The sequence below is a fragment of the uncultured Dysgonomonas sp. genome, assembly GCF_900079725.1.
In the GTDB taxonomy this organism is placed as follows: Bacteria; Bacteroidota; Bacteroidia; order Bacteroidales; family Dysgonomonadaceae; genus Dysgonomonas.
The window spans coordinates 4,004,371-4,062,041 of the sequence record NZ_LT599032.1; the positions used below are offsets into that span (position 1 = coordinate 4,004,371).

Genomic DNA, 57,671 nt, shown 5'->3' on the forward strand with positions numbered 1-57,671 from the left:
GAATATGGTATTGAAACCATTGCCTGCGACCTGAATGACAGGGAACAGGTGAAATCGTTGCCCAAAACGGAAAATGTAATATTTATGGCCGGACGGAAGTTCGGAACACAGGGTTCTGAACCATACACATGGGCCATGAATGTATTAATGCCCGCCGTTTGTGCCGAACATTACAAAGATTCGAAGATAGTCGCCTTCTCCACAGGTTGTGTCTATTCATTAGTATCTAAAGATACAGGCGGGTCTGTAGAGGCTGACCGCCCCGCCCCGGTAGGAGAATATGCCCAGTCCTGTCTGGGACGCGAACGCATATTCGAATATTATTCCCTTACAGAAAAAACGCCGGTATTGCTTTTGCGCCTCAATTATTCTACTGACCTGCGGTATGGCGTCTTATGTGATATTGCAAAGAAGATATGGAATGATGAGCCGGTAGTGACAGATTGTGCTTATTTCAATATCTCGTGGCAAGGGGATGTAAATAACTATACATTGCTTGCATTGAGTGAATGTTCGTCCCCTGCAAATTATTTAAATATAACAGGCCCTGAAATACTTTCTGTGGTAGAAGTTGCGAAGGAGATGGCAAGTATAATGGGCAAGAAGGCCATAATCAAATGTACCGAAAATGACAGGTCGTATCTGAATGATGCCGCAAAATCGTTCAGGCTCTTTGGCAAACCTTCTGTAACAGCAAAAGAACTTATCCGCATGCAAGCAGAATGGATTATGCAGGGTGGTAAAGATATAGATATACCTACTCACTTTGAAGTAGGTGACGGTAAATTTTAATTAAGTAACTAATGGTATGTTTTATGTTCTATTATTTTATACATAGCTACTATCTTAATTTAAACTTGGATGCTTTAGTTTATTGCTGCCGCGTCCTCCCGGGCTTGTCCTTCCTTTTGGCATTGCCCAAAAGGAAGCAAAAAGCTAGCGCTTCGTTCCTCGGCGACCCACAATCGGTTTGCCGGCTGAAAGTGACAAACGGGCTATCGCCCCGTCCCTTTCCACGCCGTCTGTGCCGTGTGGGTGCCCCGCCTGCGGAACTAATGCGCGTCCGCTGACGCACGAGTAAGCGAAGCCCTTCGATGATCAAATACGCGTCAGCCTCCCGTGCCTTCGTTCTTAAGGCGGGGTACCCAATCCGAAAGCGGAGGCGAAGAGCAAAATGGGGTAGCTGCTATACAAATCTGATAATCGAGCACTAGATGAGTCAGTATTATTTTGCTCCGCCGTAGCTTCGGTTTTGGGTCGCCGGGGAACGAGCACTAGCCTTTTGGTTCGTTTTGGGCAATGCCAAAATGAACAATTAAGCCAAACACAGTGGCGACTAAAATAATAAAACTTTAAAAATAACAAACATAACTAAAACACTTATCTATGAAAATCACAGATATCGATATAGACTTACTAAATACATTCCGAAAAGGAACCGTTATTCCCGCCACTCCTTTGGCCTTGACCAAAGGCCGTAAATTGGATGAACGGTATCAGAAGGCGCTTGTCCGTTATTATATCGATTGCGGGGTGGGTGGAATAGCTATAGGTGTTCATTCCACTCAATTCGAGATTCGAGAACACGGAATGTATGAAAGCCTGCTGACTCTTGTATCCAAAGAGATAGACTCTTGGTCTGACTTACAGAATAAAAAAATACTGAAAATAGCAGGCGTCTGCGGAAAAACCGAACAGGCCGTCGGTGAAGCATCCTTCGCTGTGTCGGCAGGTTATCATGCGGCACTGGTAAGCCTTTCCGCACTGAAAAATAATTGCCTTGATGATCTTATTAAACATTGTCGAAGAATTGCCCAAATAATGCCCATTATAGGTTTCTATATGCAACCTTCGGTGGGCGGAATCGTGTTACCTTTTGAGTTTTGGAAGGAGTTTGCTTCTATTCCGAATGTACTTGGGATAAAAGCAGCTCCTTTTGATAGATACAAAACTTTCGATGTAGTCAGGGCGATTTGCGAATCCGGAAAAGAGGATGACATAACTCTATACACAGGCAATGACGATAATATCATTATAGATTTGCTTACCGAATATAAAGTTGAGACTACAAAAGGGACTAAAAGTCTGAGAATAAAAGGCGGATTACTCGGGCATTGGTGCGTATGGACTCAAAAAGCTGTTGAGCTTCTGGATGAAGTCCATACTATCATTGCTTCCGGAAAAGATATTCCTGCTGAATTATTGACACGTGCCGTACAGATTACGGATTCGAACGCGGCATTTTTCGATTCCAGGAATAATTTTTCCGGCTGTATTCCCGGCTTACACGAAGTCTTGTTCAGGCAGGGGCTTATGACCAATGTATTATGCCTGAATACCGAAGAGGTATTGTCGGATGGGCAAAAAGATGAAATATCCAGAGTGTACAGGTCTTATCCGCATCTGAATGACGATGAATTTATCCGGATGAATCTTAATAAGTGGTTAATGTAAACGACGATAATGATATGAAGATAAAAAATCCTTTCTTTCAGCAACTGTTTTCATCGTTCGGTCCCGGACTAATAACGGCAGCACTCGTTTTAGGTCCGGGTACTATTACTGTTTGCAGTAATGCGGGGGCACTTACAGGTTATTCTATGCTGTGGGTAATTGTTGTTTCCAGCTTGTTTATGATCTGTATGACACGGGTTGCAGCCAAGATGGGGTGTGTATCTCCCGTATCATTATTGACTAATATCGAAAATAATTACGGCCGCATAGTGGCTATACTTGTCGGGTTCAGCGTTTGTTTCAGTTGCTCGGGATTCCAGACAGGCAATACAATCGGATTAGGCATATCATTGAATGAACTTTTTGGCGGAAGCCTTGCTTTGTGGACAGTTATATTCCTGATCGTCACCCTTATTTTTATCTGGACATCCAGCAACTTTTATTCATTACTGGAAAAGACAATGATATTTCTGGTAATGATAATGATAGTCGCTTTCGTAGGAAACCTTTTCTTCATAGATATTGACGGGGGAAGTCTTTTTAAAGGACTTATCCCGTCTATTCCGTCACCTTCGAATAAAGCCCTGTGGATAGCGGTTGCCTCTACCTCATTTAGTGTTGCCGGAGCTGCCGGGCAGGCATATATGGTACAAGGGAAAAAATGGAAAGCCGAAGATCTTAAGAAAGGACTGAGAGATGCTACTTTCGGCATTCTTATTTTGAGCGCTTTAGGAGCTATTATAATTATTACATCAGCAGCTATTATGCACCCTAAGGGCTTAACTATAAAAAATGCCGTTGATATGGCACTGCAATTGGAGCCTTTTCTTGGCTCTTTCGGTAAGTGGCTTTTCCTTATAGGCTTGTTTGCCACATCTTTTTCGTCATACGTTTCCAATGCGGCATTGGGCGGAATGTTTCTGTGTGAAGCATTACATCTGGGTAAATCTATAAATGACCGCTGGGTAAAAGTATTTGCTTCCGGCATATTAGTTCTGGGTACAATTATCGCGATCATATTTGGTTCCAACCCTATTCAGCTGATTGTTTTTGCGCAATCTATGACCATATTCGGGGCGCCGATTGTTGCTGTAGCGATTCTGTTTCTATCTAATAACAAGAAAGTGGTAGGAGACTACCGGAATTCCCATATTCTGAATATCGTTCTGACCATTGCTACGGCGTGGGCAATATTTATTTCTGTAAATCAACTTATTGCTTTAATTCAAAACTAAGTAATTATGGAAAAGATGAAGGAAGCCGTTGAAAAGGCAATAGACCGGAATGCAGCAGAGATTATCGGGCTGGTAAAAGATATAGAACAGCATCCCGAACTGGGCTTTCAGGAACATCGCACTTCTAAGCTTGTAGCCGATTTCCTTCGCGGATGCTCTTATCAAGTAGAAGATGGATTGGCTTTAACGGGATTGAAAACTTCATTAAAATCCGGAAAAAACAAATATACTGTTGCATTTATCGGAGAACTGGATGGCATCATATGTAAAGACAGTCCTAAAGCATCGCCTGCCGACGGGGCAACCCACACCTGCGGGCATAATTTGCAATTGGGTATTCTGATGCTTATAGCCAAAGCGATGAAGGAAGCCGGTATAGCAGGACAGTTGGATGGAAATGTTGCATTTATGGCTATCCCTGCCGAGGAGTATATTCAGTTGGAATACAGGCGGCAACTCAGGAAAGAGAATAAAATAAAATACCTGAGCGGAAAACAGGAGTTTATCCGTCTCGGACTATTCGATGATATAGATGCCGCTATAATGCTTCATGCCGAACCAAACAGTGAAGAAGCATCGATACATATATACGGGACAGGCAACGGATTCGAACTGAAAGATGTTCATTGCAAAGGAAAAACAGCCCATGCCGCTGCCGCCCCCCATGAAGGAATAAATGCCTTGCATGCGCTTATTCAGGGGATAAACAATATTAATGCTTTACGCGATACTTTCCGTGACGAAGATCATAGCCGCATACATTATATTATCACCAAAGGCGGGGACAATGTGAACAGTGTTCCTTCCGATACAGCCCTTCAGGGATATGTACGTTCGGCTTCCATCCGGTCGATAAAGGAACTTTCCTCAAAATTCGATAAGGCGTTCCTTTCCGCAGGGGAAAACTTCAACGCCAAAATGTCGGTCTCCACATCCGCCGGATATATGCCTCTTATCTGTAACCATTCATTGAATGAAATTTTTGTAAGCAATGCTGGAAACTTTCTGCCTGAGGATAAGATTTACAATAAAGGACATTTTATGGCTTCGACCGATCTGGGTGATTTATCCCATCTTATGCCCGTTATTCAGCCAATGATGGGAGGTATAAAGGGTGGCTTGCATTCTCCCGATTTTGAAGTGGTCGATTATAACGCTGCTATAACACTTCCGGCAAAGATAGCTGCTAATACAATTATTGATTTGCTGAGTAATAATACATTGTCTGCCATACTGCAAGATTATAAGCCGGAACTGAGTAAAAAAGAATATCTCCATCTGATGGATAAAAAATGAATAATGTGAATCAAGGGTTGAATTTAAATGTTGAATTTTTTTATGTATTTTTTTCTACGCGCAATTAAAATTGCTTGTGTTCCTTTTGGCCAAATCCCCAAAAGGAACCAAAAACGCTTTAGCGCCCTGCTTCAAAGGCCGACCCGTAACGGACTAAAAGACGAAACGGAAAAACTCGCTCCGAAGATTGCAAAATTCGAATTAGCAACTAAGCTCAAACACGTTTCCGTTTTTTCGTCTTTTCATCCTACGGGTACCCCGTCCGTGAAGCTAACGGCGCAGGCTGACGCATATCTATTCACCAAATGGCTTTGCTTACGAAGGCGTCAGCGGACGCGCATTAGTGACGCAGGCGGGGCACCCAATTCGTTGCGGACGGCGTAGAATCAAACGGGGCGATAGCCCGTTTGTTTGATTCAGCCGGCAAAACGATTTTGGGTCGCCGAGGAACTTAGCGCTAGCCTTTTGCTTCCTTTTGGGCAATGCCAAAAGGAAGGTCAAGCCCGGGAGGGCGCGGCAGGATTGAGCCGAAACTCCCAATTATATGACAAAAGATAGTAATACATAAAACCAACATTTAATTTCAACTCATAATTCATATAAATATTAAACGATGAATAGTTATAAGAAATACATATTACATTTTATTGTCTTCCTGATATTATCGATATCAGGCATAGGCGTATCTGCACAGAATTATAATATTACCTTGCTTATAGATAAAGCAAAGGTTAATAATAAGACTACAAAAATAAGTTACAAGCCAACTTCTCCGAAAACGAAATGCGTGGCATTGAAAGCCGGAGTAGGCGAGAAGGTCAGTAATGACACCGAATCGGAACCAGATATTACATATACTATAAATGTTCCCGAAACAGGGAAGTACAGAATCTTTGCAGATGTGGTCAGAGATGAAGAAATTAAGCCGGGGATGACAGTTGAAACACGACTGGTTAAACTTAAAATAGACGATCAGCGCATAACGAGAAGAATTGCATCTAATCTTCATCAATATTCAGGCCATGATCTGGGGACATTCAATCTCAAACCAGGGCAGGAATTGAAAATATGGCTTCCGGAAAAAATCTTTTTCGAAGCGGTCAGAATAGAATCTTATATTCCGGAAGAGGTTCCTGTCGAGGCTGCAACTTACACGCCAACTATCACACCTCCTGCGAACCATCCAAGACTATGGGTTAACAAAGATAATTTGCCCGAAGTCAAAGAACGATTGACCAAAGGAGAGAACCTTGCTATATGGCAGGACGTGGAGAAAATGGCTAAAAAACCATTCCCTTTTGAGTTTGATATACGGAAAGAAATATTTCATAATAATGAACTGGAAGACGTAGCAATTATCAAAGCATTTTATTATCTCATGACGGGTGACCGCACTGTTGGCTATGAAGTGGTTCGCCTGATGACCGATTACTTATCAGTCCTTGAGTACGGCAATGTCAGGCATGGTGATATCACCAGGGAGATAGGTAAATCTATCTATACGGCAGCGCTTACGTATGATTGGTGTTACGACTTGCTGAACGAGAAAGATAAGCAAGCCCTCTATGAGAATATGATGCGGCTTGCCCCCGAAATGGAAATCGGATGGCCTCCCTTCAAAGAAAATATTGTAAACGGACATGCCAGCGAAGCACAGGTTAACAGGGATTTACTGGCAATGAGCATAGCTATATATGAAAAGAATCCGGAACCCTATAAATATACATCTTACCTGATGCTTGAAAAGGTTATTCCGATGCGGGCATTCGAATATCAGTCGCCCCGCCACAATCAAGGATTCGACTATGGTGCATACAGGCATGGATGGGAAATGCATGCGGCGTGGATGTTTTACCGGATGACGGGAATCCGTATATTCAATGATAACATTTCCGATCTTAGAAAATACTGGGTGTATATGCAGTTACCAAACGGAAACAGGCTTTCGGACGGAGATAAATTCTCAAAGACTCATGTATCTTATCCCGAGACATTATTACTGGATTACGCTTATGCAAACGATCCTGTAACCAAAGGAGAATTTGAACGCCGTGGCGGACTATCCAGAGCTAAAGATAACCCGGTTCTTTTTCTTTTGGTAAACAATCCGGATCTAAAAGCGAATCCAAGTCTGGAGTCACTCCCTCTGACGATAGACTTTGGACCTGTTTTGGGTAGTATGATTACCCGTACAGGATGGGATATGAGTAAAGAAAGCAATGATGTAGTTGCCGAAATAAGGGGTGGTGGCTACCACTTCGGGAATCATCAGCATGCCAATGCCGGATCTTTTCAGATATATTATCGCGGACATCAGGTGTCAGACCTCGGTATTTACAGGGCTTATGGCACACCCTATGACTTTAATTTCTATAAAAGGTCGGTGGCTCACAGTATGATGTTGGTTAAAGACCCGGATGAAAAACTGGAACACAGGACAACCATTAATGACGGAGGCAGCCGATTCAATCAAAGGACACCAAGAACTCCCCTTGAAACGAAAACAGACCCGTGGTTCGATTATGGAACTGTGCTTTCTACAGACTTTGAAGCCAATACTCAAAAACCGTCATACAGTTATTTCAAAGCAGACCTTACTGCTGCCTATTATAGCAAAGTGAGTAATTATACCCGTAGTTTCTGCTTTCTAAACCTGAATAGGGCTGATATCCCGGCTGTTATAATAGTTGCAGATGATCTGACAACATCGAAGGATAGTTTCGAAAAATATTGGAAAATTAATACACTCAATAAGCCTGATCATTCGGAAAACGGCGCCATATTACACAATAGTGTAAACGGTCTTGTAGGCAAAACTCATATGAATATGTTACTTCCCTTACCGGAAGAACGGAAAATAGAAATATCGAGCCTGAAAGATTCTTCAAGCGTATTAGGCCCGCAGTATCAGATAAAGTCGGCTTTGCCCGAAACGAATGGATATCAGGTTGTTGTGTATCCCAAAGAGAATGGACGGAATAATCGTTTTCTTACAGTTCTTCAAATGGCGGCAGATAATACCGAACCATTACCTGTAGGCTTCAGGGAAGAAGACAATAGATATATTATCTCCCTGCAAGATCGGATAGTATGTATGAGCGCAGATTACAAGCAGATACAAAAACCATTTACTTTGATCGTAAATCAGGACGCGGAGTTTCAGATTCTGATTGCTGATCTAAAGCCCGGTTTCTGGCATGTTTGTGACAAAGCAAAAAATACAGAACTCAATTTTAAGGTTCAACCGGGGAAAAATACAATTTTCTTCAAAGGAAGAAAAGGTGAATACTATATTGCTCCGGGACGAAAGTATAAGTTTACGAAATAGAATCATAATTTCTTTATTATACAAAAAAGCAATCTCAGTAAATATTCCTTTAATGCATTGTATGTCAGGCGTGACATGAACTCAGTGTTCTTATATTCCTATACAGTTTTGCGATCATTGAATAGCTTGTCCTGATATCCCTAATGCAGATTCAAGCATAAATTCAGAATGACGTAATATGAGGATTCTTTAACTCGAATGTGACATTATGAAAATGAAAGAATAGATATTTTTGTTTATAGTGCAAAGGGATATGTAGGTCTAGCTGTAGTTCTTGAAGAAATCGTGATTTTCATGAATTAAACTCGTCAAAATATGAATATCAATATTGAAAGATAGATGATAATATACTGCTTTTTCATCCATCATTAAATTGACATTCGTATTTAATAGTAAATAAAATGTTACTATAAACTCTGATAATTATGAAATAAGAAAGATGTTTGAGAATGATGGCATCATTAGATAATACAGAATTATTGACTGTAAAAGATGTCATTCTAGTTTGAAAAACCAACGTATAATTGAAAAACCTTATAAAATGAAAAACCGAAAGAAACTTATTTTATGGGCATTTATTTGCTCTGTGATGTTGGGATTGTCCAATATTACTGCATATGCATATACTCATGATGGAGTGGAAAATGGTAGTAATACACAAGAGTTACCACCCGCTTCGGCACAACAGAAAAAAATACAAGGTATTGTTAAGGATGGGCAGGGAGAGCCGCTTATAGGAGCGAGTGTCACCGTAAAAGGTACAACGAATGCCACGATGACCGACACTGACGGTAAATTCTCGTTAACGGTAAATTCCGGCTCAGTAATAGTGGTTACATATCTTGGTTACCATTCGAAGGAAATTACTGTGGGATCAAGTAATGACTATGATATTGAACTGATAGAAAACTCACATGTGATTGATGACGTGATCGTTGTCGGCTATGGTACAATGAAAAAACAAAATCTTACCGGCGCTGTATCGGCAGTTAAGTTTGACGAAGCCTTGTCGAGCCGCCCGTCATTGAGTCTTTCTTCTGCACTGACAGGCCTTAGTGCCGGTCTTAATATCTCTCAGTTATCGGGAACGCCCGGTGCAGAGGATGTCAATATATTGGTGAGAGGTAGAGGTACTATGAACGATGCTTCGCCATTGGTTATTATTGATGGAGTTCCGGGAGCATTGAACGATATTAATCCGAACGATGTAGAGAGTGTATCGGTACTGAAAGATGCTGCATCTTCGGCTATCTATGGTTCCAGGGCAGCTAATGGTGTGATATTAGTAACCACAAAGAGAGGAAGTGAGGGTAAGGTTAATGTTACTTACAGTGGTTATGTAGGGTGGCAAAAAGCCGCAAAAACAGTTGATTTTATTAATGATATGGCCACTCATATGGAGTTGGTCAATGAATCGGAGGGCCGTGAAAAATATCCGGTTAGCCTGATCAATGACTGGAGAACAAAATCTGCAGCAGGCGACCCTCTTTATCCGAATACCGACTGGTATGACGAGATGCTGAACACATCCGTATTAACAGAACATAACCTGACAGTAAGAGGTGGAGGTAAAAATACGAACTTCTCCCTGTCTCTCGGTTATCTTGATAATAAAGGTATTATTGATAACTCAGGCTACAAGAAGTACTCTTTCCGTATCAATGTTGATTCGAAAGTTACAAAATGGCTCGATATGGGTGCAAATGTTTATGGTTCCTGGTCAGACAGGGATCCTATCAATGTGACCAGCTTTTATGATAATATCAGAAATACTACACCCGGCGTTATTCCTCAGTATGAAGATGGACGTTACGGTGGAACAATGTTTGAGAACTTCCCGCGTGTAGGGAATCCCAGAGCATATATTGATAATGTAAGAGGTAATTATGAAAGACAAAAGTTAGGATTAAAAGCTTATGCAAAAATAAAGTTCCTGAAATATCTTGAGTGGGAAAATAGCTTTGGCTTTAATTACGATAACAGAAATAATTGGGAATATACAAGGCCATATTCGTTATGGAATTTTCAGACAGGTTATGAATATCAGGCAAGTTCCAATATAGATAAGCTTTTTAATGGTACACGCAGAGATTATACAACTGTACTGAATTCACTCTTACGCTTCAATTATTCTTTGAATAAAGAGCACAACTTTGCAGTAATGCTTGGTTTCGACCAGCAGTACAACCGCATGGATAAATTCGACGCAAGAAAGGGTGATATACTGGGTGATGATGCTATTTATATCATGGACGCAGGTGTTGAGAACGAGTCGATCACGGGTTCCGGAACAGATGATGCACTCCGTTCGTATTTCGGACGTATCAACTACGATTACAAAGGTAAATATCTGTTCGAAGCAAATGCGCGATACGATGGTTCTTCACGGTTTCACAAAGATAACAGATGGGGATTCTTCCCTTCTTTCTCCGGAGGCTGGAGAGTAACCGAGGAATCGTTCGCCCAACCGTTAAAGAATATTTTCGATGATGTGAAGATAAGAGGTTCATGGGGGAAACTCGGAAACAACAGGATTGGCGATTATGGTTACCAAGTGGTATATGGTTCTCTTCTTTATCCGTTTGGTGGGACTTTACAGCAAGGTGTAGCTCCTAAAGATTTGGCAAATAGTAAGATCAAATGGGAAACCACCACTATGACTAATATCGGTCTGGATCTGGTTCTGTTGAAGAACAGATTGTCTCTGAGCGCTGAGTATTATAATAAAAAGACAACCGACTTATTGACTACAATTCCAATACCTCTCGTATTTGGTAATTTCACCCCGCCTTGGCAAAATATAGCAGAGATGTCGAATAAAGGTATGGAATTTCAGGCGACTTATCATGGAAATGTAGGTAAAGACTTTACTTATAGTGTCAGTGGAAATTTATCGACAATCAGTAATGAAGTGACAAAATATAACGGGGATAAGTCAATCAGCGGAGCGACTATAACACAGGAAGGCAGCCCATATCAAAGTTTTTATGTACTCGAGTTTGACAGGATTCTACAGAGTCAGGAAGAGATAGACCAGCTAATAGCCGATGGATATACATTCGCTACTTATGTGGGTGGAAAACCCAGTCCCGGAGATATGCTATATAAAGATACGAACGGAGATAAAATATTTGATGATAAAGACCGCGTAGTTAAGGATTATTCCTCACTACCTAAAATAACCTACGGAATTAATATCAGTGCGGCTTATAAAGGTATTGATGTCAATATAGTAGGGCAAGGAGTAGGTGGAGTTAAAGGCTACTGGGGAAATGACGGATTTAACACGTTCAATATAAATGAAGGATTCCTGCAAAGGGCCGAAATCCTGAACCGTTGGACAGAAGATAATCCTTCGACTAAATATCCGCGTATACGTACATCAGGGTCTGCGCTGAATACAGTGAATAGTGATTACTGGCTATATAATACATCCTATTTCAGAATAAAATCGATACAGCTGGGATACACTTTGCCTAAAAATTTAACCTCTAAGTTTATGGTTGAAAGATTGAGAGTATATACAAACCTCGAAAATTACTTCACATTTACGAGTTTTGATGGCTACAATCCGGAAAATCCAAGTATGGCATACCCTCTGATGAAGCAATGGGTTATTGGTTTAAATGTAACATTTTAAATAAAAGAGACATGAAAAACAAAATAATATTAATCTTACTATCTGTTTGTCTTTTATCTTCTTGCAGCGATAGTTTCCTCGATCGTAACTCACTTGTCGGATTGTCGGAAGGAGATTACTGGAAATCGCAGGAAGATGCGATACAGGGCGTAAATCCGTTATATCATGCTAACCGTGAGTTTGTCAATAGCATAGTTATATATGGCATGATGGATGACTTTACCGATATTTCTTATCAGTCATGGGCTACAGGTCTGACTACCGGTGTGAATCCTACGAATGCAGGTATCTATTCTACTTCATGGGGTATATTCTATAAGGGTATTTACAGGGCAAATACAGCCTTGAAATATATTCCCGATATTCCCGGGATGGATACAAAGATAAAAAACCGTTGTCTGGGCGAAGCTAAGTTTTTCAGGGGATACTTCTATTTCAAGTTATGGGATTATTTCGGAGGCGTTCCTATCTATGATTATCCGATGAATATCGATGAAGGATATAAAGCCCGTGATACAGAAGATGATGTATATAAATTTATTGTACAGGATATGACGGATGCTATTTCATTATTGCCGGAGAGTTATGAACTGGCAGATAAAGGACGAGCGACTAAATGGGCGGCTTTAGCAATGCGAGGAAAAGCTCACCTGTGGGCCAAACAATATGACAAAGCCGCTGCGGACTTTAAGGAGGTAATGGAAAAAAGCGACAGGAAACTTCTTGGCGACTACCATACCTTGTTCAGGGTAGCAGGTAATAATAATAGCGAAGTTATTTTTGATGTTCAGTATGTAGCCGAATCAGGGCATGGGTTAGCTACAGATCTTAATTATGGTAATCAGTCGGGGATAACAAAGGGTTCGCAGCGTACCCGTCCGACACCTAAATTAGTAAATGAATATGAAATGATAGATGGTACTCCGTTCGATTTTAATAATTACAAAAATGCTAATGGAGAAACATTTAACCCAAATCGTGTAACTGATTGGCATGATGAGGCTTCTGTCAGGAAATTGTTTGAAAACAGAGATCCACGTCTACATGCGGGAATTATAGTGCCTTGGTCCGAATTCGTTGGAAAGGCTGGTGCCCCGTTACTTTACCGATTTCCTGTAGATAAGGTGACCCCGAATACGTATGTACCGGTATGGGAAAATGGTAGTTATTCGTGGCGTAAATTTGTAGAAACAGGATCAACATACACATTAGCTTCTAATATGCCTCAGAATTTTCCTCTTATTCGTTTAGCCGATGTGATGCTGATGTATGCAGAAGCTCAGAATGAGACTCTTGCCGCTCCAGACCAGTCTGTTTACGATGCTGTCAATGACGTGAGGGATAGGGTTGGTATGCCGGATCTCCCTTCAGGCTTAAGTAAAGAACAGATGCGTGAAAAAATACGGCATGAAAGAATGGTCGAACTCTGTGGAGAAGGACAAAGATATTCCGATATTCGCAGGTGGAGAATAGGCAAAGATGTGGTGGACGGAGTGTGGATGACAGAATTTACAGGCGTAAACATTCGCCAGAGAGGATTTCCTGACCATTACTATCTGTGGCCGATACCACAAGCAGAGATGGATTTGAATCCAAATCTCGTACAAAATCCGGGATGGAATTGATATAAGTATATAAGTGAAGCGTTCAATTACATTAGTCGTTTTTCGTGACTTGGCATAATCAAAATAAATTTTGCTTCTGCTCTCGCTACTTAAAACGTTCAATTATCATGATTGATGAAGCCTGAATAAGGCTCTGGAGAAGTGGTGAAAGGGGAATGAATGATTAAAAATTCATATCCTCTTTCATTGTTCAGATAGTTTAAGCAATTGTGTACAGTAAAAGCTAAAAGTTATCTGTATTTTTGTTTTATAAGCTAAACCTGTAATATTAATAAATATGTCCGATTCTTATTCAAATTTTTATGAATCCTCCAATCTGTTTCATGGGGCTATGATGCATGTGATGGGTACCCGGCTGGATGCTCTGATTCTGCATCCGGACAAAAATGTATCGATGCAATGCTGGATAGAAATTGAGAATGAGATTGCCCGGTTGAGCAAGTTATTCAATAAATTTGATAAAGAAAGCGAATTGTATGCGGTTAACCGTCAGGCAGCTCATTCGCAGGTTTCGGTAAAAGATGAATTATGGTCGGTACTTGTAGATTGCAGGCAATATCATGCAATGACTCTGGGTTATTTCGACATCAGCCTGAAAGACTTCAATCAGGTTCTTTTGGATAGCAAAAAGCGTACTGTCTTTTTTCAGGATCAAGATATTCAATTGGATCTGGGCGCTTATGCCAAAGGATACGCATTAGAGAAGATCAGAGATATTTTACAGCCCAAAGGTATCAGTTGTGCATTGATAAATTTCGGTAATAGCTCCGTACTGGCACTGGGCTCACATCCCTTTGGGGATAATTGGTCTATTGGAATAGAAGATCCCTATAATTCTCAGAATACGCTGGGAATAGTCGAATTGAAAGATAATACATTATCCACTTCAGGGAACATGCCTAGCCATACGAAGCATATTTTAGATCCTCATACAGGAACTTATAGCGAGGTGCGGAAGATTGTATCCGTTAAGGCGATAAATGCGATTGATGCAGAAGTTCTTTCCACTTCCCTGATGATAGCGCCGGACGAAGCAGCTAAGGAGATAACCTCTAATTTTGTGATAGACGAATATTTATCATTTAGTCTTTGATATCTGTATCTGTTAATGTCTTACTTCTACCATACATTGACGGATACCACACCTACAACAATAGCCCAGTCTGAGATTTCGGAAAGGGATAAGTCGTATGCTGTATATCCTTTCTCTTCGTTAAAAGATATGCAGGTTATTTTTCCTTTCGTATCAGATGGCACTACTTTCTTTATGATATATCCTTGCTTCGTAGCCAGAGCATACACTTCTCCCCAACGTATATGTGAGCCATTTTCCCAAAATCTACAGGCCACGATATCCTGATCATGTATACTTTTCTTTAAATCAGATCTATTAACCATACTGTCGCCATGGTTTCGTAATGAAAAGTCGTAATCATCTATAAATGGGATTATTATAGCCTTGCAGTTTCCGGTACTGATAGCTTGGCTAAAACTCTCTTTGATAAGAGAGGCCGATTCGATAAAAGGTTTTTCTGTATGATTTGATTTCAGTCCATAATAAGGTTTATCCTCCGAAACTGTAGCTGTAATATCATTTACTTGTGATGTCCCTGTTTTAAGCATAGAACCTTTTCCGGTCAGCAACCATTCAGTATTGATATTCTCAATTGCGGATGCGATTTTACTGGTCACTTCAAACGAAGGATTAGTACCTCTTGTTCCTACAATATTCTCTGTGACAGTTGCCGCAATTCCGACAGCAATAGAGAAGGCTCTTTTGTTGCCTGAAAACAGTTTATCTATTATTTCCTGAATTCTTTGATTGATAGACATGGAATAATTATATTCTCATGTGAGAATTTTTAGTTAAATTTTATTTGCATTTATATACTCAAATGAGTATATTTGCATTTGTGAATATTCACAAAGCCATAAAGATATGAATTTTTTAAAATAAAACGTATGGCAAAAACGACTATAATACATAAAGCAGAATTGCCGGATTTTTTACCTCATGGATGGAAAAAGGAAGTCTCTGTTGCCTTAGGTATCCATGTAAATACAGTGACAAATGCACTAAAGACCAGAAAAGGAGATACATATGAGCGGATTAAACAGGTCGCTATTGTAAAATGGGGCGAAGAGAAATAAAAAATATGAAAGTAATATTTTATATAATATTGTTTCCGTTGTTTCTCTGGGGTGTGTATTCTTGTTCAACTGACAAGAAAACAAGAATTTCAGTTAAATACAAGGTGTTTATCGATTCTAAACAGCCATGCTGTGTTTTTGTCTCTTATAAAGATTCTACAGGTTATGTTACATTGTATGTAGATGATAACTGGTCGAAAGAAGTCTTTTTGCCACAGGGTGAGGTCGCTTCATTATTGATGATATGCCAGTATGATATTGAGGATGGTCTGCAAACAGGCGTATTCTTTCATTCATTAACCGGACAGATAGATAACGGGAAAGAAGTGGTTACTGATTCCGGCGAAAATATTGTGTCCATTTCTACTATAACCAGAGATACCTGAAACACTATTAATTTATTTGAGTGAAAGCCGCAAACGGAATTTCTGTTGCGGCTTTTTTATTAGTAATACGGCTCTGTGTTTGGATTGGTAATCGTAAGTAGGGATATCTGTGTGAAATAGTTCTATTGTTTTAATCGCCACTGCGTTCGGCTTAATTATTCCTTTTGGCATTGCCCCAAACGAACCAAAAGGCACGGGAGGCTGACACATATTTAATCATCGAAGGGCTTCGCTTACTCGTGCGCCAGCAGATGCGCATTAGTTCCGCAGGCGGGCACCTGTCCGGAGCAGCCGGCGTGGAAAGGAACTGGGCGATAGCCCGTTTGTCACTTTCAGCCGGCAAACCGTTGACAGGTCGCCGAGGAACGAAGCGCTAGCCTTTTGGTTCGTTTTGGGCAATGCCAGAATGAACATTCAGACGCAACGAAGTGTAGTCGATAAGAATTGAACATCTCTAATTAACTGTAAAAATTCTTACTGCTATTTATCTAAAAAAACTATTTAGCTTTGCGTTTTTCCCCATAAATATGATGTATAATGCCATCTACCAGTCCCACTTTAGGCACATATATCTCACCTATTTTACACACTTTACTCACTATAAGGAATATTTTAAGGGCAGGGATGATAACGTCGGCACGGTAAGTATTCAATTTGAAATTCTGAATCCTTTCTTCATAGCTCATATCCTTCAAGGTGTCGTACAATACTTTTAACTCGGGATAAGTAAGATATTCTTTTTCCCTTTTGCCAAGCATCTTATGTACCTTATTGATATTTCCGCCGGAAGCAATTATGCTGAGAGGAGCATATTTCTTATATATTTCTTTCAACCACGATTTGAATCGTTGTTCCTCGTCTTCTTTTACCGCATCCACTAGCATACGTACAGTTCCCAACTGGAAAGAATTCGACGTAATTTTTTGCTGGTTGCCGAATACCACTACTTCCGTACTGCCACCCCCTACATCAACATACAGATAACTGCGGTTTTTGTCCATCAGGTTATTAAGGCCTCCGGCTTCATATATTATATCTGCTTCCTCCTGTCCGCTAATGATTTCAATATCGATACCGCTTTTTTCGAGGATAGTGTCTGTTATATCTTTTCCGTTCCTGGCATCACGCATAGCACTGGTTGCACACGCTCTGTAATCGGTAACACCATAGGCTTTCATTATATGGGAAAAGCCTTGCATGGCATCGATCAGGCGTTGTTTCTTATCCTCGCTTATCTCATTTTTTGTGAATACATCTTCTCCTAAGCGGATGGGCACACGCAGAAAGGCAACTTTCTTAAAGTCGGCACCTGTCCCGGAAGTTTCTATGTTGTTTATCAATAGGCGGATAGCATTAGAGCCTATATCTATACCCGCAAATATATCGGTGTTCATTTAGTTTCTTTATTGAGGTTTTTATAAAAATCATATAGGGCCATTTGGGAACGGCACGGCGGATCATCACCTTTCTCTACATATTCGTTACTTCCAAATATGGTAAGATCCCGTGCTTTTTCATTATCAGACCACTGTATATTAAAGAATTCTTTTAGAGTTTCTTTTATCTTTTTATCAAGGATAGGGGTACCTACTTCTACCCTGCGGTCAAGATTGCGGGTCATCCAGTCGGCACTCATAATATACATTTTTTCATCGCCATTGTTGTGAAAAATGGCGAGGCGGGCATGTTCCAGATATTTGTCGACAATACTGATGATGCTGATATTTTCGCTTTGCCCTTTTACCTGAGGCTGCAGGCAGCAGGCTCCCCTTACTATCAGGCGTATTTCTACTCCGGCCTGACTAGCTTTATACAACAAGCTTATCATGTCTTCATCGGTAAGACTATTGAATTTAGCATGAATATATGCTTTTTTACCACTCTGGGCATTCTTTATTTCCTGCTTTATTAATGTTTCAAATTGCTCCCTCATGTAATAAGGAGAAATCATCAACTGCTTAAATGAAAAGTGCTTATGCGTATTGAGTAAAAAATCAAAAACTGCGGCAGCATCAGCTACAATTTGCGTATTGGATGTAAACAAGCCGAAATCTCCATATATCTGCGCAGTAGATTCATTAAAATTACCTGTTCCTATATAGGCATATCCTCTGTCTTTACGCTGTACCAGTACCAGTTTGCTGTGTACTTTCAGGCCATTTGCGCCATGTATGACTTTTATTCCTTCTTTTTGCAGCAACTCGGAGTATTCAACATTCTGTTCTTCATCGAAGCGCGCAAGTAGTTCGAGCAACACGACAACTTTCTTTCCGTTCTTAGCCGCATTTATCAGCGCGTTTATCACTTTCGAACGTTCTGCCACACGATAAAGCGTTATGTATATGCTCTCTACTTTGGGATCGATAGCCGCTTCACGGAGAAAATCGATAAAATGGTTGAACGTATGATAAGGATAATTAAGTAGAATGTCTTTTCTGCTTATAACTTTTAATATACTCGAAAATACTTTTATATCAGGATGCTGTAAGGGCTCAGGACTTTTACTCTCCAGATCGGGGCGGACTTTCGGAAATTTCATCAGGTCGCGCATCAGATGGTATCTGCCGCCGGCATCCAGTCCCTCATTGCCTTTCAGTCTTAATTTTGTCGCGATTATATCCAATAAGTCATCCGGCATTTCCTTGTCGTAGATCAGGCGTACCGGTTGCCCGTGCAGACGGTTTTGCAATCCGTCCTCCATCTTTTCTATCAGGCTTTTCGATATATCGTCGTCCAGAGTCAGCTGTGCATCACGCATCAGTTTGAATGTATAGGCCGATATATATTTGTAATTGAACATGAAAAATATCTCATCAAGGCACAGCCGGATAATATCGTCCAGAAAAATGATGTCATTCCTGTCTTTCACCGAAGGCAGTACGATGAAGCGGGGACATGAACTGCTTACCGGTATCTGAATAATAGCATACCGTGGGTTTTTACAGTTCTTGCCTGAGGTCATCTTTACGGCATGATAGATATTGTTATCCTGCAAAAATGGTATCTGAGTTGTTTTTTTTAAAATGAGAGGAACCAGTCGCTGGCTGACAACAGATGAAAAGTAGTCGCGGCAGAATTGTTTTTGCTTCCTGCTCAATTGCTTTTCATTGATAACATATATTCCCTGTTGCTCCATTTCGTCGAGAACCTCGGTATAGGTATGTACAAACTTTTTTTGTCCTGCGTATACTCCTGCATTAACAAGGGGTAGTAGTTCCTTGCCTGTATATCCTCCCGAAAACCGGGGCGTTTTTTTCCCTTTTATCTGGCTCAGTCGTACAATATTGGCTACCCGGACTTTGATAAATTCATCCTGATTGTTCGAAAATATCCCCAGAAAGCGAAGCCGTTGCATCAGAGGTACGCTCTTATCCTGAGCCTCCTGCAATACACGTTCATTAAAAGCTAGCCAACTTAAATCTCTATTGTTTATCATTACACAAGTGTTGTAAGGTGTCTGAGAAAGGTTTCTTCAGCCGAATCTACCCATTTGCGGAATTTATCGCCCGAATTTTCTTTCGTTTCCATATAATTCAATAACACACTTATATTAAAATTGTTCCCGATAACTCCTCCTCCGAAAGATGCGGTATCAGCAGCATTTACTTCTTGTTCTATATGCGCCGGTATCATCATTATAGGTTTATCGAGGTAAAGGGCTTCACATACCGACTCAAATCCGGCTGTGGTAACATATCCCCGGCATCCGCTCATAAAGTTAAGGAATTTTTCATCATCAATCGTGTGAAGTGTTAAATTTTTATCGATGCGTTGTTCTTTATCAGCATCTTTTTTGTCCCAAAAGAAATGCAGATTAATATCGGGATGCTTTGCATGCCATGTCCTGACTTCGGCTTCATAACCGTGGTTCAGCATATAACCCAGTATGTAGTCTCCCTTTGTGGGTTTAAGGTTCAGTACCTCTTTTCTTAATAATGGAGGTACTACCGCAATGCGTTCGGGTATATAATCCTTCATGGGATAGAATGACAAGGCTAGAGTTTTGGTAGCTCCTACGCCGCATAGCAGGCTGTGCAGGCGGAGAAACATCATTCCCTGCCCGTCTCCTTTACCATGTGCGTATCCCGGATGTTTTAGGAGATATTGATGACCTATGTTGATAATAGGGACATCTAAGCTGAAACGTAAATGGGTGAAGCCTGTCAGTATTTCATAGAAATTGATTACGACATCCGGCTCGTTTTTCTTTATGCGCCTATGTATTTTTTCTATGCTTTTCTTATACTTTCTGAGCCTTTTAGGTGTAATGTTGTATAGTATTGTTTTTAGCAGGTGTATATGTTTTTTATCTTTTTTGAAACTAAAAGACAGTGTGTCGAAAACCCGGACTTTCGCCCCTATTTTTTCATAAAAGAAATCCGGTATCTCCCTTACTTTACTTTTCCCTATCAGTACTTCAACTACTTCGTGTCCGTTGCGGCGCAGTATTTCGGATAGTGCTATGGCTTGTGTCATATGCCCGCGGCCGTCTCCCTGAACGATGAATAGGTATCTCATACGGCTAATTTTACTTTTTCGGGAACTTTGTCTTCTTTCATAACTTCCTCCACTTTTTCTTCCTGAGCATACATCACTACTTCCCAATTTCCTTCGTAGTCTTCGGTCAGCGCAGATAGGGACTCCACCCAGTCACCCGAGTTGAGATATAGTATTTCATCGTAATAAGCCTTTTCCGGGTGGTGGATGTGCCCGCAGATAACGCCATCACATTTTTTCTTCCGCGCTATTTCTACAATGTGCTTCTCGTAGTCGCTGATATAGGAAACGGATGCTTTTACCCTTTTCTTTACCTCACGTGAAAGTGAATAATAAGGCAAGCCTTTCTTCAGGCGTCTGTTGTTATAATATTTATTTACCCACATCAGGAGTGTATAACCTACATCGCCGATTTTCGACAGCCAGCTGTAACGGCTGGTAACCATATCGAATACGTCGCCGTGTATTACATAGAAACGCTTGCCATTGCTTGTATGTATGTAATCTTTTACAATCTTTATATTCTGGAACTGGAGAGGCAGGATACGATCGAGAAAGTCATCGTGATTTCCTCTCAGGTAGATGATTTTCGTATCGTGTTGAATATCCAGTAATAGTTTTATAAAGTTGCTGTGGCGTTTCTTCCATTTAGCTTTCTTTCCGCGCATGAGCTGCCATCCGTCTATGATGTCCCCGCACAGGATGAGCGTGTCACATGTATTTTCTTTCAAATACTTTGTTGCTTCTTTTGCTTTCGACCATTTCGAACCTAAATGTATGTCCGATAAAACGATGGTCTTGTGATGTTTTTTTTGATTCATATCTATTCTTTTTTATCGTTAACAAAAGAATAAATATATTGTGACAGCTATGTTAAGGTCTTATGAATAAACCGTTAAGCGGGTTGTTTTCCTGTTATTTAGGGTTGCGATACTTTGTCCGCTTCGGGAACTGATACAGGCATATAGTTTCTCAGGTATAAATCTTTGATTATACCGTCGGCTACACCGATTATCGGGGTTTCTATAACCAGGGCCCGTGCCAGTTTCATTATACGCAGGTATATATCGATGGCTGGAAGCAGAACGTCAGCCCGGTTGAGGTTTATATTATATTTAAGGAGACGTTCCTCATAAGTCATCTTTCTCAGCTTACACGAAAAACTAACGAGTTCTTCACGTCTTATACGTCCACAGCGGCGAAGCAGGGAATCGAGTTTATTGATGTTCCCTCCTGAACCAATCAGAGATACTTTTACAAAATCTTTGCAGTATTCGGCAAGCCAGTCTTTCATTCTTTCCCATTCGGCTCTTTCCTCTTCTTGAGATAAATTGCGTAAGGTCCCCAGTCTGAATCCCTCTGTGGCTATCTCTTTATTCTGATGGAATATAACCATTTCTGTACTGCCGCCACCTACATCTGTGTATATATACGCCCTGTTTTCTTCCAAAAGTTCGTCTATACTGTTGGTCAGGATAAAACGGGCTTCTTCTTTGCTGTCCACTATCTCGATTTCTATACCCGATTTGGCATATACATAATCGAGTACTTCATTTGCATTTGTAGCTTCCCTGATGGCCGATGTAGCGCAGATACGCCACTTTTCCACATCGTTTACCTGAATCAGACCATGGAAAGCCTGCATGAGTATAGCGAGTTTTTCTTTTTTCTGTTCACTGATCAGTCCGGTAGAGAATGTGTCTTCTCCTAGTTTTAGGGGTATGCGTATCAGGGAATCTTTTTTGAAGATTGCTTTGCCGTGATAGTCGAGTACATCCGTAATCAGCAGACGTACCGAGTTGGAGCCTATGTCGATGGCTCCCAATCGTTTTATATCCATCTCTATACATTTTTTGTTTCGTCAAAAGTATGAGAAGGTGATTACGAAACGATTAAGTCACGGTTAAGTTTGGGGTGGGGAAACTAAAATTCGTTAAACAGTTATTAAACAATCTTTTCAATGAAGATCTCTTCAAACAGCTTCTTCGCTTTTACCTTTACTTCTTCCATGTTTACTTTGTATCCCAGCTCTTTTTCCATTGAGGTAACTCCTTTATCAATAAAACCACAGGGATTAATGAGTGAGAAAAAAGATAAATCGGTATTTACATTCAGTGCAAATCCGTGCATAGTCACAAAGCGGCTGCTGCGTACTCCAATAGCGGCTATCTTCCTCGTTTTTGAAGGCGTGGTTGTATCCAGCCATACACCTGCGGCACCATTAAGGCGTTCGGATTGAATATTATAAGATTGAAGAAGCCGGATAATAATTTCTTCTACGTTAAAGATATATTGGCGAAGACCGATACCATAAGACTCCAGATCGAATATCGGATAACCTACAAGTTGTCCCGGACCATGATAGGTGATGTCACCACCCCTGTCTATTTGGAAAAGTGATACTCCTTTTTCTTTTAGGTAACTTTCCTGAAAGAGTAAATTCTCCTGTTTGCCATGTTTGCCAATTGTGATAGTATGGGGATGTTCGCAAAACAGTAGATGATTATTAGTCTGAATTCCTTTATCCTTGCAGTTTAAAGCCTCTGCGAATAGTTGTTGCTGGTAATCCCATGCAACGCCGTATTCTATTGTTTTCAGGTCTTCGTATATCATATGAGTTGTCTATTTTTTTACTTTTGACGGATTTTTATTTATATAATCTTTCCAACTTGTAAATTTTACTTCCTGAGAAGGGTTGTTTGTTTGAAAAAAATGGCAAACAGCAGCGGCTAATCCGTCGGTAGCATCCATCTGCGGTAGCATATTCTCATTGGGGATTTTCAAAAAGTTTTGTAACATATAGGCAACCTGCTCTTTAGCTGCCCTTCCGTTTCCGGTAATCGACATCTTTATTTTCAATGGGGCATATTCAAAAATAGGAATATCACGGGATAAGGCAGCAGCCATAGCTACACCCTGCGCACGGCCGAGCTTGAGCATACTTTGCACATTCTTTCCAAAAAAGGGAGCCTCGATAGCCAGCTCGTCAGGCAGAAATTCATCAATCAGGCCGATTATCCGTTCAAAGATACGGCGAAGTTTGAGATAGTGGTCATCATACTTGCTTAATTGGAGTATACCCATTGCCAGCATTTCGGGCTTGTTATTCACCACCCTTAAAACACCATATCCCATTACCTGAGTCCCGGGGTCAATACCCAGAATGATCCGTTCCTTTTCTATCATTATAGTTCTATTTCTTCGAGTAATGTAACAAATCCCAGAGTTTTATTCCCGAAGCGTATCGTAATTTCTTTTTGCAAAGCCAGGCCTTCAGTTTCGAACCAGTGGTTGAGTGTGTCTACATTTTTTACTTTGAATTGCAAGGAATAACTGCTGCCGCTTTCTTCATGTTGTGCATGAATACGGGCGAATCGCGGTTCATGGAGGAATCCGCTGGTAGCAGCTTTCGGGATATATGTTTCTTTCATGTAGCTAATGTAATCGCCGCAAACATCGTCTTCTACATGAAAAGTGGTATTGAATATTATCATTTGTAAGTTTATTATATTTATAACAAAAGTACGAAAAGTTTATCTATATATAGATGATAGCTCTTTGAAGTATTGATAGACCCCCACCATTGACTACACTTCGTTCTGTCGAACGTTGTTTCTCCCCAAGGGGTAGGGCTGGAAAGTTTTAATTTTTTTAGTTAAATGATGGGTACAAATAAAATTATTACACTGAGTTTCTCTGAGAAGACACTGAGATATATTGAGAGAATATACCCGCTCGCGCAGACGTCCTGTGTTGTTAAGAAAGGTATTTGTTACACTGAGAAACGAGATGTTTCACTCCGTTCAACATGACAAAGAGGATATAAGAATTCAGAACTTAACAGCCTACCCCTTGGGGAGGCTACAGGGAGGGTAGAAATAATAAGTAAAAAAGTGTAACCTTTGTTACCTTTTAATTAAAAATGGTCAACGAATACTAAAATAATAAGATGAAAATGATGAAAATTCTGTCAGATGTGTCAGGTTTTGGCTAAACGTAGTTAATAAATGTGAATTCGGTAATAAGTTATGAGTTATAAATCATGAATTGGACTTTACACCTTAACATCTCTCGTGAAAATACTGTTTGTTGCTAACTGTAAATCACTTATGCGATAGCCAACGCTAACGGCTAATAGCTAAAAGCTGAAATATGTGTAACCTTTGTTACCTTTTAGTAATGTTATCCTTTTATTTCTGAAATTATCCTTATTTTTATAAACATATAAATCAAATACCATATGGATTCCTCTCTTATAGCAAAACCTGTACGGGTAGCCTCGATAGATATATTCAGGGCTTTGACGATGTTTTTTATGATTTTTGTCAACGATTTCTGGTCTGTATCGGGTGTTCCCCATTGGCTGGAACATGCGGCGGCTTCGGAAGATATGCTGGGCTTTTCGGATGTCGTATTTCCTTCTTTCCTTTTTATATTGGGTATGTCTATACCTCTGGCTATGGAGAGCCGGATGAAGAAAGGTGAGACGAAAAAACAGATCTTATGGCATATAGTCGTGCGCTCGGTGGCATTGTTGGCTATGGGACTCTTTACCGTAAATCTGGAATCGGGTGTAGCGGATGAGACGGGTATAAGTAAACCTGTCTTTACGATATTAACATTGTTTGGTTTCTTTCTTATTTGGAACGTTTATCCAAAACAGGGAGGCGGTAAAAAGCATCTGTTTACAGCCTTGAAAGTTTTGGGGGTTATTATACTTGGTGTATTGGCAGTAATCTACAGAGATGGAGAGGGTGGATTGTTCCAGATCCGCTGGTGGGGGATTTTAGGGCTTATCGGCTGGACATATTTACTGTGTGCAATCATTTACCTGTTTTTATACAAGAACCGAATGTATTTGTGGATTGCAGGTGTGTTGTTTATATTGTTATGTGTGGCCGGATCTAATCACTGGTTAGGATTCTTCCATGAGATAATCCCGGGGAATGGTTGTTTCCATGCATTTACAATGGGAGGTGTGTTACTTATGTTACTTTTTAAACGTCCTGAAACAGAAGTTAGCGGGAACCGTAAGTTAGTCATAACTTTCGTCGCAGGTATTGGGACTCTGTTGCTTGGATTCCTATCGCATTCATTCTGGATTATATCTAAGATACAGGCTACGCCGACATGGTTGTTTTTGTGTTTGGGAATATCCCTTCTGACATATGCTTTTATATACTGGCTCACCGATATGCAAGGGAAAGCATCGTGGTTTGATATTATAAAGCCTGCAGGAACAGCTACCTTGACCTGTTATTTGCTGCCATATTTATTATATTCGATTTTTACATTGATAAATCTGCAATTACCGGAAGCCTTGTTGGTTAGTCCGGTCGGATTATTGAAGTGTGCTGTATTTTCATTGCTGACTATCGGGCTTACTGCATTGCTGGTGAAGGTTGGAGTGAAACTGAAAATATAGGATTCTTTTTGTGGATTTTTGTATTGTAGTTTATCTATATAGAGTAACTCATATTAGATAAGCTATGAAGAGAGCATTATTATTTTTTCTTTTATCAGTAACCATCTTTTCTAATGCGCAGGAGGGGAGTTTGGGTAAAGACAATATATATATTGCTGTGGATATTATGCCCCGGTTTCCCGGAGGGGAGCAAGAGATGTATAAATTTATGAAGGAAAGACAGAAGTATCCGGAATCGGCTATAAAGGCTAATATTGAAGGCCGGATTATTGCCAGATTTACAATAAAAACTGATGGTAGTATAACGAATATACATATTGTCAGAGGTATTCATCCCGACTGTGACAGTTTAGTTGTGGATATAATAAAGGCGATGCCTAAATGGGAATGGGGAAAAGATGTAAAAAATATTAAGGATACAGATTTTACACTTCCTGTTATTTTTCGTCTGCCAATAGAAGGTATTGCAGATGGTGAGTCCATACTATTTATAGCAGATCAAATGCCGTCTTATCCCGGAGGGGAACAGGCAATGTTTGAGTTTATAAGAGATAATCTGAAATGGTTGGATGATGGAACTGATTTTCAAGGTCGGGTAGTAATCCGTTTCATCGTTACTAAAGAAGGAAAGATTGTAAAGCCTGTAGTAATAAAAGGTCTTACATCTGCTGCGGATAAAGAAGCTCTCAGAGTAATAAATTTAATGCCGGACTGGATACCGGGAAAACATAAAGGAGAACTAGTGAATGTATATTATACTATACCGATTGTGTTTCGGCTGAGGTAAAAAAAAGCCTGCTGTAATTAATTATGAAGTGAGCCCCAAAGTTTGGACAAAAAACTTTGGGGTTTATTTATGAATAAAACACATTCCTTTTCCGACCGTCTCATGTATATGCATCTGCTTGAAGACGGTTACAGTATCAATTACGTAAGTACAAAGTATGGGATCGGTTTTAAGCTCTTAACTTGTTTGTGGATTCAGTATAAGCAGCATGGTTTAGAAGCCTTACGCAAAAAGAAGAATATTTGTGCAAGTGGAGAGCTAAAGCGTACAATAGTCTCCGATATTGAAAATAATCATTTATCTTTGGTTGAAGCTTCGTTAAAATATGGAGCAAGCGACAGCCGTATATCCACTTGGCTACGGATAGCCAGAACTGACGGTTTGAATGCGCTTGATATTACAAAAAAACGAGGCCGCGCAAAAGGTATGGGAAGACCTAAGAAGAAAGCACCTGAGACGGAACTCGAAAAGCTCCGTGAAGAGAATCTTAAGCTCAAAATAGAGAATGAGCTATTAAAAAAAGTGAAAGCCTTAGTCGAAGAAAAGGAAGCCCGTCTACGCAAGATTGGGCGCAAGCCATCCAAGGACTAAGGCAGAAAGGTCATGATCTTCAAACAATACTGAGGATCCATGGGATGGCTCGCTCAACCTTCTATTATCATATATCCCGTATTAACAGCACAGACAAATATGCTGATATAAGAAAACGTATAGTTGATATTTTTGAAGCTCACCACAAACGTTATGGGTATCGTCGGGTGTATATGCAGCTCCTAAATGAGGGATATTTGATTAATCATAAGACGGTGCAAAAACTTATGGCAGAAATGCATCTGAAATCAAAAGTCCGTAAGGTAAAATATAAGTCATATAAAGGAGAAGTTGGCAGGATTGCTCCTAACGTACTTAATCGTGACTTTAAAGCTGAAAAGCCATACCGAAAATGGGCTACAGATGTTACTGAATTTAAAATTGAGGGTAAGAAGGCATATCTTTCTCCTATTATTGATATGTTCAATGGGGAAATCATATCTTATACCATATCCGACAGTCCTGATTTAAAGATGGTTATGGATATGATAAAAAAGGCTCAAAATAAAGTGAACATAACCGGCGAACTTATTTTGCACTCAGATCAGGGATATCATTATCAACATAAGCAATATCAGATGACACTTAAAAAGAATGGAATTATACAAAGCATGTCTCGCAAAGGTAATTGTTTGGATAACGCTGTTATGGAGAATTTCTTTGGCATTATGAAGTCTGAATTACTATATTTGAAGAAATTTAAGAGCATCAGTGAGTTTAAAAAGGAACTGACAGAATACATCGAGTATTATAATAATGAGAGAATCAAACTTAAATTAAAAGGAAAGAGCCCGGTAAAATACCGAACTCTATACACTTGAATTTTTTATTAATCCGTCCAACTTTTTGGGGTCAGATCATTATGCAGGCTTTTTAAGGATTATTATTTTGTTTATTTAAAAACAATCTGTCGGTCTTTGATGTATTTTTCTATTGCATTTTGTAATTCTGTTTTCTTCAGTTCATCTGTTACAAGCTCATATATAGGAATAAGTTTGTCTAAATTCAAGTCTACAAGGGCAGCATTATCTTCAGTTAAAGATTGAAACCATTTGTTGATATTTAATTGTGGATATTGTTTCTGTAGATTGTAGACTCCGGATGGTATTAGGCTATTGTCACCTCCATGGTTTTCAATATAGAGGATAGGGATACCATTTAGTTTTACATTGTTTTCATCTGGCGGATTACCCGGCCCATTAGGCCAATAGCCAATACTCCTGAGAGTGTGTCTTATCCCATCTTCAATATACTCTTCGGTGTAGGATATGCCATCATATTCAGGAGTTGTATACCCCGATTTATCTATTTTAGACTTGTATATTAAATCCAGACGCATACCTTTGATATACTCGCCGATAACATGTGTACCGTATTTTTCAATGATTTTGTTTGCAGATAAAGAGGTGATATCATTCCTGAAATCGACTGTCAAATAATCAAAAAGATCGTCAGGTCTAGCATTTAATGCGTACTTACCATTATGAAAGTAATAATGGATGCTGGCGAATGAATAATCCTTTGCATTTTTATCGTCTTTGTTATAGAGCATTTCATTGTCTAGAATAAAGCCTGAAAAAGCGTTAATATTATCGGGTATCGGATTCCAGTAGCTATCATTGGATATATTTGTAAGGTGTTTTGTATAACGCCATGCATTAGCTCCGGAAACGGTAAAATTTGAACTTTGGGTGGATTCCATTTTATCGTAACGTTCCGGTTTTTCATTTAGAAATTTATCTATATCAAGTACATTTTCTCTGACTGAAATATCGCTTGCATATGAACCAGTATAATCATAACCCTTTCCTAATAAATCTTTTTTGTTTGTAATTGGTTTTGATTTAAGGGGGGTAAATGCGTCCATCGGGTTTACTTCTTCCTGCTTTTCTTCAGGTACATCTACTGTAAAATCATCGCTATTGGAACATCCTGTGAAGGATAAGAATAGGCAACATAAGATCAGGGCATTAATTTTTTTCTTCATGGTCTGATTGTTTAGATTGTATCAAAGTTAAAAAATAAATTGAGAATGAAATAAAAAAGTCCGCACATTACTGCACGGACTTTGTATATTGAGGTTGAAATATTAATATCCTCTGATAGCTTTAATTCCCGGAAGAACTTTTCCTTCTATGAATTCAAGCAAAGCACCACCGCCAGTAGATACATAAGATACCTGATCGGCTAGGTTGAACTTGTTAACCGCAGCAACAGAGTCACCACCACCTACAAGGGAGAATGCTCCGGCTTTAGTTGCAGTAGCAATTGCTTTAGCAACAGTTTCTGTACCGTGAGCGAAGTTGTCGAATTCGAATACGCCCACAGGACCATTCCAAAGGATAGTTTTAGAAGCCATGATTACATCAGTGAATTCTTTTTCACCTTTAGGGCCTATGTCGAAACCAGACCATCCGTCAGGGATATTGTCGGCATCTGTAAATTGTGTATTTGCATCGTTTGCAAACTTGTCGCCAAGCTTGGCATCGCTGGCGATAACCAGGTTTACTCCGTTAGCCTTAGCTTTAGCCATAATGTCTTTAGCCAGTTCCAGTTTGTCGTCTTCGCAAAGAGAATTACCGATCTTGCCGCCATTCGCTTTTTCGAATGTGAAAGCCATACCACCACCGATGATAAGGTTGTTCACTTTGTCTAGCAGGTTTTCGATGATATCTATTTTAGAAGATACTTTCGATCCACCGATGATTGCAGTGAACGGACGTGCAGTTTCTTTCATTACTTTCTCTACAGCGTCTATTTCTTTCTGCATCAGATAACCGAACATTTTGTGTTCAGCATCGAAGTAATCCGCGATAAGCGCAGTAGAAGCATGTGCACGGTGAGCCGTTCCGAAAGCGTCATTTACATATACATCTGCATAAGATGCAAGTGTCTTTGTAAATTCTTTCTGGCTTTCTTTGATAGCTTTCTTTGCAGCAGCTTTTACGTCATCGCTTGCATCATCGGCCAATCCGCGAGGTTTGCCTTCTTCTTCAGCATAGAAGCGGAGGTTTTCAAGCAAAAGAGCTTCGCCCGGTTGAAGAGCAGCAGCTTTTATTCCGGCTTCTTCACCTACACAGTCGTTAGCGAATTGCACGTCAACTCCCAGAAGTTTAGATACGTGAGCAAGGATATGTTTCAGCGAATATTTTTCTTCTACACCTTTAGGACGTCCAAGGTGAGATGCAATGATCGGGCTACCACCGTCGGCTATGATTTTTTTTAGTGTAGGCATAGCTGCACGGATACGAGTGTCGTCTGTGATGTTGAAATCTGCATCTAGAGGCACATTGAAGTCAACTCTGACGAACGCTTTCTTTCCTGAAAAATTGAATTTGTCAATTGTAATCATGATTGTCTGTAATTAAATATAATTAATATAATTGATTATCAGTGTATTGTTTGCTTGGATTTCCTATCCTTAAAAGCGGTACAAATATACTAAATTCTATGGAAGATTTTTTGCTTCAAAATGAAATTATCGTGAAATTTGCCTGAATCTATATATTATGTTGTTATTTGTGAGTCAGACTTGACAAAAGTAATATCTTTGCTGAAAAAAGAATATGACCGAATTGTTAGCCTACGGATTATTGGTTTTCACATCTTTCTTTACTCTTATAAACCCTATCAGCGCTATGCCTGTTTTTCTCGGGCTTACTTCCGATATGGAACCGAAAGACAGGGTTGCTGTGGCAAAACGGGCAGTGGTGGTTTCGCTGATTATCGTGTTGGTCTTTGCTTTTTCCGGGCAGTTTTTGTTCAGAGTATTTGGTATATCTGTCAACAGTTTCCGGATAGTAGGCGGCGCCATTTTCTTCGTTGTCGGTTTCGATATGCTTAATGCCCGGTTGTCGCCGATTAAGGCAAAGGGATCAGAGATAAAGCAGACAATCAAAGATATCGCTATTACACCACTAGCCATACCGATGCTTTGCGGCCCAGGGGCAATAACGAATGCTATCGTCTTGATGGAAGATGCGGATAGTATATTGCTAAAAGTAACTTTTGTAGTAGCACTATGTCTTATGTTGCTGGTTACTTATCTCATTCTTATCAGTTCATCAAAACTGATAAAACGGTTTGGCGAAACCGGTATCAATGTAATGATGCGTCTGATGGGACTTATAGTGATGGTAATAGCAGTTGAGTTTTTCCTGGCAGGGATAAGGCCATTTTTAGAGAGCCTTTTCAATTAAGGAGTCTTCTTTTTCTTCTGTTTCGAAAAGAAGCTTTTCTGCTTTATTATAATCTTCAATAATTATAATAGTGATTATACAGAGTGTGGTTTCTATTGCTGAATTTATTACTGACAGGAATAAATTGGAACCGGTGTCAATGGATGAAAAACTCCATTCGATTCTGAATGATATGCTTCCGAATATGAGGCTGAATATCCATATTGTCCACCATCCTTTAACATAATCTGTTTTCAGCCGTTCTGTATATGGCTCCTTACTATTGAACAAAAGATACTGGTCTGTTTTTATATATAGTTCTTTCATAATCCTGTATGGAACAAACAGATTTATGATTGGAATAAACCAAGCTCCGGCTGCCCATCCATTAGAATATTCGAGTTTATTCATCTTCTTTTCAAGATTGTAATAAGCTCTTCTGAACCACTGAATGAATGTTATAGCCGATGCTATTACCGCCAGAAATGTCAATATCGCTGTATAGCCCTCAACTGATGCTATTATAAAAAAAGTGTTTTCAGAAATGTATTCTTTGGGTATAATTTCATAACTAACCATTAATTGGATAATCTCCAAAATAAGTGTTATTGCGCATGTTATCATTACAATCCATATTAAAGCGATGGCGTTTTTTGCTCTTTGGGAGTTAGACCTTAATTCATCCATATGTGTATTTCTTATATTAGATTTGATTATGACATAAAACTATAAAAATAAGTGATATAATGCATACACTATACTCTATTTAATTTATCGGCTTAAATACTTCGTTCCGCTTAATTTTTTTTAACTCCGAATTATCGGTTTTCAGATTTAACATTTCTATTTTTGTCGTGCTTAGTAAAATAGGAGTGATATGCCCGTAAAATATCGGGGGCTAATCTGAGTTTACTAATTATAATTGAGGAAAATCAAACAATAAATATAAACGCAAAATAGTATAACAGTATGGCGCAAGTTGACATTCGAGAACTTACCGAAAGGATACAGAGTAAAAGCTCATTTGTAGAATCTCTCACAATGGGTATGGATAAAGTGATTGTGGGACAAAAACATCTCGTAGAATCACTTTTGATAGGTCTTTTAGCTGATGGGCATATCCTGCTTGAAGGGGTGCCGGGTTTGGCAAAGACTCTGGCAATAAAATCTTTGGCTTCGCTCATCGATGCTAAGTATAGTCGTATACAGTTTACTCCCGACCTATTGCCTGCCGATGTTATCGGAACAATGATCTACAGCCAGAAAAACGAAGAGTTCTTCGTAAAACACGGACCTGTATTTTCAAATTTTGTATTGGCAGATGAAATAAACCGTGCTCCTGCCAAAGTACAGAGTGCATTACTCGAAGCCATGCAGGAACGCCAGGTGACAATTGGAGAAAAGACATATAAATTACCGTCCCCATTCCTGGTAATGGCAACTCAGAACCCTATTGAGCAGGAAGGTACTTATCCGCTTCCGGAAGCACAGGTAGACCGTTTCATGCTGAAAGTAGTGATAAATTACCCGAAGAAAGAAGAGGAAAAATTAATCCTGAGAAACAACCTGACAGGAGACTATGGTAAATTAACTCCGGTAATGAAAGCGGATGAAATCATTGGAGCCCGCGAAGTAGTGAAAGATGTTTATCTGGACGAAAAGATAGAGAAATATATTGTCGATATTGTATTTGCTACACGTTTCCCTGAGGAAAACGGATTGACATCGCTAAAAGGAATGATCGGTTTCGGAGCATCACCGCGTGCATCTATCAGTCTGGCTTTGGCTTCGCGTGCATATGCATTTATCAAACGCAGAGGTTACGTTATCCCTGAGGATATTCGTGCAGTATGCCACGACGTATTGCGCCACCGTATCGGACTGACATATGAAGCGGAAGCTAATAATACGAACTCCGATGAGATTATTAGCGAAATTTTGAATAAAATCGAAGTGCCTTGATCAGTAAATAGTTGACAGTAAACAGTAATCAGTACAAAGATGATTCAAAAAGATAGTATAGTTTATGAGAAGGCTTATTCATTTGCAATAAAAATTGTAGGATTGCATAAATCCTTAAACGGAAAGAATGAATATATCTTGTCGAAACAAATACTTAGATGCGGAACATCTGGTGCAAATATTGCTGAAGCTAATGGTGCAATATCGCATGCCGATTTTTCGGCAAAAATGAGTATTGCATACAAAGAAGTGCTGGAAACTAAATACTGGTAATCCTTACTTAAGGATACTAATTACTTGGAATTTGATACTTTCACAGAGATATATAAAGATGTGGATGAAATCGCAAGAATATTATTTTCGATACTAAAAACAACCAGAATAAAGTGACGGAAAATATAGTGTACGATACTGTTTACTGTTTACTGTTTACTGTTTACTGAATTTATGGAAACAAGCGAATTATTAAAAAAAGTACGTCAGATTGAAATAAAGACCCGTGGTTTGTCCCGCAATATATTTGCAGGACAATACCATTCAGCTTTTAAAGGCAGGGGGATGGCTTTTTCAGAGGTACGTGAATACCAGTATGGAGATGATATCCGTGACATAGACTGGAATGTGACGGCCCGCTACAACAAACCTTTTATTAAGGTATTTGAAGAGGAGCGGGAACTGACGGTTATGCTTCTTGTGGATGTGTCTGCCAGTCAGGATTTCGGAACAAGGGATTCACTAAAGCGCGATATGGTTACGGAAATTGCAGCAACTCTCGCATTTTCTGCCATACAGAACAATGATAAAATCGGGGTGATTTTCTTTTCCGACAAGATAGAAAAATTCATTCCTCCCAAGAAGGGGAAGAAGCATATACTATATATTATCCGGGAGTTGATAAACTTTCAGGCAGACAGTGCTAAAACCGATGTGGGAATGGCTCTTAAATATCTGACGAATGTTATCAAAAAACGCTGCACAACATTTATGATATCCGACTTTATAGATATACAGGATTATAATAATGCCCTGACTATAGCCAATCGTAAACACGACATAGTTGCTTTGCAGGTTTATGATAATCTCGAAACCCAACTTCCGAGTGTGGGGCTTATGAAAGTAATGGATGCAGAGACCGGGACAGAACGTTGGGTGGATACTTCGTCCAAGAGAGTACGTCAGGTATATCAGGACTGGTGGAAAAAGCAGCAGGAGAATATGCAGACGTCGTTTAACCGGAGTAAAGTAGATAATGTATCAGTGCGTACTGATGAGGATTATGTAAAGGCATTAATGGCCTTGTTTAAGAAGAGAAGCTAACAGAATTTACTAATGAGTCAATTTGCCAATAAAAGAATTGGCATATCGGCACATTAAAAAATTGGCACATTATAACATATGTTGAAACTAAAAAATATACTATTGCTTGGCTTGCTTTGCTGCCTGAGTTTTTCGCTATCGGCGCAGAAGTCGACAGTAAGGGCAACAATACAGCCGTCGGATATCCTGATCGGGGAACAGGCAATCATTAATGTAGAGGTTATTGCACCAAAAGGGCGGGATATCATTTTCCCTCTTTATCCGGATACCCTTATAACAGGTATCGAGGTATTGAAGATGCTGAAACCGGATACGGTAATGACAGAGGTGATGACTATCAGTCAGAAATATGTTGTGACTTCATTCGATTCCACGCTATACCATGTACCTTACATGCAGGTGATAGATGGTGTGGATACGCTTCGTACAAACGATTTTGGGCTGAAAGTTTCCGCGCCGCAATTATCGGAGCAATCTTTGGCATATCTCGAGCAATTGAAGAATCATCAGACTGATTCCATAGACTTCGAAAAGCTTCAGATATCGGATATAAAAACAGTGCAAGATCCGCCATTTGTATGGCAGGACTATCTTGAATATTTGTATATACCTCTGATTATACTATTAATCCTTGCACTTATAGGGCTTGCTGTTTACTTCTATATACGGAAGAGGAATAAAGGATATTTCTTTACCCCGAAAATTGTTTTGCCTCCTCATGTGGTCGCATTACAGGGACTGGATAAGCTGAAAACGTCTAAACTATGGCAGAAAGGGCAGGAGAAGGAATATTATACCGAGCTTACAGATATTCTTCGTGAATATATAGATAAACGCTTCAGCATAGATGCACCGGAAATGATCTCGGATGATATTATTGCTTCGGTACATTTGGCTACAGATACAAAATCGGCTACAGATGGCTTGTCGCAGATACTGAAACTAGCTGATCTGGTTAAGTTTGCCAAATACACTCCGTTTGCCGACGAGAACGACCTGAGTTTGGTAAATGCTTACCTGTTCGTCAATCAGACTAAGATAGAAGAGCGCCAGACACTGGAAGAGCAAAAGGATAGCTTGACGGAGAGTCAGGCACCGAAAGAAAAAGAAAACAAAGAAGATAAAAAACAAAGCTAAAGATATGATGGATATAGTATATGCCAATCCGAAATACTTATACTTACTCTTATTGCTGATACCGCTGATTGTGTGGTACATCATTAAGTTGAGGAAGATGCAGGCTACATTTAAGATGTCTTCAGGCTTTGCCTTTGAGAAAGCACCTTCTACAATTAGAGTTTATTTGCGACACTTTCCGTTTTTGCTACGGGTGATTGCGATTGCACTGGTTATAATCGTTCTGGCGCGTCCGCAGAGTGTCAATTCTTCGGATGTTTCAAATTCTGAGGGAATTGATATTGTGATGGCTCTCGATATTTCGGGTACGATGATGGCGCAGGATTTTTCGCCTACACGCCTCGAAGCGGCAAAGAAGGTTGCCGCAGAATTTATAAATGACAGGCCTAACGACAGGATCGGTCTGGTCATATTCGGAGGAGAAAGTTTTACTCAATGCCCGCTGACAACGGATCACAAGGTATTGTTGAACTTACTCACAGAGGTTAAATTCGGAATGATAGAAGATGGTACTGCCATCGGTCTGGGTTTAGCTAATTCTGTAAACCGCTTGAAAGACAGTAAGTCCAAATCGCGGGTTGTAATACTTTTAACTGATGGTTCCAATAATGCCGGACAAATTGCACCTTTAACGGCAGCCGAACTGGCGGCGTCTTATGATATACGTGTTTATACCATAGGGATTGGTTCCAGAGGGACGTCTACAGCAAGGATAATGACACCTTACGGCTTGCAGAGTATGCAGGTGTCAGGCGACTTTGACGAGCGCACTCTGACGGAGATAGCAGCCATTACCAAAGGGCAATACTTCCGTGCGACGGACAATACCAGTCTGAGTGCAATATACGACGAAATAGACCAAATGGAAAAAACTCATATAAGTGTAAACACTGTAACCAAGCGTAAAGAACTTTACATGCCATTTGCCATTTTTGCTTTGGCTCTGGTAGGACTGGAATTGGTTCTTCGTCGGACTTGGTTGAGGAATATACCTTAAAAAGTGAAAAGTGAAAAATTAAGAATTAAGAGTTAAGAATTAAGAATGGCGCGAGGCGACAAAGCTCATAACTTATAATTTATAACTCATAACTTGTATAAGAAATATGTTTAAGTTTGCGAATCCTGAATATCTGTATTTATTCTTTGCGATACCTGTTTTTGTAATAGGTTTTATCTTTCTGAATATAAGAAAGAGAAAAAGTGTGGAGAAACTGGGAACACTTGCCTTGGTAAAAAGAATGATGCCTGAACTTTCATTGAAACGATCGTATCTGAAATTCTGGCTTATACTTGTCGCCATAGGTTTCGGCATAGTTGTCCTTGCACGCCCGCAGTTTGGAACAAAAGTGGAGAAGGTAGACAAGAAAGGGATAGAACTGGTTATTGCCATCGACGTATCTAATTCGATGATGGCTGAAGATATAAAACCGAGCAGATTAGCTAAAGCAAAGCAAATGCTGACCCGTATTATCGATGAACGCAGGGATGATAAAGTGGCTATCGTTGTATTTGCCGGAGAGGCTTTTATTCAATTGCCACTTACTCCTGATAACCAGTCTGCGAAATTGTTTTTGGAAACGATCGACCCCAGTCTTGTGCCTGTTCAGGGAACAGCGATCGGCAGCGCAATAGATATCAGCATGAGTTGTTTTTCTAACGATACGGATATAGATAAAGCTATTGTCCTGATTACCGATGGAGAAGGGCATGAAGGTGATGCAGAAGGAGCAGCCGCGCGCGCAGCCGATCAGGGAGTGCATGTGAATGTTGTGGGTATAGGTACAACGGAAGGTGCGATGATTCCGGTTTCACCGGGTTCTAACAATATGAAACGTGACACACAAGGGCAACCGGTTGTGACAAAGCTGAATGAAGAGATGTGCCGCCAGATAGCAAAAGCCGGAAAAGGGCTTTATGCACATGCTGATAATTCGAATAGTGCACTGAAAAGCCTGCAAGCAGAGTTGGAAAAATTGCAGAAAAAAGAAATAGATGGAATAGCATATTCCGAATATGACGAAAAATATCAGATTTTCGCCTGGGTTATGCTGGCTCTGCTTCTACTTGAGATATGTGTGTTTGAGAAGAAGAACAGGATATTCCGTAATATCAGGTTGTTTAAATAAAGTGAATCTGTATTTAAATCCGGGTGTTACTTTCTTTATATAACTTTATCTATATATACAGATAACAAGCGTGTTATCGATAAAAAGTAACAGTGCGTAAAAGTATAAAAATGTGTAACCTTTGTTACTTTTTAACAAGTAGTAAGTTTTAAGTAATAAGTGGGAGGTATAAGTAGACGAGATACGAGATACAAGTTGTTCACTGATGACTGTTTACTGTTAACTGATATATCTGTTACCTTTGTTACCTTTTCAACTACTAATTGGCATAAATAAGTAAAAAAGTATTCTTAATTGAGACTGTGAACGAGATGATGAAAAAGATTATATTCATAACATTATTAGCATTAGTAACTATCAGCCTATCCGCCCAAAAGGGAGTTAGAAAGGCTGTGCGGACGGGTAATAAGGCATATAATGAACAACGATATGGTGCTGCTGAAACCGAATACACCAATGCGCTGAAAGAAAATGCAAGTTCGAAAGAAGCTTCTTTCAATCTGGCTAACACATATTATAAGCAGCAGAGGTGGGATGATGCACTGAAAGAATATCAGCATTATCTGACTTTGGAGAGTGAAGATCAAACAAAGATGAGTTCGGCCTGGAGTAATATGGGTAATACATTCCTGAAAAAGAAAGGAAATGAAAAAGGACAGCAAATGCAGATGGCTCAGGGAGGACAACCTCAGCAGGGTGGGGGACAGCAAGCGGATAATCTGAAGCAGTCGATGGAAGCCTATAAGAATGCCTTACGCCTGAATCCTAAAGATGAAGAAACCCGCTACAATCTGGCAGTGGTTCAGAAAATGATAAAAGATAAAGAAGACCAGAATAAAGATAATAAGCAAGACCAGAATAAGGATCAAAAACAAGATCCGAAACAAGACCCTAAGCAAGATCCGAAACAGGATCCTAAGCAGGATAAGCAAGACCAGAAGCAGGATCAGAATCAAATGTCGCAGCAAAATATGCAACAGATACTTCAGGCTTTGGAACAAGACGAGAAAGAAACACAAGAACGTGTAAAACAGGCTAAAGCTCAGGAGCGAAAACAAAAGAACGAAAATAACAGAAAGCAAAATAAAGACTGGTAATGAAGAGAAAAGGATATAGCTATTCAATTTGTCGGTTTTGCTTGTCAGTTGTATTACTATTCCCCTTTCTGTCGGTGGCTGTTGGCCAAAGTGTTAAGGTAAACGTCAAAGCTCCCGAGACAGTATTTATCGGGGAACAGTTCAGAGTGGACTATGTAGTTGAAAGTGATGATGATGTAAGAGAGCCGGTAATAATAAAGAATATGGAAGGTTTCTCCATATTATATGGCCCGTCTGTATCATCGACAAGGGCAGTCCGTTTTAATAACGGCAAACGAATAACGGTCTACACCACTACATCTTCCTATTATCTGGAAGCCTCCAGAGAAGGTAAATACACTTTACCCCGCGCTGAAATAACGGTAAATAGCAAGAAATATAAAGCGGAGTCCGTTAAAGTAGAAGTGAAATCGCCGAAAGATGCGGCGGACGAGGTCGATGCTTTTGTAAAAACAACTGTATCCCGAACAAGTGTAAGCCTGTCAGATACATTGACGCTTACATACAGATTATATACAACTAAAGAAATTAAGCGTATAATAAGTGCGGATTTTCCTGTTATCAAAGATTTTTATACCACTAACATAACACGTTCTCGTCAAACCTTTAGAGATGAGGAGGTGAATGGCAAAACCTATAAGGTTGTCGAACTTAGGCGCTTAATCCTTCAGCCGCGTAATCAGGGACAGATGACTATTCCCGAAGGGCAGGTATCGGTAGAATATTCTACCCCGACAGGCAGAAGGGTACGTGATATGTGGGGAGATGTGTATGATGAGACAATAAGAAGTGAAAAATCTTTAATACTAGAACCCGTAATAATACGGGTACAAGACCTGAAAGCAATATAAATAAACGTTGATATTCAATATTACACTTTAAAGTTATGATTTTCGATGAATGTTATACTGGAATGGACGAACTATGTTTGATGGCACAAAGTGTAGTCAATAAGTAGGTCTGTGACCTTAAAGTTATTATTTTTGTATTCTGAATAAATATAGACCTAACGAAAAAGAGTAAATAGAGTAATGAAAAAGTATCTGATTTTATTGACATTATTACTCATAAGCATTTCAAAGATATGTGCTGATAACATCACCTTTGTTATTAGTGCCCCTGCTACTACAGTGAAGGGTGCGCAAATACAGCTGCAGTATGTGTTGAAAGGTGGCGAAGGCAGGGAAATCCATGTGCCGGATGAAATAAAGGGCTTTGACGTGCTTTATGGGCCATCTGTTTCACAAATGTATAGTTCTTCAAACATCAACGGGAAAGTGACCTCGGAGAGTAATATAACCTATACGTACCTATTGTTGGCTAAAGAAGAAGGCACCTTTACCTTACCTTCAGCATCAGTAAAAGTAGGTGGTAGTAATTATAAATCGAATACTGCCCAAATAAAGGTCTTACCTCCCGATAAGAATGCCCAGCCACAACAGCCCGGGCAGCAGGTGAAAGCGACAACGTCTTCTTCTACAGCCGGAAATGTCAATCCGAATGATGCTTTTGTAAGGGCGATATTCTCTAAAACTAAGGTGAAAGAACAGGAAGCGGTGACTGTAACATTCCGTTTCTACACAGTACTGAATATAAGAGATGTAGGGAAGATACAATTTCCTGAATTTGAAGGCTTCATGACCGAGGATTTCGAACTTCCGGCAAATCGCCAGATGGCTTTGGAGCATTATAACGGACGTAACTATTATACTGTAGATGTAAAGAAAACGCTCTTGTTTCCTCAACGGTCGGGTAAAATGACGATACCGTCGGGTACAATGGAAATCGTATTCGAAGTGGCTTCAGGTAAAAAGGTGCAGACGTTTTTCGGCCCTCAGGAAGTAATGACCGAGTCTAAAAAAACACTGAAGACAACACCTGTTACAGTCGATGTATCCGCACTTCCGATACAAAACAAGCCTGCTAATTTTTCAGGAGGAGTGGGCGACTTTTCCTTCAAACCGTCCATATCTGCAGAAAAGATTAAGGCAAACGACGCTGTTACTATCAAGCTGGATATAACAGGGACAGGGAATCTGAAGCTTATAAAGAACCCTGAAGTCAAGTTCCCGAAAGATTTCGAAACTTATGATCCGAATGTAAAGAATGATTTTAAGTTAACCGAGAATGGGCTGTCGGGTACAAAATCGATAGAGTATATGTTTATTCCCCGTTATCCGGGTAAATTTACAATACCGGCTATTGAATTTTCCTACTTCGATACCAGAAGCGGTTCTTATAAGACCGTTTCGTCCCCTTCATATACGCTGGATGTAGATAAGGATCCGAATGCGGGAAAGAATGTGTCTACCAGTTATTCGAGTCAGAAAGAACTTGAAATGGAGCAGGATATCCGTTATCTTAAAATAGGAAATTATTCATTTACAGACCCTCAGAGTTTCTTTGTAGGTTCCCTTTCATATCTTCTGTGGTATCTGATTCCGTTAGTACTGTTTATTGCGTTTACAATAGCATACAGGAAACAGATAAAGGCGAATGCCGATATAGCGATGATGCGTACCAAGAAAGCGAATAAGGTGGCGACCAAGCGCCTTAAGCTGGCTAAGAAATATTTGCAGATGCAGCAGAAAGATAGTTTCTATGAAGAAATCCTGCGTGCTGTATGGGGTTATCTGAGTGATAAATTGACGATCCCGGTTGCAGACCTGAATAGGGAGAATATTGAAATTGAATTGTTGAAATACGGTGTGGGTGATGATCTTATAAGCCAGTTTATAGATATATTGGATACAGGGGAATTTGCCCGTTATGCGCCGTCCGAATCGGGGCATGCAATGGATGATCTCTACAATAATACAGTAGATGCTATCGGTAAAATGGAAAGTACAATTAAGAAAATAAAATAAGGTCTGATGAAACGAATCATATTATCTTGCCTGTTCATATTCGCTATATATTCTGTTGCTTATGCACAGGACTCAATCCCCGCTGTGAGTGATTCGCTGGCAACTGCAAAAGGAAGCCGGAATCAAACCGAAACGTCTTCCGACCCGGCCACAACAGCTTACAATGAAGGCGATTTCCGTAAGGCAATTGAAATACTGGAAGCTCAGAAGAACGAACAATTGGAAAACGGGTTGGAGTCAGCCCAATTGTATTATAACTTAGGTAATGCTTATTTCAGGGTGAATGACTTGGCTCATGCCCGCCTGAACTATGAAAAAGCCATGTTGCTTGATCCGGGAGACCGGGATACACGCCACAATATTGAATATCTGTCTACCAAAATAGAGGATAAGATATTGGTAGCCGATACATTCTTTCTCAGCATATGGTTCAGGGCTGTTCAGAATTTATTCAGTTCGAATACTTGGGCCGTCATAGCAGTGGTTTCGTTTCTTCTGTTGATGGGATGCTTATCGGTCTTCTTCTTTAGTCGTTATGTTTCCATGAAGAAAACTGCCTTCTATATAGGACTCGCTGCATTGGTTATTGTTATACTTGCAAACGTATTCTCTTTCGGTCAGAAGAATAAGATCGAGCATAGGGATACAGCCGTTATCATGGCTGGTTCGGCATCTGTGGTCAGCTCTCCCGATATTAACAGTAAAGAACTCTTCATATTACACTCAGGAACAAAAGTATATATAACAAAAGAGGACCGTAACTGGCTTGAGATTGAAATAGATAACGGCAGTGTAGGCTGGATTCAGCGCGACAAACTGGAAATAATATAATCCCTTAAAACCTGAAAAACACATAGATGAGTCTTGTAGAAAAAATATTGCCATATGAGCGTAACCTGTTTCTGTGGCTGAATGATCACCATACTGACTATTGGGACACATTTATGTGGATATATAGTGGTAAACTTATCTGGTTACCTTTGGCTATTACCGGCCTTGTAGTATTTGTATATAAGATAAAATGGAAAGAGGCTCTTTTGTTATTGCTCTGTGCTACATTAGTTGGACTTCTTTGTGACTTTGTCTCGGCAAATCTTATCAAGCCCTATTTTGAGCGATTGCGACCTACACATCATCCCGATTTTGAGGCCTTTGTGGAAGTAGTAAAAGGATATCGCGGAGGACGTTACGGGTTTATTTCCAATCATGCGGCCAACGGCTTTGGAGTCGTGGCTTTCACATCCCTGCTATTCCGCTATAGATATCTCACTCTTACGATGATATTATGGGCTGCAACAACGGCATATTCACGTATTTATCTGGGCGTTCATTTTATCTCTGATGTTGTCGGAGGGGCTATTTGGGGCACTTTAATAGGCTTTTTGGTGTATTATATATATTTAACCTCTCGCCGGTATATTCTGAAAGTTCCTAAAGAGGAGGTTAGAATGCCAGTCTATAGCAAAGAAAGAGCAAAGATATTAGTCGGCGCAATATTACTTACGGTAGTATCAATTGCTATATATAGTGCAATATTTGATATTCCTTCATAAAATCCATTGTTTTTCAAAAAAGAATTTTATAACTTTAGAACATATTCCTAATCATTTACCATTTAAAACTTAGAGAGTATGACTAGAGTTATTACATTTTCAGAGCTTCGCAAAATCAAGGATAGTTTACCGGATGGAAGCATACATCAGATAGCTGATACTTTACAAATTCCTGTAGAAACAGTCTGGAACTACTTCGGAGGATACAGTTACGAAAAAGGGCAAAGTTGTGGAGTACATATAGAACCCGGGCCGGACGGAGGTTATGTTTCACTCGATGATACTACTATTTTGGATATGGCTTTAGAAATGATGGAAGCGAAGGAAGCTTAAGAAAAAATACAGAGATGAATGCCAAAAGTGTTCATCTCTTTTAAAATAAGTACAACAACAATAAATATATACAGCAATGGGAGATAAACTGGTAACACTTGCGATTCACACAAACGAAAAAGCCCAGATATTGAAAGGCGTACTGGAAAGTGAGAATATTGAAGTCCATATCAATGATGTGGATTTGGATAATCCGGGAGTATCGCCCGGCGTTCGTATCCGTATCAAAGAATCCGATCTGCCCAAAGCCCTGAGTGTAGTGGAGAGCCGACACCTATTTAGCTACGATGAGGAAGAAACATATAGGACTGATGACGGGCGTAAACGCATTCTTATACCAGTCGATTTTTCCGATTACTCACTTAAAGCATGCAAAATAGCCTTTAATCTGGCTCGTGATCTCAACGCGAAAGTAAAGATACTTCATGTATATTTCAATCCATACTATCCCACAGCCTTGCCCATGGCCGAAGCATTTGCCTATCAGGGAAAGGAAGAGAAGGAATTCCAGAATATTATAGAGAAAGTAAAGGAAAATATCCAGAAATTATGTAATACGATAGACCAAAAGGTTTCGGAAGGAGAATTTCCTTCTGTAAACTATTCCTATGTATTACGTGAGGGTTTGCCGGAGGAAGAAATAGTGACCTTTACCAAGGAGTATAAACCGACACTGATAATTATGGGGACCAGAGGTAAGGATCAGAAAGATGCCGATCTCATCGGTAGCGTAACTGCTGAGGTAATAGAAATGACTCACGTTCCATTAGTTGCCATTCCGGAAAATACACCTTTTGCCGATTTGAGGGAAGTGAAGAAGATGGCATTTCTTACAAACTTCAGCCAGAGGGACTTGATCTCATTCGATTTGCTGGCAAAACTCTTACAACCATATAGCGATGTACAGATCGTACTTACCCATATAGCCGTAAAGAAGGGTGACCGATGGGACGAAATAAAACTTGCAGGAATCAAAGACTATTTCAGTAAGCAATATCCGGGGTTAAACCTCGACTATAAGTTGATCGACACCAATGATATGCTCAAGAGTCTGGACGAATATATAAAGAATGACAAAATACAGATATTATCTCTGACCACCAGTAAGCGGAATATCTTTGCCCGTATGTTTAGTCCGAGTATCTCGCGTAAGATGCTGTTTCACTCCGATACACCTTTGTTGGTACTAAGAGGATAAAATGCTAGACATATCATATAATATCGTATAAATCTATTCGTTATCTTTGAAGTTAACGAATAGATTTTACACTTAATACCTAGCCTTATAAAATGATACATCTACTTATCCCCTATGATTACGTTCCACACGGATTTTTTTCTCAGTAAATAAACCTCCTTTATGAGACTATCGGCTTTCTTAGTCTGCATACTATCTTTGTGTTCGGTAAAAGCTTCTGTATATAGTGCCGATTCTGTTCCGGATGTAATACCTAAAGGTGCAATTTCTTTCCATAGTTTCAAGAATAATATCATTCTGGATGGTTTTGTTAACGACTCCATACCGATGAAAGCTCTTCTCGATATAGGGGCATGGGGATTGGCTGTGCCCGAATATTTAAGAGCAGATAAAGTAGCCGGGAAAAAATCTGAGCGCATTCGTTTCAATGTGGGTGACTGGACAAAGACTATGGATGTTATATTTATGAGCCCGGGTAGCCAGTTCCTGCATTGGTATGGTGAGGATTGCGTATTGCTGGGCTGGGATTTTTTCAACAGGCGCATACTCGAGATATCCTATAAAGACCAATATATAAGGGAACTGAAACCTATTGAACTGGATAGCCTGAAAGGGTATGACTGTATAAAATTTCAGAACCGCGGGCGCAGGCTGCTTATTCCTGCTAGAGTAACCATTGGAGGAAAGATCATAGAAGGGAACTGCTGGATAGATACAGGCCTGAACGGAACGTTGTTCTTTGCTCACAACGTACTATCCAAATACGGTCTGGATATAGGCAAAACCAAAGAAGGGCGGGCTAAGAATCTGGACAGCGATCGTACGAAAGTAAATATAATGAAGGCAGACACTATCAGCGTGGGTAATAGTATACTTACAGGTAAAGATGTGATTTTTACTAATTCCGAATGGTTTGTCTTCAAAGAGAATGATATGTATATTGGTCTTTTGGGGAATCAGTTTTTCAAATATTTTTCGGTGATATTCGATTTTCGAGAAAATAACCTATACCTTAAATCTTCAGCTTCCGATTGATGGTAAATCTGATAATATACAAAAGGTAATACGGAAAGCAATTGATAATTAAGAATGAAAAATTAATAATTAGCTTTTATCAATCAGCGGAGACCCATGACTTACTATCTAAAACTCTTTATTTGCTAAAAAGGTAACAAAGGTAACAGATATATCAGTTAACAGTAAACAGTCATCAGTGAACAACTCGTATCTCGTATCTCGTCTACTTGTACCTCTTACTTATTACTTAAAACTTACTACTTGTTAAAAGGTAACAAAGGTTACACTTTTTCATTCATTTGCTAATATGCTAATTCTCAAATCTGCGAATCAATACATCAAAGAACTCAAGGCTAATAACCTTCAATCATCAGCCTACTACTTATAGATAAAGTTTGCGAAAAGTCTTTATCTTAATTAAAAGCAAATCATTACATCAAACTCCAAAAAAACAGTAATTTTACAGTTACTTAAAAAATAATCATTAATCGTAATGGAAACATCACCAAATACAGATTTCTCAATTGTCATTGATGGTATCAGCCAGGTAATACGAGAGTGGGAGAATAAGCTGTTAAATCTTCCTGCAGAAGCGATATCTGAGAGACGGAATGTCCAAAACAGAACAATAAAGCAACTGATAGGACACCTGATAGATTCAGCGTCTAACAATCAGCAGAGAATGGTGCGTTTACAATACAATTCCGAACTGGTATTTCCCGATTATACACAGGACAATGATCTATGGATAGCTATACAGAACTATCAGGAATCCGACTGGGTAGGATTGGTTAATCTGTGGAAATACTATAATTTGCATATCATTCAGGTTATAAAGAATGTAGATAGATCTAAGTTGGGAAATATATGGACCGATTTTGAAGGCAATGTGGTAACATTGGAAGATATGATTAACGGCTATCTCGGGCATTTACACTTACATATGGGTGAGATAGAAGAGCTAGCCGACAAGAAATAGATAAGAATTTAAATTATATAATTAAATGAAGAAAACAATATTAATAACTATGACCGGATTATCAATGATGCTTGCCGGATGCGGAGGGGGGCAAAAAGCTCCGGAGAAGCAGGCTGAAGCAGACACTGTCCCTGCTGATTTCAAATATGAGGTAGATGCCTTTGCCGACCTCGAAATCCTGCGTTATTATGTTCCCGGATTCAATAATCTGACTTTGGAGCAAAAAGAATTGGTTTATTATCTCTCTATGGCAGCTGTCGAAGGACGGGATATTCTTTTCGACCAGAATAATCGGTACAACCTCGCCATTCGCCGCACGCTGGAGGCTATCTATGGAAATTACAAAGGAGATAAGAATTCGGTTGATTACAAGGAGTTTGAAGTATATCTCAAGCGTGTGTGGTTCTCCAATGGGATACACCATCACTACGGCGAGGAAAAATTCTTGCCAGGCTTCTCTAAAGAATTTTTTGCGGAGCAGGTAAAAAACTTACCGGCGGAACTTGTACCGGTAAAGGAAGGTCAGTCTGTAGATGATTTTATAAAGATGCTTACCCCTGTCATGTTCGATGCCAAGGTAATGGCAAAGAAAGTGAACCAGTCGGGAGGAGACCTTATTCTCACTTCTGCCAATAATTATTATGGAGAAGGAGTTACCCAAAAAGAAGTTCAGGACTTTTACGGGGCAATGAAAGATACGACCGACCTTACGCCTATATCTTACGGGCTAAATAGCCGTTTGGTAAAACAAGACGGGAAACTGATCGAAAAGGTTTGGAAAGTAGGAGGCTTGTATTCGCCTGCAATTGAGAAAATTGTTTTCTGGCTCGAAAAAGCGCAGGCTGTAGCCGAGAATGACGCGCAGAAGAATGTGATCTCTAAACTTATATCATATTATAAGTCCGGTGATTTGAATACGTTCGATCAATATGCGGTGGCATGGGTTGAAGATTTAAATTCTCAGGTCGATTTTGTAAATGGTTTCACAGAAGTTTATGGAGATGCTCTTGGTATTAAAGCCAGTTGGGAATCTATTGTAAATTTCAAAAATGTAGAGGCGACAAAACGCACCGAGATCATCAGTTCAAACGCGCAATGGTTCGAGGATCATTCGCCTGTGGACAAGAGCTTCAAAAAGGAGAAAGTAAAAGGTGTTTCGGCCAAAGTAATCACCGTTGCGCAACTTGGTGGAGACTGCTATCCTGCAACGCCTATCGGCATTAATCTGCCGAATGCGGACTGGATACGTAAAGATCACGGTTCAAAATCGGTGACTATAGAGAATATAATGGAAGCATACGACGCTGCAGGTGCGCATACCGGATTCGGTAAAGAGTTTATGTGGTCGGATGTTGAAGTGAATTCTATAAAAGAATATGGCTTCATTACCGATGTGTTGCATACCGACCTCCACGAATGCCTGGGACATGGTTCGGGGAAATTACTCCCTGAGGTTGACCCTAATGCATTGGGTGAATTTAGTTCTACCATCGAAGAAGCCCGTGCCGACCTGTTCGGACTGTACTTCCTTGCCGATGCCAAACTTGTAGAACTGGGGATTATCCCAAATGCGGATGCATACAAGGCTGAATACTATAAGTTTATGATGAATGGACTGATGACGCAACTTGTGCGTATCGAACCCGGTAAAGACATCGAAGAGGCACATATGCGCAACCGTCAATTGATAGCCAAATGGGTTTATGAAAAAGGAAAAGCGGATAATGTAGTCGAATATAAGGTAAGAGATGGCAAAACATATGTTGTAGTAAACGATTATGCCAAACTGCGTACATTATTTGGCGATTTACTTGCCGAAATACAGCGCATCAAATCGGAAGGTGATTTCAATGGAGCAAAAGCTATTGTAGCGAATTATGCGGTAAAAGTTGATCAAAAATTGCATAAAGAGGTGCTGGAGCGTTACAAGACTTTGAATATGAAACCATACAAAGGATTTGTTAATCCGGTATTCCAATTGGTACAAGATAAAGATGGTAAGATTACCGACGTGAAAATCTCTTATACCGAAGGATATGCCGAACAGATGCTACGCTATTCGAAAGAGTTTTCGACATTACCTACCTATAACGATTGAATCGGAATCCGGAATTAAGGAAATAAATATAAAAAAGTCCTGACAAGTTGATCTGACCCCAAAAAGTTGGACGGATTAATAAAAAATTCAAGTGTATAGAGTTCGGTATTTTACCGGGCTCTTTCCTTTTAATTTAAGTTTGATTCTCTCATTATTATAATACTCGATGTATTCTGTCAGTTCCTTTTTAAACTCACTGATGCTCTTAAATTTCTTCAAATATAGTAATTCAGACTTCATAATGCCAAAGAAATTCTCCATAACAGCGTTATCCAAACAATTACCTTTGCGAGACATGCTTTGTATAATTCCATTCTTTTTAAGTGTCATCTGATATTGCTTATGTTGATAATGATATCCCTGATCTGAGTGCAAAATAAGTTCGCCGGTTATGTTCACTTTATTTTGAGCCTTTTTTATCATATCCATAACCATCTTTAAATCAGGACTGTCGGATATGGTATAAGATATGATTTCCCCATTGAACATATCAATAATAGGAGAAAGATATGCCTTCTTACCCTCAATTTTAAATTCAGTAACATCTGTAGCCCATTTTCGGTATGGCTTTTCAGCTTTAAAGTCACGATTAAGTACGTTAGGAGCAATCCTGCCAACTTCTCCTTTATATGACTTATATTTTACCTTACGGACTTTTGATTTCAGATGCATTTCTGCCATAAGTTTTTGCACCGTCTTATGATTAATCAAATATCCCTCATTTAGGAGCTGCATATACACCCGACGATACCCATAACGTTTGTGGTGAGCTTCAAAAATATCAACTATACGTTTTCTTATATCAGCATATTTGTCTGTGCTGTTAATACGGGATATATGATAATAGAAGGTTGAGCGAGCCATCCCATGGATCCTCAGTATTGTTTGAAGATCATGACCTTTCTGCCTTAGTCCTTGGATGGCTTGCGCCCAATCTTGCGTAGACGGGCTTCCTTTTCTTCGACTAAGGCTTTCACTTTTTTTAATAGCTCATTCTCTATTTTGAGCTTAAGATTCTCTTCACGGAGCTTTTCGAGTTCCGTCTCAGGTGCTTTCTTCTTAGGTCTTCCCATACCTTTTGCGCGGCCTCGTTTTTTTGTAATATCAAGCGCATTCAAACCGTCAGTTCTGGCTATCCGTAGCCAAGTGGATATACGGCTGTCGCTTGCTCCATATTTTAACGAAGCTTCAACCAAAGATAAATGATTATTTTCAATATCGGAGACTATTGTACGCTTTAGCTCTCCACTTGCACAAATATTCTTCTTTTTGCGTAAGGCTTCTAAACCATGCTGCTTATACTGAATCCACAAACAAGTTAAGAGCTTAAAACCGATCCCATACTTTGTACTTACGTAATTGATACTGTAACCGTCTTCAAGCAGATGCATATACATGAGACGGTCGGAAAAGGAATGTGTTTTATTCATAAATAAACCCCAAAGTTTTTTGTCCAAACTTTGGGGCTCACTTCAAAGTTTATCTGTCAGGATTTTTTGTATCAGAACATCAGCATTTTCAACCCGAAGGATAATCTTAAATATTCTTTCGGGCCCAGATAACTGTTGGTGAAAGCACTGGCGATATACAGGTCATTACTGCTTATCTCATAGAACAGTGTGAGTGACTTGGCAAAGAAGCGTTTGTCCGGAGGGATATTATACGTTATACGTTGTCCCAGATAGATATTGAAACGCATCTTTGTCGAAAACGAATAATAACTGCTGGGATATTTATCGGGTTCACTTACCCAGAAATCCCCGTCGAAGATAGTATTTACATACAGTCCGGTAGCCAGGGGATCTATTGAGAAATGTCTGTTCAAATCTTTTTTCCACGGGATAAAGTTCTGCTTCAGAGTAAATGTTATCTTGGAACGCTTGGTTGAATATTTTGGCAGATATCCGAAGAATATATCCGTTTCCCACTGATTGTTTTTTCCGTAATCCCATCCCAAACCTAATGATATCAGCCCCATTCCGCCGGCATACTGCACTTTGGTATAATTGGGGATAAGGTTTTCCCATTGCGATTTATATTTCTCAATGCGTCTGTCATAGCCGTTCTGGGCCGCAAGTGTGTTTGTAATAAGAAGCATTGCAAGAATGCTCAGATATAATTTATATTTAAAATTCAATAACTTCATAATCGTATGTATCGTCAGGCTTAATTGTCAGCAGTAAATATTGGCGTCTTGCCACATTTGGGGTACCATAGTACATCACCCCGTCGTTGAACAGGTCATCTACCTGTGCCCAGTGGTCATGTGCATTCAGGCAAAACTGCAATTTCCGGAATTCTTTTATATATCGTTGAAAAACATTGGCTACATTATTGTTGAACTGTTCCGAATAAGGACGCACATGCATTGCAAATATCGTCTTTTCATACTCTTCCCTTTCGTCCTTATATTCCTGTTCGATGAACTGAAAATCCGGAACCGGATGCGAATAGTCAAATTCAAGGGCATTTGTATTCAGACATATGAATTTAGTGTTGCCTGCTAAAAACGAAAAGTTCACCTCGCCGAATACTTCATGGAACACATCTATGCCATTAGCCAGGCAATCATGGTTTCCCAGAAGCACCACATATGGTACATTCAGTTTGTTCATAATGTCCCTCTGCCACAGAAATTCTTTAGTGAGGCCGAAATCCGAAATATCTCCACCATGAATAACGAAATCCACATCGTTCCGTTTATTTATAGTTTTCACAAAATCTTCTGTTTCGTCATAGGCGCGTTGTGTATCTCCTGTCATTACAAAGCGGATCGATTTCTTACCTTTGCAAGCCTCTTCTATACGTGCAATATTTTTTGCATTAATTCCTGTTTCCCCTTTTATACGCCCGTCGTACGGGTGATATTCTATCATCTCACATGCTGTGAAGGTTAGAAGAGCAAACAAGAATATGTATGTTTTCTTCATAAAAATTAATAATAAGTAAAGTAGGTGCAAGTTTACGTGTAAAAATGGGTTTTAGTATCCAATAAGTATAAAATGTGCTTTATTCAGTTCTTTTTTATACTTATTTTAACAAAAAGGCGACTTTGTTAACGCATTAATGAAGGGAGACTCTCACTTTAGGGGACATATGAGAGATCACATGATGCGGAAAACAAATATATTTTTCGTAGAGGGTAAGGAGAAACAAAACATTATATAATTAAAATACCTATCTTTATTCTCAAATAATAAGAAATGAAATTTAAAGAAGAACAAAAAAATAAATCGGTATTAACTACCAGCTATGTGCTGACCAACGGTTCACCGGTTACCTTCGTTCTATATGATGAAGACGGCGATTGGCAACTTTTTGGTGATGAAGAAGTGGCTGATGAAGAAGATGCCTATCTTGTATCTGTAGATGAAATGCTGGAGATGGAGCCTGCCCTCCGTAAATTACCTGATTTACAGCCGGGACAAGCAGCTACCCGAGAGAAGGATAGCACCCGCTGGTTTATAGTAGAAGAGGAGGAGTAGATATTTAACATAGCTTGGACGGGATACTTATGCGGTGTTCCGTTTTTTTTGTACTTTTGCCTGACTGAAACGATTTGAGATAAATCGTTTTTATTTTATTATTTATTAAAATTTTATTTCTATGAACAACGAAAAAGGACTGGACTTTAAATCCACGACTGAAACCGGAGAGAAAAAACTGTTCATCGAAACCTATGGCTGCCAGATGAATGTGGCAGACAGCGAGGTTGTCGCATCTGTGATGCAGATGGATGGTTATACCATGACAGATAAGCTCGAAGATGCCGATGCTGTATTTGTAAACACATGTTCGATTCGTGATAATGCCGAACAACGGGTTATCCAGCGACTCGACTATTTTAATGCCCTGAAGAAAAAGAAGAAGTCCAATATGATTATCGGAGTTCTCGGGTGTATGGCAGAAAGGGTGAAAGAAGAACTGCACGACAAACATCATGTCGATGTGGTAGTAGGCCCCGATGCTTACCTAGACCTGCCTAATCTGGTGGGTGCCGCCGAAAGTGGCGAAAAAGCAATCAATGTCGTTTTATCAAAAACTGAAACATATAAGGATGTAATACCTTTGCGTATCGGAGGAAATCATATTTCGGGCTTTATATCCATTATGCGCGGATGCGATAAGGTTTGTTCGTACTGCATTGTGCCTTATACCAGAGGACGCGAACGCAGCCGCCTGCCTCAGAGTATATTGAACGAAGTTGCCGATTTACGCGATAAAGGTTTTAAGGAAGTAACTCTGCTGGGACAAAATGTAAATTCGTACCGCTATGAGAACGAAGATGGTACGGTGGTAGACTTTTCCCGTTTACTCGAAATTGTAGCACTCGAAGCTCCTAAAATGCGCATCCGGTTTACCACCTCATATCCTACCGATATGACTGATGAAACGCTGGAAGTGATAGCGAAGTATGACAATCTTTGCAAATTTATCCACCTACCTGTACAATCGGGAAGCAGCCGTATGCTGAATGTGATGAAACGTAAGTATGACAGGGAATGGTATCTGAACCGTATAGAGGCTATCAAACGGATTATTCCGGGATGCGGACTCTCTACCGATATAATGTGCGGATTCCATTCCGAAACGGAAGAAGACCAGAAGGAGACTCTATCTCTGATGCGTGAAGTATGTTTCGATTCGGCTTTTATGTTTAAATATTCGGAACGTCCGGGAACATTTGCTGCCAAGAAGTTGGAAGACGATGTGCCCGAAGATCTTAAAATAAAGCGTTTGCAGGAAATTATAGAATTACAGAACGACTGTTCCCTCGAAAGTAATAAAAGGGATATCGGCAAAGTATTTGAAGTATTAGTAGAAGGATTCTCTAAACGTTCTAAGGAACAACTGTTTGGGCGTACTTCTCAGAATAAAGTTGTTATCTTTGATAAGGGCAGTCATCGTATCGGGGATTTTGTAACTGTCAGAATTACAGGGAACACTTCGGCTACATTATTTGGCGAGGCCATTTAAGTTATAGATAGAATAAATATTGCATCTTTAAATTCTAACTTGTTTTCATTGTTTTACTTATCTGAGTACTAAATAGCTCTATGACGGTAAAATATATACATAGTTTAGTTATTTTTATTAAAGATTTTTCCTGCTTTTTCAAAAAGTAACTATATTAGATGTCCATTTTGGAAAACATAGAAAGGAAATATTTGTTATAGAAAAAAGGATTAATTTAAAAATTTAAAGAATTATGAATAAAACTGGCTCTAATTTATTATTTTTAGCCATAGGTGCAGCATTAGGTGCTGCTGTAGGCTATGTTGCAGCTTCTGATAAGAAAGAAGAATGGTTAAAAGACATAAACAGCCTTGTGGATAAAGTAAAAGGCAATGTAAAACATGCAGCAGGCAGAGGCCGGGAAAAAATAGATGAGTTGAGGAACGATGTTGAATGACCAGAAAACAGACAAAAGCTTAAATACTCTGGTTGAAGAAATCAAATTAGAACTATTAAGCTATATCAACAAAAGAATCCGGCTGTTTAAACTGGATGCTTTTGAGAAGTTGAGTCTCTCGGCTTCTGCAGTAGGATATGGCTTAATAGTTCTGTCTATTATCGCTGTACTCATGTTCTTCCTGCTCATCGGGCTGGCATTTTTTATAGGTGAACTTTTAAGTAGTCTGGCAGCCGGATTCGGTATTATGGCTCTGTTTTCTTTATTCGTACTATTGATTGTTTTTCTGCTTAGGAGAAAGATAAAAGAATCGATTCTGAATAGTACTATAAACTTTTTCAGAGGAATGGAGGATGATGATGAAAAATAAATTAACACCATTAGAAGAACTCCGTCAGGAAAAAGCAATAGCAAGGCGTGAGTGCGCTGAAAGCGAAGAGCGACTGGGAGAACACTGGACATATCTTTCCGATAATGCAGGCCCGCTCCTCTTTCAGAGTGCGATGAATACGATACTTCGCCAATTCGGATTCGGACCCGGAGAGAAATCTAAAGATGCCGAAGATGGTGGAGGAGTAGCACACAGTGGCTTGTTGGGTAGCCTGATGGCATATTATCCTATTGTATGGGAAATAGTACAACCGATGCTGCTGCGTTTTGTTGTCAAAAAGATAAAGTCTATTTTCTCGGGAAAGAAAAAGAAAAGACGGAGAGACTCTGACGAAGACGACGATTAATTCAACCGAAAAAGAAATAACAGGGAACAAGGGAGTGGTGTAGAGCCGTTTTCTTGTTTTTTGTTCTTAGATAACCCATTTTAGTACCTGTTTAAATCTTTCTTTCCTGTAGTATAAGTAAAATGCTTACAAAAAGAGTTGAAGATATACAGCACAAGATGAATGTGTATGGTAAAGAGAAACGGCCATTTCTCTTTACTGTTAACTTTGATCTGACCGAAGGCTTTTTTTTAGAAAATCCTCTCGGGCAGACAGAGGTATTATTCGATGTAAGAGGACGGGGTAATTCTTCTGTGAAAAAAGCAATTGAAAACGATATACAATTTAGTACGAACCCTCTTACTTATGCTGCTTATAAAGCGAAATTCGATATTGTCCACCAAGGTTTGCTAAAAGGTTATTCCTATCTTACTAATCTGACAATAAAGACACCCATATCTACCAATCTATCATTCCCTGATATTTTCGCATATAGTAATGCTCCTTATAAACTGCTATTGCCCGGACGCTTCGTCTGTTTTTCACCTGAACGGTTTGTGAAAATATCGGGTCGGATTATATCTACCAATCCGATGAAAGGGACAATAGACGCTTCTATTCCTAATGCCGAGCAAATTATCTTGAATGACTATAAAGAAACCGCAGAACACAATACAATTGTAGACCTGTTGCGCAACGACCTGAGTATTGTAGCCGATTATGTGCAAGTCAGCAGATTCAGGTATATAGACCGGATAAAAACCAACAGAACCGATATTTTGCAGGTAAGCTCTGAAATCACAGGACGGTTACAGGATGATTACGCTGATAATTTCGGAGATATCATTTTCGGAATGCTTCCCGCCGGGTCTATATCAGGCGCACCAAAACCGGCAACCTTAGATATTATCAGAGAGGCAGAGAATGAACCCCGTGGATACTATACCGGAATATTCGGCTACTATGACGGTAAAGAACTCGATACGGCGGTAATGATACGTTTCATAGAAGAGGACGATGGCCGGTACTATTTCCGAAGTGGAGGAGGAATAACTGCCTATAGCGATTGTGAGAGCGAATATAAAGAGGTACTGAGTAAAATCTATTTACCGATAATATGACGCAACTTGTTTTTACCGAAGCATTAAAAATACTGGACGGTAAGTTCTGCAACCTGCCTTTTCATCAGGAACGCATTCTTCGTACGTCAAAGACCTTTTTCACAAAACCGACTTTGGTTGACTTGTCGGAAGGCGATATTCCGCCCGAATACAGGAGTGGGATAGTAAAATGCCGTATACTATATTCCGACCATGTGATAGGCGTTGAATACCAATGTTATAAGTTCAGAGCTATCCGGAAACTCAAGTTAGTGGTTGATGATAGCATCGACTACTCTTTTAAATATGCGGACAGGCACAATATAGATAACCTTTTCTCCCAAAAAGAAGATTGTGATGATATCTTAATAGTAAAGAATGGCTGTATAACCGACACATCATTCAGTAATGTCGTATTCAGAAATGAATCGGGCTTATACACACCCGCTTCTTATCTGCTGGCGGGAACTAAGCGCCGATTATTGCTAGAACAGGGCGTTATACAAGAAAAAGAGATAAAGGCGGAGGACATAAAAGAGTATTCAAGGCTATACATAATCAATGCCATGATAGACCTTGAAGACGATGTAAGCCTCGAAACTTCCGACCTTATATAGAGCCTATTTCAAGAAGTTACTTTTTACAATAGTCTCTACTCTGGTTTTAGTCGAATCTGTCGAAATAGCAGTTACGTCTCCCGTACAGTTAGTAAAATACACATAGTTACCCCGGTCATAAAATCGATATACTTTACACCCTTCATGTTCGAAAAGGTATTCCACCTTATAAGTCTGATTATTATCAGAGGCTCTACTGGCAACAGGCCGCTGCGAATAACATGAAGATAAATTAATGACCACTATGCTGGTCAAAAGTAAGGTAAAGAGTGCTTTCATATCCTTATTCTTTATTTTGTTAGACTTCAGTCCTTATTCTTCATCTTTTCTTTTCGAATCGTACTTCTTTCCTGCAAATATATCATACTTGCGGAACTCACATTGCAATGAACCATTAACAAGTTGTATTTTTTTAGATGGTTTCAGCCCGATTTTATCAAAGCATTCTTTCTTATAACTGAGTACCCATGCCGAATAACCCATAAATACATGCTTGAAGCGTTCCCCTATCATTTCATACAATCCGTTCAGGTCTTCCGGTTTTATAC

57 protein-coding genes and 1 pseudogene (2 of these 58 only partly in view) are annotated in these 57,671 nt (G+C 39.7%); 39 read left to right on the forward strand and 19 right to left on the reverse strand.

Annotation, left to right across the window (positions count from 1 at the left end; translation table 11 throughout):
- The 9 genes from QZL88_RS16435 to QZL88_RS16475 all read left to right on the forward strand — a co-directional run.
- Positions 1–792, forward strand: the 3' portion of a protein-coding gene (locus QZL88_RS16435; RefSeq protein ID WP_296942885.1) for an epimerase. The gene continues 237 nt to the left of window position 1, outside the view; the window shows 792 of its 1,029 coding nt (coding positions 238–1,029); its start codon lies off the left edge, out of view; its stop codon occupies positions 790–792.
- Between the two features lie 23 nt (positions 793–815).
- A complete protein-coding gene (locus QZL88_RS16440) occupies positions 816–1,070 on the forward strand; it encodes a hypothetical protein (RefSeq protein ID WP_296942887.1) in 255 nt (84 codons plus the stop codon).
- 316 nt (positions 1,071–1,386) lie between these two features.
- Complete coding sequence (locus QZL88_RS16445) at positions 1,387–2,454, forward strand: dihydrodipicolinate synthase family protein (protein WP_296942889.1); 1,068 nt, start codon at positions 1,387–1,389, stop codon at positions 2,452–2,454.
- Between the two features lie 14 nt (positions 2,455–2,468).
- Positions 2,469–3,689 carry an Nramp family divalent metal transporter gene (locus QZL88_RS16450; protein ID WP_296942891.1) on the forward strand — a complete coding sequence of 407 codons (1,221 nt, stop codon included), beginning with the start codon at positions 2,469–2,471 and terminating at the stop codon, positions 3,687–3,689.
- Positions 3,690–3,695: 6 nt separating this feature from the next.
- A complete protein-coding gene (locus QZL88_RS16455) occupies positions 3,696–4,985 on the forward strand; it encodes an amidohydrolase (protein WP_296942893.1) in 1,290 nt (429 codons plus the stop codon).
- A gap of 613 nt (positions 4,986–5,598) precedes the next feature.
- The gene (locus tag QZL88_RS16460) at positions 5,599–8,313 is read left to right on the forward strand and encodes a hypothetical protein (RefSeq protein WP_296942896.1); all 2,715 of its coding nucleotides are present in this window, start codon (positions 5,599–5,601) and stop codon (positions 8,311–8,313) included.
- 541 nt (positions 8,314–8,854) lie between these two features.
- On the forward strand, positions 8,855–11,953 hold the full coding sequence (locus QZL88_RS16465; protein ID WP_296942898.1) for a TonB-dependent receptor: 3,099 nt from the start codon (positions 8,855–8,857) through the stop codon (positions 11,951–11,953).
- Between the two features lie 11 nt (positions 11,954–11,964).
- Positions 11,965–13,578, forward strand: coding sequence for a RagB/SusD family nutrient uptake outer membrane protein (locus tag QZL88_RS16470; RefSeq protein ID WP_296942900.1), 1,614 nt, complete (start codon positions 11,965–11,967; stop codon positions 13,576–13,578).
- Between the two features lie 277 nt (positions 13,579–13,855).
- Positions 13,856–14,671, forward strand: coding sequence for an FAD:protein FMN transferase (locus tag QZL88_RS16475; RefSeq protein ID WP_296942902.1), 816 nt, complete (start codon positions 13,856–13,858; stop codon positions 14,669–14,671).
- Between the two features lie 26 nt (positions 14,672–14,697).
- Here the strand turns inward: QZL88_RS16475 and QZL88_RS16480 are convergent, their stop codons facing one another.
- Positions 14,698–15,411 (reverse strand): S24 family peptidase, encoded by a 714-nt coding sequence (locus QZL88_RS16480; RefSeq protein WP_296942904.1) that lies wholly within the window; start codon positions 15,409–15,411, stop codon positions 14,698–14,700.
- A 129-nt stretch (positions 15,412–15,540) separates the two neighbouring features.
- Here QZL88_RS16480 and QZL88_RS16485 point away from each other — a divergent pair, with 129 nt between their 5' ends.
- The gene (locus tag QZL88_RS16485) at positions 15,541–15,729 is read left to right on the forward strand and encodes a hypothetical protein (RefSeq protein ID WP_296942906.1); all 189 of its coding nucleotides are present in this window, start codon (positions 15,541–15,543) and stop codon (positions 15,727–15,729) included.
- A 5-nt stretch (positions 15,730–15,734) separates the two neighbouring features.
- On the forward strand, positions 15,735–16,115 hold the full coding sequence (locus tag QZL88_RS16490; protein WP_296942908.1) for a hypothetical protein: 381 nt from the start codon (positions 15,735–15,737) through the stop codon (positions 16,113–16,115).
- Between the two features lie 258 nt (positions 16,116–16,373).
- On the opposite strand, the gene QZL88_RS16495 is transcribed toward QZL88_RS16490, so the two are convergent.
- The 9 genes from QZL88_RS16495 to QZL88_RS16535 form a co-directional block, all read right to left on the reverse strand.
- Complete coding sequence (locus QZL88_RS16495) at positions 16,374–16,529, reverse strand: hypothetical protein (RefSeq protein ID WP_296942909.1); 156 nt, start codon at positions 16,527–16,529, stop codon at positions 16,374–16,376.
- Between the two features lie 83 nt (positions 16,530–16,612).
- Entirely contained in the window at positions 16,613–17,509 is an 897-nt protein-coding gene (locus QZL88_RS16500) for a hypothetical protein (RefSeq protein ID WP_296942911.1), read from the reverse strand.
- Positions 17,506–19,551 carry a polyphosphate kinase 1 gene (ppk1, locus tag QZL88_RS16505; protein WP_296942913.1) on the reverse strand — a complete coding sequence of 682 codons (2,046 nt, stop codon included), beginning with the start codon at positions 19,549–19,551 and terminating at the stop codon, positions 17,506–17,508. The genes QZL88_RS16500 and ppk1 overlap by 4 nt, the downstream gene beginning before the upstream one ends.
- A complete protein-coding gene (locus tag QZL88_RS16510) occupies positions 19,551–20,633 on the reverse strand; it encodes a glycosyltransferase family protein (protein ID WP_296942915.1) in 1,083 nt (360 codons plus the stop codon). The genes ppk1 and QZL88_RS16510 overlap by 1 nt, the downstream gene beginning before the upstream one ends.
- A complete protein-coding gene (locus QZL88_RS16515; RefSeq protein ID WP_296942917.1) occupies positions 20,630–21,433 on the reverse strand; it encodes a UDP-2,3-diacylglucosamine diphosphatase in 804 nt (267 codons plus the stop codon). The genes QZL88_RS16510 and QZL88_RS16515 overlap by 4 nt, the downstream gene beginning before the upstream one ends.
- 98 nt (positions 21,434–21,531) lie before the next feature.
- Positions 21,532–22,452 (reverse strand): hypothetical protein, encoded by a 921-nt coding sequence (locus QZL88_RS16520; protein WP_296942918.1) that lies wholly within the window; start codon positions 22,450–22,452, stop codon positions 21,532–21,534.
- 104 nt (positions 22,453–22,556) lie between these two features.
- Positions 22,557–23,225, reverse strand: a complete 669-nt coding sequence (gene lipB, locus QZL88_RS16525; protein WP_296942919.1) for a lipoyl(octanoyl) transferase LipB — start codon at positions 23,223–23,225, stop codon at positions 22,557–22,559.
- A 9-nt stretch (positions 23,226–23,234) separates the two neighbouring features.
- On the reverse strand, positions 23,235–23,798 hold the full coding sequence (ruvC, locus tag QZL88_RS16530; protein ID WP_296942920.1) for a crossover junction endodeoxyribonuclease RuvC: 564 nt from the start codon (positions 23,796–23,798) through the stop codon (positions 23,235–23,237).
- Positions 23,798–24,106, reverse strand: coding sequence for a DUF4286 family protein (locus tag QZL88_RS16535; protein ID WP_296942922.1), 309 nt, complete (start codon positions 24,104–24,106; stop codon positions 23,798–23,800). The genes ruvC and QZL88_RS16535 overlap by 1 nt, the downstream gene beginning before the upstream one ends.
- A 746-nt stretch (positions 24,107–24,852) precedes the next feature.
- On the opposite strand from QZL88_RS16535, the gene QZL88_RS16540 reads away from it, so the two are divergent.
- From QZL88_RS16540 to QZL88_RS16555, 4 genes are all read left to right on the forward strand, one after another.
- On the forward strand, positions 24,853–26,037 hold the full coding sequence (locus tag QZL88_RS16540; RefSeq protein ID WP_296942923.1) for a DUF5009 domain-containing protein: 1,185 nt from the start codon (positions 24,853–24,855) through the stop codon (positions 26,035–26,037).
- A gap of 64 nt (positions 26,038–26,101) precedes the next feature.
- Positions 26,102–26,824: an energy transducer TonB gene (locus QZL88_RS16545; protein ID WP_296942924.1), complete on the forward strand. Its 723-nt coding sequence runs from the start codon at positions 26,102–26,104 to the stop codon at positions 26,822–26,824.
- A gap of 69 nt (positions 26,825–26,893) precedes the next feature.
- Entirely contained in the window at positions 26,894–27,415 is a 522-nt protein-coding gene (locus QZL88_RS16550) for a hypothetical protein (protein WP_296941046.1), read from the forward strand.
- Complete coding sequence (locus QZL88_RS16555; protein ID WP_296945052.1) at positions 27,337–28,236, forward strand: IS3 family transposase; 900 nt, start codon at positions 27,337–27,339, stop codon at positions 28,234–28,236. Before QZL88_RS16550 ends, QZL88_RS16555 begins: the two co-directional genes overlap by 79 nt.
- Before the next feature lie 71 nt (positions 28,237–28,307).
- Here the strand turns inward: QZL88_RS16555 and QZL88_RS16560 are convergent, their stop codons facing one another.
- Together QZL88_RS16560 and QZL88_RS16565 are read right to left on the reverse strand one after the other, a co-directional pair.
- Positions 28,308–29,402, reverse strand: a complete 1,095-nt coding sequence (locus QZL88_RS16560; RefSeq protein WP_296942925.1) for an MAC/perforin domain-containing protein — start codon at positions 29,400–29,402, stop codon at positions 28,308–28,310.
- A 102-nt stretch (positions 29,403–29,504) separates the two neighbouring features.
- Positions 29,505–30,767: a phosphoglycerate kinase gene (locus QZL88_RS16565; protein ID WP_296942926.1), complete on the reverse strand. Its 1,263-nt coding sequence runs from the start codon at positions 30,765–30,767 to the stop codon at positions 29,505–29,507.
- A 214-nt stretch (positions 30,768–30,981) separates the two neighbouring features.
- Between QZL88_RS16565 and QZL88_RS16570 the strand changes: the two genes are divergently transcribed.
- Positions 30,982–31,614, forward strand: a complete 633-nt coding sequence (locus QZL88_RS16570) for a MarC family protein (RefSeq protein ID WP_044216073.1) — start codon at positions 30,982–30,984, stop codon at positions 31,612–31,614.
- Here the strand turns inward: QZL88_RS16570 and QZL88_RS16575 are convergent.
- Positions 31,594–32,280, reverse strand: coding sequence for a DUF4328 domain-containing protein (locus tag QZL88_RS16575; RefSeq protein WP_296942928.1), 687 nt, complete (start codon positions 32,278–32,280; stop codon positions 31,594–31,596). The two genes, QZL88_RS16570 and QZL88_RS16575, sit on opposite strands and share 21 nt — an antisense overlap.
- Before the next feature lie 282 nt (positions 32,281–32,562).
- On the opposite strand from QZL88_RS16575, the gene QZL88_RS16580 reads away from it, so the two are divergent.
- From QZL88_RS16580 to QZL88_RS16655, 16 genes are all read left to right on the forward strand, one after another.
- Positions 32,563–33,555 (forward strand): AAA family ATPase, encoded by a 993-nt coding sequence (locus QZL88_RS16580; protein ID WP_006799777.1) that lies wholly within the window; start codon positions 32,563–32,565, stop codon positions 33,553–33,555.
- 39 nt (positions 33,556–33,594) lie between these two features.
- Positions 33,595–33,828 carry a four helix bundle protein gene (locus tag QZL88_RS16585; RefSeq protein ID WP_296942931.1) on the forward strand — a complete coding sequence of 78 codons (234 nt, stop codon included), beginning with the start codon at positions 33,595–33,597 and terminating at the stop codon, positions 33,826–33,828.
- Between the two features lie 174 nt (positions 33,829–34,002).
- Positions 34,003–34,872: a DUF58 domain-containing protein gene (locus QZL88_RS16590; RefSeq protein WP_296942933.1), complete on the forward strand. Its 870-nt coding sequence runs from the start codon at positions 34,003–34,005 to the stop codon at positions 34,870–34,872.
- A gap of 78 nt (positions 34,873–34,950) precedes the next feature.
- A complete protein-coding gene (locus tag QZL88_RS16595; protein WP_006799774.1) occupies positions 34,951–36,009 on the forward strand; it encodes a hypothetical protein in 1,059 nt (352 codons plus the stop codon).
- A gap of 13 nt (positions 36,010–36,022) precedes the next feature.
- Positions 36,023–37,006 carry a VWA domain-containing protein gene (locus tag QZL88_RS16600; RefSeq protein ID WP_296945117.1) on the forward strand — a complete coding sequence of 328 codons (984 nt, stop codon included), beginning with the start codon at positions 36,023–36,025 and terminating at the stop codon, positions 37,004–37,006.
- A 106-nt stretch (positions 37,007–37,112) separates the two neighbouring features.
- Positions 37,113–38,135, forward strand: a complete 1,023-nt coding sequence (locus QZL88_RS16605) for a VWA domain-containing protein (protein WP_296942936.1) — start codon at positions 37,113–37,115, stop codon at positions 38,133–38,135.
- Positions 38,136–38,446: 311 nt separating this feature from the next.
- Positions 38,447–39,232 carry a tetratricopeptide repeat protein gene (locus QZL88_RS16610; protein WP_296942938.1) on the forward strand — a complete coding sequence of 262 codons (786 nt, stop codon included), beginning with the start codon at positions 38,447–38,449 and terminating at the stop codon, positions 39,230–39,232.
- A complete protein-coding gene (locus QZL88_RS16615) occupies positions 39,232–40,083 on the forward strand; it encodes a BatD family protein (RefSeq protein WP_296942940.1) in 852 nt (283 codons plus the stop codon). The genes QZL88_RS16610 and QZL88_RS16615 overlap by 1 nt, the downstream gene beginning before the upstream one ends.
- Positions 40,084–40,263: 180 nt before the next feature.
- Positions 40,264–42,099 (forward strand): BatD family protein, encoded by a 1,836-nt coding sequence (locus QZL88_RS16620; protein ID WP_296942941.1) that lies wholly within the window; start codon positions 40,264–40,266, stop codon positions 42,097–42,099.
- A 6-nt stretch (positions 42,100–42,105) separates the two neighbouring features.
- Positions 42,106–42,930 (forward strand): tetratricopeptide repeat protein, encoded by an 825-nt coding sequence (locus QZL88_RS16625; RefSeq protein ID WP_296942943.1) that lies wholly within the window; start codon positions 42,106–42,108, stop codon positions 42,928–42,930.
- Between the two features lie 26 nt (positions 42,931–42,956).
- Positions 42,957–43,652, forward strand: a complete 696-nt coding sequence (locus tag QZL88_RS16630; protein ID WP_296942945.1) for a phosphatase PAP2 family protein — start codon at positions 42,957–42,959, stop codon at positions 43,650–43,652.
- A 78-nt stretch (positions 43,653–43,730) separates the two neighbouring features.
- On the forward strand, positions 43,731–43,985 hold the full coding sequence (locus QZL88_RS16635) for a DNA-binding protein (protein ID WP_194224688.1): 255 nt from the start codon (positions 43,731–43,733) through the stop codon (positions 43,983–43,985).
- A gap of 76 nt (positions 43,986–44,061) precedes the next feature.
- Positions 44,062–45,183, forward strand: a complete 1,122-nt coding sequence (locus QZL88_RS16640; RefSeq protein WP_296942949.1) for a universal stress protein — start codon at positions 44,062–44,064, stop codon at positions 45,181–45,183.
- A gap of 162 nt (positions 45,184–45,345) precedes the next feature.
- A complete protein-coding gene (locus QZL88_RS16645; RefSeq protein WP_296942951.1) occupies positions 45,346–46,218 on the forward strand; it encodes an aspartyl protease family protein in 873 nt (290 codons plus the stop codon).
- Positions 46,219–46,693: 475 nt separating this feature from the next.
- Positions 46,694–47,179, forward strand: a complete 486-nt coding sequence (locus QZL88_RS16650; protein WP_296942953.1) for a DinB family protein — start codon at positions 46,694–46,696, stop codon at positions 47,177–47,179.
- A gap of 25 nt (positions 47,180–47,204) precedes the next feature.
- Positions 47,205–49,277 (forward strand): dihydrofolate reductase, encoded by a 2,073-nt coding sequence (locus QZL88_RS16655; protein WP_296942955.1) that lies wholly within the window; start codon positions 47,205–47,207, stop codon positions 49,275–49,277.
- Positions 49,278–49,364: 87 nt separating this feature from the next.
- Here QZL88_RS16655 and QZL88_RS16660 read toward each other — a convergent pair whose 3' ends face one another.
- The 4 genes from QZL88_RS16660 to QZL88_RS16675 form a co-directional block, all read right to left on the reverse strand.
- Positions 49,365–50,264, reverse strand: a complete 900-nt coding sequence (locus tag QZL88_RS16660; protein WP_296945052.1) for an IS3 family transposase — start codon at positions 50,262–50,264, stop codon at positions 49,365–49,367.
- On the reverse strand, positions 50,186–50,707 hold the full coding sequence (locus QZL88_RS16665) for a hypothetical protein (protein ID WP_296941046.1): 522 nt from the start codon (positions 50,705–50,707) through the stop codon (positions 50,186–50,188). The genes QZL88_RS16660 and QZL88_RS16665 overlap by 79 nt, the downstream gene beginning before the upstream one ends.
- A gap of 71 nt (positions 50,708–50,778) precedes the next feature.
- On the reverse strand, positions 50,779–51,423 hold the full coding sequence (locus QZL88_RS16670) for a hypothetical protein (protein ID WP_296942957.1): 645 nt from the start codon (positions 51,421–51,423) through the stop codon (positions 50,779–50,781).
- Positions 51,404–52,207 carry a metallophosphoesterase gene (locus QZL88_RS16675; RefSeq protein WP_296942959.1) on the reverse strand — a complete coding sequence of 268 codons (804 nt, stop codon included), beginning with the start codon at positions 52,205–52,207 and terminating at the stop codon, positions 51,404–51,406. Before QZL88_RS16675 ends, QZL88_RS16670 begins: the two co-directional genes overlap by 20 nt.
- Positions 52,208–52,480: 273 nt before the next feature.
- Here QZL88_RS16675 and QZL88_RS16680 point away from each other — a divergent pair, with 273 nt between their 5' ends.
- From QZL88_RS16680 to QZL88_RS16710, 7 genes are all read left to right on the forward strand, one after another.
- On the forward strand, positions 52,481–52,762 hold the full coding sequence (locus QZL88_RS16680) for a hypothetical protein (protein ID WP_296942961.1): 282 nt from the start codon (positions 52,481–52,483) through the stop codon (positions 52,760–52,762).
- Between the two features lie 121 nt (positions 52,763–52,883).
- Positions 52,884–54,254, forward strand: a complete 1,371-nt coding sequence (miaB, locus tag QZL88_RS16685; RefSeq protein ID WP_296942963.1) for a tRNA (N6-isopentenyl adenosine(37)-C2)-methylthiotransferase MiaB — start codon at positions 52,884–52,886, stop codon at positions 54,252–54,254.
- A 232-nt stretch (positions 54,255–54,486) separates the two neighbouring features.
- Complete coding sequence (locus QZL88_RS16690) at positions 54,487–54,690, forward strand: YtxH domain-containing protein (RefSeq protein ID WP_006799757.1); 204 nt, start codon at positions 54,487–54,489, stop codon at positions 54,688–54,690.
- Positions 54,680–55,060 (forward strand): phage holin family protein, encoded by a 381-nt coding sequence (locus QZL88_RS16695; protein ID WP_296942965.1) that lies wholly within the window; start codon positions 54,680–54,682, stop codon positions 55,058–55,060. Before QZL88_RS16690 ends, QZL88_RS16695 begins: the two co-directional genes overlap by 11 nt.
- Complete coding sequence (locus tag QZL88_RS16700; RefSeq protein ID WP_296942967.1) at positions 55,050–55,427, forward strand: hypothetical protein; 378 nt, start codon at positions 55,050–55,052, stop codon at positions 55,425–55,427. The genes QZL88_RS16695 and QZL88_RS16700 overlap by 11 nt, the downstream gene beginning before the upstream one ends.
- Positions 55,428–55,549: 122 nt before the next feature.
- Positions 55,550–56,527 (forward strand): aminodeoxychorismate synthase component I, encoded by a 978-nt coding sequence (locus tag QZL88_RS16705; RefSeq protein WP_296942969.1) that lies wholly within the window; start codon positions 55,550–55,552, stop codon positions 56,525–56,527.
- Positions 56,524–57,123, forward strand: coding sequence for an aminotransferase class IV (locus QZL88_RS16710; RefSeq protein WP_296942971.1), 600 nt, complete (start codon positions 56,524–56,526; stop codon positions 57,121–57,123). Before QZL88_RS16705 ends, QZL88_RS16710 begins: the two co-directional genes overlap by 4 nt.
- Before the next feature lie 3 nt (positions 57,124–57,126).
- On the opposite strand, the gene QZL88_RS16715 is transcribed toward QZL88_RS16710, so the two are convergent.
- Together QZL88_RS16715 and QZL88_RS16720 are read right to left on the reverse strand one after the other, a co-directional pair.
- Positions 57,127–57,402 carry a DUF4884 domain-containing protein gene (locus QZL88_RS16715; protein ID WP_296942973.1) on the reverse strand — a complete coding sequence of 92 codons (276 nt, stop codon included), beginning with the start codon at positions 57,400–57,402 and terminating at the stop codon, positions 57,127–57,129.
- Positions 57,403–57,477: 75 nt separating this feature from the next.
- Positions 57,478–57,671 (reverse strand): annotated as a pseudogene (locus tag QZL88_RS16720) (THUMP domain-containing protein) (its annotated part continues 913 nt past the right edge of the window); the annotation flags it as partial.

Excerpts from the sequence above, each read along its gene's own strand:
- QZL88_RS16595 (WP_006799774.1), top strand. The coding sequence starts at position 34,951 with ATGTTGAAACTAAAAAATATACTATTGCTTGGCTTGCTTTGCTGCCTG.
- QZL88_RS16700 (WP_296942967.1), top strand. The coding sequence starts at position 55,050 with ATGAAAAATAAATTAACACCATTAGAAGAACTCCGTCAGGAAAAAGCA.
- QZL88_RS16635 (WP_194224688.1), top strand. The coding sequence starts at position 43,731 with ATGACTAGAGTTATTACATTTTCAGAGCTTCGCAAAATCAAGGATAGT.
- QZL88_RS16560 (WP_296942925.1), bottom strand. The coding sequence starts at position 29,402 with ATGAAGAAAAAAATTAATGCCCTGATCTTATGTTGCCTATTCTTATCC.
- QZL88_RS16540 (WP_296942923.1), top strand. The coding sequence starts at position 24,853 with ATGGATTCCTCTCTTATAGCAAAACCTGTACGGGTAGCCTCGATAGAT.
- miaB (WP_296942963.1), top strand. The coding sequence starts at position 52,884 with ATGAACAACGAAAAAGGACTGGACTTTAAATCCACGACTGAAACCGGA.
- QZL88_RS16655 (WP_296942955.1), top strand. The coding sequence starts at position 47,205 with ATGAAGAAAACAATATTAATAACTATGACCGGATTATCAATGATGCTT.
- QZL88_RS16470 (WP_296942900.1), top strand. The coding sequence starts at position 11,965 with ATGAAAAACAAAATAATATTAATCTTACTATCTGTTTGTCTTTTATCT.
- QZL88_RS16675 (WP_296942959.1), bottom strand. The coding sequence starts at position 52,207 with ATGAAGAAAACATACATATTCTTGTTTGCTCTTCTAACCTTCACAGCA.
- QZL88_RS16545 (WP_296942924.1), top strand. The coding sequence starts at position 26,102 with ATGAAGAGAGCATTATTATTTTTTCTTTTATCAGTAACCATCTTTTCT.
- ruvC (WP_296942920.1), bottom strand. The coding sequence starts at position 23,798 with ATGATAGAAAAGGAACGGATCATTCTGGGTATTGACCCCGGGACTCAG.
- QZL88_RS16460 (WP_296942896.1), top strand. The coding sequence starts at position 5,599 with ATGAATAGTTATAAGAAATACATATTACATTTTATTGTCTTCCTGATA.
- QZL88_RS16565 (WP_296942926.1), bottom strand. The coding sequence starts at position 30,767 with ATGATTACAATTGACAAATTCAATTTTTCAGGAAAGAAAGCGTTCGTC.
- QZL88_RS16580 (WP_006799777.1), top strand. The coding sequence starts at position 32,563 with ATGGCGCAAGTTGACATTCGAGAACTTACCGAAAGGATACAGAGTAAA.
- QZL88_RS16620 (WP_296942941.1), top strand. The coding sequence starts at position 40,264 with ATGAAAAAGTATCTGATTTTATTGACATTATTACTCATAAGCATTTCA.
- QZL88_RS16485 (WP_296942906.1), top strand. The coding sequence starts at position 15,541 with ATGGCAAAAACGACTATAATACATAAAGCAGAATTGCCGGATTTTTTA.
- QZL88_RS16440 (WP_296942887.1), top strand. The coding sequence starts at position 816 with ATGTTCTATTATTTTATACATAGCTACTATCTTAATTTAAACTTGGAT.
- QZL88_RS16455 (WP_296942893.1), top strand. The coding sequence starts at position 3,696 with ATGGAAAAGATGAAGGAAGCCGTTGAAAAGGCAATAGACCGGAATGCA.
- QZL88_RS16715 (WP_296942973.1), bottom strand. The coding sequence starts at position 57,402 with ATGAAAGCACTCTTTACCTTACTTTTGACCAGCATAGTGGTCATTAAT.
- QZL88_RS16550 (WP_296941046.1), top strand. The coding sequence starts at position 26,894 with ATGAATAAAACACATTCCTTTTCCGACCGTCTCATGTATATGCATCTG.
- QZL88_RS16515 (WP_296942917.1), bottom strand. The coding sequence starts at position 21,433 with ATGAATCAAAAAAAACATCACAAGACCATCGTTTTATCGGACATACAT.
- QZL88_RS16465 (WP_296942898.1), top strand. The coding sequence starts at position 8,855 with ATGAAAAACCGAAAGAAACTTATTTTATGGGCATTTATTTGCTCTGTG.
- QZL88_RS16590 (WP_296942933.1), top strand. The coding sequence starts at position 34,003 with ATGGAAACAAGCGAATTATTAAAAAAAGTACGTCAGATTGAAATAAAG.
- QZL88_RS16650 (WP_296942953.1), top strand. The coding sequence starts at position 46,694 with ATGGAAACATCACCAAATACAGATTTCTCAATTGTCATTGATGGTATC.
- QZL88_RS16475 (WP_296942902.1), top strand. The coding sequence starts at position 13,856 with ATGTCCGATTCTTATTCAAATTTTTATGAATCCTCCAATCTGTTTCAT.
- QZL88_RS16680 (WP_296942961.1), top strand. The coding sequence starts at position 52,481 with ATGAAATTTAAAGAAGAACAAAAAAATAAATCGGTATTAACTACCAGC.
- QZL88_RS16665 (WP_296941046.1), bottom strand. The coding sequence starts at position 50,707 with ATGAATAAAACACATTCCTTTTCCGACCGTCTCATGTATATGCATCTG.
- QZL88_RS16535 (WP_296942922.1), bottom strand. The coding sequence starts at position 24,106 with ATGATAATATTCAATACCACTTTTCATGTAGAAGACGATGTTTGCGGC.
- QZL88_RS16640 (WP_296942949.1), top strand. The coding sequence starts at position 44,062 with ATGGGAGATAAACTGGTAACACTTGCGATTCACACAAACGAAAAAGCC.
- QZL88_RS16575 (WP_296942928.1), bottom strand. The coding sequence starts at position 32,280 with ATGGATGAATTAAGGTCTAACTCCCAAAGAGCAAAAAACGCCATCGCT.
- QZL88_RS16570 (WP_044216073.1), top strand. The coding sequence starts at position 30,982 with ATGACCGAATTGTTAGCCTACGGATTATTGGTTTTCACATCTTTCTTT.
- QZL88_RS16615 (WP_296942940.1), top strand. The coding sequence starts at position 39,232 with ATGAAGAGAAAAGGATATAGCTATTCAATTTGTCGGTTTTGCTTGTCA.
- QZL88_RS16625 (WP_296942943.1), top strand. The coding sequence starts at position 42,106 with ATGAAACGAATCATATTATCTTGCCTGTTCATATTCGCTATATATTCT.
- QZL88_RS16510 (WP_296942915.1), bottom strand. The coding sequence starts at position 20,633 with ATGAGATACCTATTCATCGTTCAGGGAGACGGCCGCGGGCATATGACA.
- QZL88_RS16445 (WP_296942889.1), top strand. The coding sequence starts at position 1,387 with ATGAAAATCACAGATATCGATATAGACTTACTAAATACATTCCGAAAA.
- QZL88_RS16495 (WP_296942909.1), bottom strand. The coding sequence starts at position 16,529 with ATGTTCATTCTGGCATTGCCCAAAACGAACCAAAAGGCTAGCGCTTCG.
- QZL88_RS16645 (WP_296942951.1), top strand. The coding sequence starts at position 45,346 with ATGAGACTATCGGCTTTCTTAGTCTGCATACTATCTTTGTGTTCGGTA.
- QZL88_RS16520 (WP_296942918.1), bottom strand. The coding sequence starts at position 22,452 with ATGGATATAAAACGATTGGGAGCCATCGACATAGGCTCCAACTCGGTA.
- QZL88_RS16585 (WP_296942931.1), top strand. The coding sequence starts at position 33,595 with ATGATTCAAAAAGATAGTATAGTTTATGAGAAGGCTTATTCATTTGCA.
- QZL88_RS16610 (WP_296942938.1), top strand. The coding sequence starts at position 38,447 with ATGATGAAAAAGATTATATTCATAACATTATTAGCATTAGTAACTATC.
- QZL88_RS16630 (WP_296942945.1), top strand. The coding sequence starts at position 42,957 with ATGAGTCTTGTAGAAAAAATATTGCCATATGAGCGTAACCTGTTTCTG.
- QZL88_RS16480 (WP_296942904.1), bottom strand. The coding sequence starts at position 15,411 with ATGTCTATCAATCAAAGAATTCAGGAAATAATAGATAAACTGTTTTCA.
- lipB (WP_296942919.1), bottom strand. The coding sequence starts at position 23,225 with ATGATATACGAAGACCTGAAAACAATAGAATACGGCGTTGCATGGGAT.
- QZL88_RS16710 (WP_296942971.1), top strand. The coding sequence starts at position 56,524 with ATGACGCAACTTGTTTTTACCGAAGCATTAAAAATACTGGACGGTAAG.
- QZL88_RS16695 (WP_296942965.1), top strand. The coding sequence starts at position 54,680 with ATGTTGAATGACCAGAAAACAGACAAAAGCTTAAATACTCTGGTTGAA.
- QZL88_RS16450 (WP_296942891.1), top strand. The coding sequence starts at position 2,469 with ATGAAGATAAAAAATCCTTTCTTTCAGCAACTGTTTTCATCGTTCGGT.
- QZL88_RS16690 (WP_006799757.1), top strand. The coding sequence starts at position 54,487 with ATGAATAAAACTGGCTCTAATTTATTATTTTTAGCCATAGGTGCAGCA.
- QZL88_RS16670 (WP_296942957.1), bottom strand. The coding sequence starts at position 51,423 with ATGAAGTTATTGAATTTTAAATATAAATTATATCTGAGCATTCTTGCA.
- QZL88_RS16705 (WP_296942969.1), top strand. The coding sequence starts at position 55,550 with ATGCTTACAAAAAGAGTTGAAGATATACAGCACAAGATGAATGTGTAT.
- QZL88_RS16605 (WP_296942936.1), top strand. The coding sequence starts at position 37,113 with ATGTTTAAGTTTGCGAATCCTGAATATCTGTATTTATTCTTTGCGATA.
- QZL88_RS16500 (WP_296942911.1), bottom strand. The coding sequence starts at position 17,509 with ATGAACACCGATATATTTGCGGGTATAGATATAGGCTCTAATGCTATC.
- ppk1 (WP_296942913.1), bottom strand. The coding sequence starts at position 19,551 with ATGATAAACAATAGAGATTTAAGTTGGCTAGCTTTTAATGAACGTGTA.
- QZL88_RS16490 (WP_296942908.1), top strand. The coding sequence starts at position 15,735 with ATGAAAGTAATATTTTATATAATATTGTTTCCGTTGTTTCTCTGGGGT.